The 57671-nt window shown below is 30.0% G+C and carries 48 protein-coding genes, 3 tRNA genes, 1 pseudogene and 3 other annotated features (1 of these 55 running past the window's edge); of the genes and pseudogenes, 47 read left to right on the forward strand and 5 right to left on the reverse strand.

From position 1 onward, the window contains the following. The first annotated feature begins 24 nt into the window (after positions 1-24). The 3 genes from DP68_RS07755 (at position 25) to DP68_RS07765 (ending at position 263) form a co-directional block, all read left to right on the forward strand. A tRNA-Phe gene (locus DP68_RS07755) sits at positions 25-100 on the forward strand. Positions 101-104: 4 nt separating this feature from the next. Next, positions 105-179, forward strand: a tRNA-Gly gene (locus tag DP68_RS07760). A gap of 9 nt (positions 180-188) precedes the next feature. Continuing rightward, a tRNA-Cys gene (locus DP68_RS07765) sits at positions 189-263 on the forward strand. 79 nt (positions 264-342) lie between these two features. On the opposite strand, the gene DP68_RS07770 is transcribed toward DP68_RS07765, so the two are convergent. Continuing rightward, a complete protein-coding gene (locus DP68_RS07770; protein WP_035308167.1) occupies positions 343-1077 on the reverse strand; it encodes a DUF6873 family GME fold protein in 735 nt (244 codons plus the stop codon). A gap of 131 nt (positions 1078-1208) precedes the next feature. Here DP68_RS07770 and ytxC point away from each other — a divergent pair, with 131 nt between their 5' ends. From ytxC to DP68_RS07840, 14 genes are all read left to right on the forward strand, one after another. After that, the gene (gene ytxC, locus DP68_RS07775; protein ID WP_035308169.1) at positions 1209-2120 is read left to right on the forward strand and encodes a putative sporulation protein YtxC; all 912 of its coding nucleotides are present in this window, start codon (positions 1209-1211) and stop codon (positions 2118-2120) included. A gap of 46 nt (positions 2121-2166) precedes the next feature. Continuing rightward, positions 2167-2386, forward strand: a binding site (T-box leader). 55 nt (positions 2387-2441) lie between these two features. Beyond that, positions 2442-4364 carry a threonine--tRNA ligase gene (gene thrS / locus DP68_RS07780; protein ID WP_035308172.1) on the forward strand — a complete coding sequence of 641 codons (1923 nt, stop codon included), beginning with the start codon at positions 2442-2444 and terminating at the stop codon, positions 4362-4364. Between the two features lie 41 nt (positions 4365-4405). Beyond that, positions 4406-4524: a sequence feature (ribosomal protein L20 leader region), on the forward strand. A 67-nt stretch (positions 4525-4591) separates the two neighbouring features. Continuing rightward, entirely contained in the window at positions 4592-5086 is a 495-nt protein-coding gene (gene infC / locus DP68_RS07785) for a translation initiation factor IF-3 (protein ID WP_242966506.1), read from the forward strand. 21 nt (positions 5087-5107) lie between these two features. Continuing rightward, positions 5108-5305, forward strand: coding sequence for a 50S ribosomal protein L35 (gene rpmI, locus DP68_RS07790; RefSeq protein ID WP_035308177.1), 198 nt, complete (start codon positions 5108-5110; stop codon positions 5303-5305). A gap of 27 nt (positions 5306-5332) precedes the next feature. After that, entirely contained in the window at positions 5333-5692 is a 360-nt protein-coding gene (gene rplT, locus DP68_RS07795; RefSeq protein WP_035308179.1) for a 50S ribosomal protein L20, read from the forward strand. 146 nt (positions 5693-5838) lie between these two features. Continuing rightward, positions 5839-7185: a TrkH family potassium uptake protein gene (locus DP68_RS07800; protein ID WP_035308181.1), complete on the forward strand. Its 1347-nt coding sequence runs from the start codon at positions 5839-5841 to the stop codon at positions 7183-7185. Positions 7186-7196: 11 nt separating this feature from the next. Beyond that, positions 7197-7865, forward strand: a complete 669-nt coding sequence (locus DP68_RS07805) for a TrkA family potassium uptake protein (RefSeq protein WP_035308183.1) — start codon at positions 7197-7199, stop codon at positions 7863-7865. An 18-nt stretch (positions 7866-7883) separates the two neighbouring features. After that, positions 7884-8684 (forward strand): RNA methyltransferase, encoded by an 801-nt coding sequence (locus DP68_RS07810; RefSeq protein WP_035308185.1) that lies wholly within the window; start codon positions 7884-7886, stop codon positions 8682-8684. A gap of 38 nt (positions 8685-8722) precedes the next feature. Continuing rightward, positions 8723-8933, forward strand: a binding site (T-box leader). 59 nt (positions 8934-8992) lie between these two features. Further along, entirely contained in the window at positions 8993-10012 is a 1020-nt protein-coding gene (gene pheS / locus DP68_RS07815) for a phenylalanine--tRNA ligase subunit alpha (RefSeq protein WP_035308187.1), read from the forward strand. Positions 10013-10059: 47 nt separating this feature from the next. After that, positions 10060-12438, forward strand: a complete 2379-nt coding sequence (pheT, locus tag DP68_RS07820; RefSeq protein ID WP_035308189.1) for a phenylalanine--tRNA ligase subunit beta — start codon at positions 10060-10062, stop codon at positions 12436-12438. A gap of 83 nt (positions 12439-12521) precedes the next feature. Continuing rightward, complete coding sequence (zapA, locus tag DP68_RS07825) at positions 12522-13151, forward strand: cell division protein ZapA (protein ID WP_035308191.1); 630 nt, start codon at positions 12522-12524, stop codon at positions 13149-13151. Positions 13152-13258: 107 nt separating this feature from the next. Beyond that, on the forward strand, positions 13259-14404 hold the full coding sequence (locus tag DP68_RS07830) for an aminotransferase class V-fold PLP-dependent enzyme (RefSeq protein ID WP_035308192.1): 1146 nt from the start codon (positions 13259-13261) through the stop codon (positions 14402-14404). Positions 14405-15104: 700 nt separating this feature from the next. Then, positions 15105-15377, forward strand: coding sequence for a putative Se/S carrier-like protein (locus tag DP68_RS07835; protein ID WP_035308194.1), 273 nt, complete (start codon positions 15105-15107; stop codon positions 15375-15377). 127 nt (positions 15378-15504) lie between these two features. Beyond that, complete coding sequence (locus DP68_RS07840) at positions 15505-16518, forward strand: glycosyltransferase (protein ID WP_035308196.1); 1014 nt, start codon at positions 15505-15507, stop codon at positions 16516-16518. Between the two features lie 132 nt (positions 16519-16650). Here DP68_RS07840 and DP68_RS07845 read toward each other — a convergent pair whose 3' ends face one another. Then, entirely contained in the window at positions 16651-17070 is a 420-nt protein-coding gene (locus DP68_RS07845) for a hypothetical protein (protein WP_035308198.1), read from the reverse strand. Between the two features lie 523 nt (positions 17071-17593). On the opposite strand from DP68_RS07845, the gene DP68_RS07855 reads away from it, so the two are divergent. The 6 genes from DP68_RS07855 to DP68_RS07880 all read left to right on the forward strand — a co-directional run bounded on the left by DP68_RS07855 (position 17594) and on the right by DP68_RS07880 (position 25417). After that, on the forward strand, positions 17594-18121 hold the full coding sequence (locus DP68_RS07855) for a hypothetical protein (protein WP_035308202.1): 528 nt from the start codon (positions 17594-17596) through the stop codon (positions 18119-18121). Between the two features lie 248 nt (positions 18122-18369). Further along, positions 18370-18669, forward strand: coding sequence for a hypothetical protein (locus DP68_RS07860; RefSeq protein ID WP_035308204.1), 300 nt, complete (start codon positions 18370-18372; stop codon positions 18667-18669). A 66-nt stretch (positions 18670-18735) separates the two neighbouring features. Next, on the forward strand, positions 18736-19326 hold the full coding sequence (locus DP68_RS07865; RefSeq protein WP_035308206.1) for a DNRLRE domain-containing protein: 591 nt from the start codon (positions 18736-18738) through the stop codon (positions 19324-19326). A 173-nt stretch (positions 19327-19499) separates the two neighbouring features. Continuing rightward, entirely contained in the window at positions 19500-21854 is a 2355-nt protein-coding gene (locus DP68_RS07870; RefSeq protein ID WP_035308208.1) for a U32 family peptidase, read from the forward strand. Positions 21855-21875: 21 nt separating this feature from the next. After that, a complete protein-coding gene (locus DP68_RS07875; RefSeq protein WP_035308210.1) occupies positions 21876-24236 on the forward strand; it encodes an endonuclease MutS2 in 2361 nt (786 codons plus the stop codon). A gap of 374 nt (positions 24237-24610) precedes the next feature. Then, positions 24611-25417 (forward strand): metallophosphoesterase, encoded by an 807-nt coding sequence (locus DP68_RS07880; RefSeq protein WP_291547925.1) that lies wholly within the window; start codon positions 24611-24613, stop codon positions 25415-25417. Between the two features lie 39 nt (positions 25418-25456). Here the strand turns inward: DP68_RS07880 and DP68_RS07885 are convergent, their stop codons facing one another. Continuing rightward, complete coding sequence (locus DP68_RS07885; RefSeq protein WP_035308214.1) at positions 25457-26920, reverse strand: aminotransferase class I/II-fold pyridoxal phosphate-dependent enzyme; 1464 nt, start codon at positions 26918-26920, stop codon at positions 25457-25459. A gap of 268 nt (positions 26921-27188) precedes the next feature. Between DP68_RS07885 and DP68_RS07890 the strand changes: the two genes are divergently transcribed. The 20 genes and pseudogenes from DP68_RS07890 to DP68_RS07980 all read left to right on the forward strand — a co-directional run bounded on the left by DP68_RS07890 (position 27189) and on the right by DP68_RS07980 (position 52142). Beyond that, the gene (locus DP68_RS07890) at positions 27189-28922 is read left to right on the forward strand and encodes a phospho-sugar mutase (RefSeq protein WP_035308216.1); all 1734 of its coding nucleotides are present in this window, start codon (positions 27189-27191) and stop codon (positions 28920-28922) included. A gap of 20 nt (positions 28923-28942) precedes the next feature. Beyond that, positions 28943-30019, forward strand: coding sequence for a tetratricopeptide repeat protein (locus DP68_RS07895; protein ID WP_035308217.1), 1077 nt, complete (start codon positions 28943-28945; stop codon positions 30017-30019). A gap of 42 nt (positions 30020-30061) precedes the next feature. Continuing rightward, the gene (gene galU / locus DP68_RS07900; protein ID WP_035308218.1) at positions 30062-30949 is read left to right on the forward strand and encodes a UTP--glucose-1-phosphate uridylyltransferase GalU; all 888 of its coding nucleotides are present in this window, start codon (positions 30062-30064) and stop codon (positions 30947-30949) included. Between the two features lie 315 nt (positions 30950-31264). Continuing rightward, a complete protein-coding gene (locus tag DP68_RS07905; RefSeq protein ID WP_035308220.1) occupies positions 31265-33109 on the forward strand; it encodes a nucleoside-diphosphate sugar epimerase/dehydratase in 1845 nt (614 codons plus the stop codon). A gap of 25 nt (positions 33110-33134) precedes the next feature. Then, entirely contained in the window at positions 33135-34241 is a 1107-nt protein-coding gene (locus DP68_RS07910) for a DegT/DnrJ/EryC1/StrS family aminotransferase (protein WP_035308222.1), read from the forward strand. Positions 34242-34261: 20 nt separating this feature from the next. Continuing rightward, positions 34262-35455 (forward strand): glycosyltransferase, encoded by a 1194-nt coding sequence (locus DP68_RS07915; protein ID WP_035308225.1) that lies wholly within the window; start codon positions 34262-34264, stop codon positions 35453-35455. Between the two features lie 108 nt (positions 35456-35563). Beyond that, positions 35564-36880, forward strand: a complete 1317-nt coding sequence (locus tag DP68_RS07920; protein WP_035308227.1) for a nucleotide sugar dehydrogenase — start codon at positions 35564-35566, stop codon at positions 36878-36880. Positions 36881-37010: 130 nt separating this feature from the next. Beyond that, positions 37011-38117 carry a Gfo/Idh/MocA family oxidoreductase gene (locus tag DP68_RS07925; RefSeq protein ID WP_035308230.1) on the forward strand — a complete coding sequence of 369 codons (1107 nt, stop codon included), beginning with the start codon at positions 37011-37013 and terminating at the stop codon, positions 38115-38117. A gap of 28 nt (positions 38118-38145) precedes the next feature. Continuing rightward, the gene (locus tag DP68_RS07930; RefSeq protein WP_035308232.1) at positions 38146-38886 is read left to right on the forward strand and encodes an acyltransferase; all 741 of its coding nucleotides are present in this window, start codon (positions 38146-38148) and stop codon (positions 38884-38886) included. Between the two features lie 20 nt (positions 38887-38906). Next, positions 38907-40007, forward strand: a complete 1101-nt coding sequence (locus tag DP68_RS07935; protein WP_035308234.1) for a glycosyltransferase family 4 protein — start codon at positions 38907-38909, stop codon at positions 40005-40007. Positions 40008-40020: 13 nt separating this feature from the next. Continuing rightward, entirely contained in the window at positions 40021-41565 is a 1545-nt protein-coding gene (murJ, locus tag DP68_RS07940; RefSeq protein ID WP_035308236.1) for a murein biosynthesis integral membrane protein MurJ, read from the forward strand. A gap of 19 nt (positions 41566-41584) precedes the next feature. Next, on the forward strand, positions 41585-42967 hold the full coding sequence (locus DP68_RS07945) for an extracellular solute-binding protein (protein WP_035308237.1): 1383 nt from the start codon (positions 41585-41587) through the stop codon (positions 42965-42967). A gap of 31 nt (positions 42968-42998) precedes the next feature. After that, positions 42999-44432 (forward strand): O-antigen ligase family protein, encoded by a 1434-nt coding sequence (locus DP68_RS07950; RefSeq protein WP_035308239.1) that lies wholly within the window; start codon positions 42999-43001, stop codon positions 44430-44432. Positions 44433-44456: 24 nt separating this feature from the next. Continuing rightward, positions 44457-45488: a glycosyltransferase family 2 protein gene (locus tag DP68_RS07955; RefSeq protein ID WP_035308240.1), complete on the forward strand. Its 1032-nt coding sequence runs from the start codon at positions 44457-44459 to the stop codon at positions 45486-45488. A gap of 113 nt (positions 45489-45601) precedes the next feature. Then, positions 45602-46840: an O-antigen ligase family protein gene (locus tag DP68_RS07960; RefSeq protein ID WP_035308243.1), complete on the forward strand. Its 1239-nt coding sequence runs from the start codon at positions 45602-45604 to the stop codon at positions 46838-46840. A 15-nt stretch (positions 46841-46855) separates the two neighbouring features. Further along, positions 46856-48091, forward strand: coding sequence for an O-antigen ligase family protein (locus DP68_RS07965; protein ID WP_052085710.1), 1236 nt, complete (start codon positions 46856-46858; stop codon positions 48089-48091). 1 nt (position 48092) lies between these two features. Further along, a complete protein-coding gene (locus tag DP68_RS07970; RefSeq protein ID WP_291547935.1) occupies positions 48093-49214 on the forward strand; it encodes a glycosyltransferase family 4 protein in 1122 nt (373 codons plus the stop codon). Continuing rightward, positions 49215-50723, forward strand: a pseudogene (gene murJ / locus DP68_RS07975) (murein biosynthesis integral membrane protein MurJ); the annotation flags it as partial. It abuts the gene before it with no gap. A 54-nt stretch (positions 50724-50777) separates the two neighbouring features. Continuing rightward, on the forward strand, positions 50778-51431 hold the full coding sequence (locus DP68_RS19200) for a sugar transferase (RefSeq protein WP_081957148.1): 654 nt from the start codon (positions 50778-50780) through the stop codon (positions 51429-51431). A gap of 3 nt (positions 51432-51434) precedes the next feature. Further along, positions 51435-52142, forward strand: a complete 708-nt coding sequence (locus DP68_RS07980) for a WecB/TagA/CpsF family glycosyltransferase (protein ID WP_035308246.1) — start codon at positions 51435-51437, stop codon at positions 52140-52142. 105 nt (positions 52143-52247) lie between these two features. Here DP68_RS07980 and pdaA read toward each other — a convergent pair whose 3' ends face one another. Next, positions 52248-53294 carry a delta-lactam-biosynthetic de-N-acetylase gene (pdaA, locus tag DP68_RS07985; RefSeq protein WP_035308248.1) on the reverse strand — a complete coding sequence of 349 codons (1047 nt, stop codon included), beginning with the start codon at positions 53292-53294 and terminating at the stop codon, positions 52248-52250. 77 nt (positions 53295-53371) lie between these two features. Between pdaA and DP68_RS07990 the strand changes: the two genes are divergently transcribed. After that, complete coding sequence (locus DP68_RS07990) at positions 53372-55126, forward strand: N-6 DNA methylase (protein ID WP_035308250.1); 1755 nt, start codon at positions 53372-53374, stop codon at positions 55124-55126. A gap of 96 nt (positions 55127-55222) precedes the next feature. On the opposite strand, the gene speE is transcribed toward DP68_RS07990, so the two are convergent. Further along, positions 55223-56050, reverse strand: coding sequence for a polyamine aminopropyltransferase (speE, locus tag DP68_RS07995; RefSeq protein WP_035308252.1), 828 nt, complete (start codon positions 56048-56050; stop codon positions 55223-55225). Positions 56051-56320: 270 nt separating this feature from the next. Between speE and spoIIAA the strand changes: the two genes are divergently transcribed. The 3 genes in view from spoIIAA to sigF are tightly spaced (at most 15 nt apart) and all read left to right on the forward strand, a layout consistent with a single transcriptional unit that may run on beyond the window. Continuing rightward, the gene (gene spoIIAA / locus DP68_RS08000; protein ID WP_035308254.1) at positions 56321-56656 is read left to right on the forward strand and encodes an anti-sigma F factor antagonist; all 336 of its coding nucleotides are present in this window, start codon (positions 56321-56323) and stop codon (positions 56654-56656) included. A 15-nt stretch (positions 56657-56671) separates the two neighbouring features. Continuing rightward, positions 56672-57100 carry an anti-sigma F factor gene (gene spoIIAB / locus DP68_RS08005; protein WP_035308255.1) on the forward strand — a complete coding sequence of 143 codons (429 nt, stop codon included), beginning with the start codon at positions 56672-56674 and terminating at the stop codon, positions 57098-57100. A gap of 9 nt (positions 57101-57109) precedes the next feature. After that, positions 57110-57671, forward strand: partial view of an RNA polymerase sporulation sigma factor SigF gene (gene sigF / locus DP68_RS08010; protein ID WP_035308256.1) — the 5' portion only. Its footprint extends 191 nt past the window's final position; only the first 562 of its 753 coding nucleotides appear in the window; the start codon lies at positions 57110-57112; its stop codon lies off the right edge, out of view.

Genomic DNA, 57671 nt, shown 5'->3' on the forward strand with positions numbered 1-57671 from the left:
CGAGTCCCTTCTGGGTCGCCAAATGGCTGGATAGCTCAGTCGGTAGAGCAGAGGACTGAAAATCCTCGTGTCCCTGGTTCGATTCCTGGTCCAGCCACCACAATGCGGGAGTGGCTCAGTGGTAGAGCGTCACCTTGCCAAGGTGAACGTCGCGAGTTCGAATCTCGTCTTCCGCTCCAATTTTATATGGCGCTATAGCCAAGTGGTAAGGCAGAGGTCTGCAAAACCTCTATTCCCCAGTTCAAATCTGGGTGGCGCCTCCATAACAAAAAAGCTTCTAGAGATTCTAGAAGCTTTTTTTCGTGCCACCCACGTGGCAAGTGGCAAGTTATAAACAGATTGTTAATCTGTAACTTGCCACTTGCCATGTGAGTGGCACTCAACTACAAAGATGCTACCTCTATCAATAAGTTTTCCATTTCTTAAATAAACAGGTTTCACATTATATTTTTCTAGAAATGATAGCACTTCTTTGCCATAAGCGTAATAAGACAAGTTCCCATAGAAGGCTAAGGTATTATCATCTATTTTGCCGCAACATCCTCCTATAAAGCCATAGTCAAGCCCAGGAAGTTCAATATCACCTGGAGGTAATAAAAGCACATCAATATCGGTGCTATTAAGAGAGTTAGCTATGCTTTTATCACTAGTTATTAGTGCTCTTTCAGAAACTATAGCAGTGGAGCATTTAGTATAGCCTTGTTTTACATTTATTGAAATTTTATCTTTTACTTTATTAAGCAATGTTTCATCAGTGTATTTTAAGTAATGCATAAATAGTTTTGATAAGTTAACCGCATTTAGTGTAATATCGTAAGGGTATTTATCAGAAATTGATGAGTTAGATTTTAACACATTGAAATTTAAAGATTTCAGCAATTCGACAAAATCAGTAGGCATATCTTTGTGTACTAATATGCTTTCCTTATCTATTATATGAATAAGTATATCGGGATGGCCGCATACAGCCGTATATAGTTTTTCGTAAGGAGGACAAGTTAATACTTTGCATCCTAGTTTTTCTAAATTGCTTTTTTCTACAAGATTTATTCTATAATCTACTAATGCATATTTCATATTTCTCACCTATATTACATATTAAGTTAGTTATGCTATTTTTGTCAAATTTCCTGGGAAATATGTTCAAGCATGCTATGTATACACTTTTAAATTTCACATATACTATCCTAGAAAGGAGTGAGAATAGTATGGAGCACTTTACATTGGTATATGAAAATGAAGTAGAAGATATTATAGATAGTGTTAATAGCTTAAAAGAATATTTTAAAAATAAAGAAATAGAAGTTGGAATATGGGAAAGCATACATGAAAGCACTCACTTTCTTAAAATATATTTTGCTAAGGAAAAGTTTAATGAAAAATACTTTCAAATCTTTAATTTATATATAGCTAATATATTATATAGGGAAGTTGTAAAAGAATTTTTTAAAAAAAATCTTTTAGATTTTTTAGCAGAGAATTATTTTTTTCTTACTGATGAGGAAATAATAGAAATAAAAAATAAAAGTGTAGAGATATTTAATAACGAAACTTTTTTAATAGATGATAAAAATATATTTTATTTAAATAGAAAAAATGAAATGATAGATAAGATAATAGATTGTGTAAAAGAAAATAACGAAATAAATATAAATGGATTTGTAATGTTTAGGATGAAGGAATTGCAGATATACTTAGAAGGCATACTTGAAAAAATAGTAGAAGACCATATGGTTGAAAAGGAATATGATGAATTTATAAAGTTACTTCAGTACTTCGTAAACATACAAGAAAGTAGAATAGATGAATTAAATATAATTATAGATATAGAGGGAAGATATATACTTAGGGATAAAGACGGCAATGATATAACAGAAAGTTTTATGGCTGATATACATAAAAGTAAAATAAGTACTGAAGTTTTAAATGGTGTAAATTTTGAAGATATGCTTATAAGTAATTTAATAACTTATTGTCCGGAAAAAATAGTCATACATTGTTCGGAAAATTCTTTTAATCAAGAAATAATAAGCACCATAAGTAAGGTGTTTCTTCAAAAGGTGGAATTTTGTAGTGAGTGTAAGATGTGCAATAAAATAAAAAGAAAAAGTCCGTTGTAAAAGTCGCAGTTTTTATTGACAGAATTTAATGTTAATAATATAATTAAAAAAAGCAATGAAAAGGAAGAGTAAGCAATTAAATTATTACTAGAGAGGAAAATTCACTGGCTGAAAGATTTTCTTAATAATGTTGTTGAAAACCACCTTAGAGCTGTATACTGAAATTTAGTAAGTATTACCGTTGCCTGCGTTAAGGGTTCAAAGAAGATAATATATTATATGTATTATTAATTTGGGTGGAACCACGGTTATAAATCGTCCCAGTGTATGGGGGGATTTTTTATTTTTTGCAATATATTTAAATTAAATAAGGAGGATATTATGATTAAGGTAACTTTAAAAGATGGAAAAGTTTTAGAGGTTGAAAAGGGAACTAAGGTAGCGGATATAGCTATGAAGATAAGCCCTGCACTTTACAAAAAAGCATTAGGAGCAAAAATAAATGGTGAGGCTAGTGAGTTAATGACAGAAATACATAACGACTGCTCTCTTGAAATATTAACATTTGAAGATGAAGGTGGTAAATTAACATTAAGACACACTGCTTCACATATACTTGCTCAAGCAGTGAAGAGACTTTACCCAGAAGTAAAATTAGCAATAGGACCTGCTATAGATACAGGTTTTTACTATGATTTTGACGCCGATTTTACTTTTACTCCAGAAATGTTCGATAAGATAGAAAAAGAAATCCAAAATATAATAAAAGAAGATTATGCATTAGAAAAATTCGAACTTTCAAGAGAAGATGCTATAAAATTAATGAAGGAAAATAATGAATTATATAAGGTTGAATTAATTCAAGATCTTCCAGAGGATGCGGTTATATCTTTCTATAAGCAGGGAGATTTTACAGACCTATGTGCAGGCCCTCATGTGCCATCTACAGGAAAGGTTAAGGCAATGAAACTTCTTTCAGTAGCAGGAGCTTATTGGAGAGGCGACGAAAAAAATAAAATGCTTCAAAGAATATACGGAACAGCATTCACTAAAAAGAGTGAATTAGAAGAATACCTACATATGTTAGAAGAAGCTAAAAAGAGAGATCATAGAAAACTAGGTAAGGAATTAGACTTATTCAGCCTACATGAAGAAGGTCCAGGATTCCCATTTTTCCATCCTAAGGGAATGGTAGTTAGAAATCTTCTTGAAAATTACTGGAGAGAAACACATACTAAAGCAGGATATCAAGAAATAAGAACTCCTATTATATTAAATGAAAAATTATGGCATCAGTCAGGTCACTGGGATCACTATAAGGATAATATGTATTTTACACAAATAGATGGAGAAGATTTTGCTGTAAAGCCGATGAATTGTCCAGGATCAATACTTGTTTATAAGAGCGCAATGCATTCTTATAAGGAATTTCCACTTAGACTTGGTGAACTAGGAATGGTTCACAGACATGAACTATCTGGAGCTTTACATGGTCTTATGAGAGTAAGATACTTTACTCAAGATGATGCTCATATCTTTTTAACTAGAGAGCAAATAAAAGACGAAATATTAAATGTAATTAAATTAATAGATGGATTTTATAAGAGCTTTGGTTTTGAGTATTTTGTTGAATTATCTACAAGACCAGAGGACTCAATGGGTAGTGAAGAAGATTGGGAAGCAGCTACAAATGGACTTGCAGAAGCTTTAAATGCCGCAGGATTAAGTTATAAGGTAAATGAAGGGGATGGAGCATTCTATGGCCCTAAAATAGATTTCCACTTAAAAGACTGTTTAGGAAGAACATGGCAGTGTGGTACTATACAGCTTGATTTCCAAATGCCAGAAAGATTTGATTTAACTTATGTAGGAGCAGATGGAGAAAAACATAGACCAGTTATGGTTCACAGAGTTGTATTTGGAAGTATAGAAAGATTTATAGGAATACTTATAGAAAACTATGCTGGAGCATTCCCAACTTGGCTTGCACCAGTACAGATTAGAGTATTGAATATAACAGATTCACAAAAAGATTATGCTAAAAACATAGTTGAAACTCTTAAAGAAAGAGGATTAAGAGTAGAATTAGATGACAGAAATGAAAAAATAGGATACAAGATAAGAGAAGCACAGCTTCAAAAAATTCCTTATATGATTGTAATAGGAGATAAGGAAATGCAAGCAGGAAAAATAGCCTTAAGAACAAGAAAAGGCGGAGATTTAGGAGCAATGGAATTGAATGATTTCATAGCTAAGATAGAAGAAGAAATCAAAAGTAAATCAACTGAAGGATGCACTTTATAAAAAACTTGTTGACAAGTAGATAATATTATAGTAAAATTTGTTGTGTTAAGAAGAAACCAGCCGTTTCTCACCTTACAGCATCGCTAGTAGGGTTATATGGATAGCAATTTTTATTTTGTTGCATATAAAAGGACGGCATTTGCCGTCCTTTTTTTAATACATAAAATAATCATTTATTTGATGTTTATTTCTCTTGGGAGGTGAATGTTATTAGTAAAGATTACCTTATGAATGAAGATATAAGGGAAAAAGAGCTAAGAGTAATTGGCGATAATGGCGACCAATTGGGAATATTGAGTTCCTCTGAGGCTCTAAAAATTGCAGAAGAGAAGGAACTAGATTTAGTAATGATAGCTCCTACTGCTAAACCTCCTGTTTGTAGGATAATGAATTATGGAAAATTCATTTATGAGCAGGCTAAAAAAGACAAAGAGGCTAAGAAAAATCAAAAAGTTGTTAACATTAAAGAAGTTAGATTAAGCCCAAGTATAGAGGAACATGATATTGAAATTAAGGCTAACAATGCAAGGAAATTTTTACTTGCAGAAGATAAAGTTAAAGTAACTGTTAGATTTAGAGGCCGAGAAGCTGAATATTCACATTTAGGTAAAAAAATATTAGATTTATTTTTGACAAAACTTGAAGGTGTGTGTATAGTTGAAAAGCCAGCTAAATTAGAAGGAAAAAATATGACAATGATTTTAGCTCCTAAAAGGGCTTGATATTGAGAGGAGGAAAAGATTATGCCAAAAATGAAATCAAAAAAAGCTGCTGCAAAGAGATTTAAGCTTACAGGAACAGGAAAGCTAAAGAGAGCTAAAGCTTTCAAGAGCCATATCCTAACTAAAAAGAGTGCAAAGACAAAAAGAAATTTAAGACAGACAGCATATGTGTCTGAAACACAGGAAAAAGTAATGAAGAAATTATTACCATACCTATAATAGGTAGGCTAGAAGGAGGTTTATTAAATGGCAAGAGTTAAAAGAGCTATGAACGCTCGTAAATATCATAAAAAAGTGTTAAAACTTGCAAAAGGTTACTATGGAGCAAAAAGCAAGTTATTCAAAACAGCTAATGAATCAGTTATAAGAGCATTAAGAAATGCTTACGTAGGAAGAAAGTTAAGAAAAAGAGACTTTAGAAAACTATGGATAGCTAGAATTAATGCAGCAACAAGAATGAATGGTCTTTCTTATTCAAGATTCATGAATGGAATGAAGCTTTCAGGAATAGATATAAACAGAAAGATGCTTTCTGAAATAGCTATAAATGATCCAAAGGCATTTGCAGAATTAGTAGAAGTAGTAAAAAAACAGCTTAACGCTTAATAAAAAATGCAGCTTTTAAAGCTGCATTTTTTAAATTTTACGGAATTATTTATATAAATATTATCTACATAAGTTTGACAATTTGTATGCCAATGCTATAATAATTGTTAATGCCATGGAATTATAGTAATCATGAGGTGCTTAAAATGAAAATTAGTATAGGGAAGTACTTTAAACTTACCCCGGTGCAAATCTTAGCAGTAGGTTTTGCAACGGTTATATTGATAGGGGCAATTTTATTAAATTTACCTATAGCCTCCCAGAATGGGAGCAGGACTCCATTCATAGATTGTCTTTTTGTTTCTACTTCGGCTACGTGTGTAACGGGACTTGTAACAGTAGATACAGGAACTCATTGGAGCTATTTTGGTAAAACCGTAATAATGTTTTTGATTGAAATAGGTGGATTAGGATTTATGTCCTTTGCTACATTAATAGCTCTTTTGCTAGGAAAACGGATTACCTTAAAAGAAAGATTAGTTATGCAAGAGGCTCTTAATTCGTTTTCACTTCAGGGATTAGTGAAAATGGCTAAGTATGTATTGATTTTTACATTTTCAATACAGCTAGCTGGAGCATTATTATTATCAACTCAATTTATACCTGAGTTTGGACTTGTAAAAGGAATATATTATAGTGTTTTTCATTCTATTTCAGCCTTTTGTAATGCAGGATTTGATCTTATGGGAGAGTTCAGAAGTCTTACTCCTTACGCAGATAACACTGTTATAATTATAACAATAGGTAGTCTTATAATAATAGGTGGACTAGGATTCTATGTATGGCAAGAAATTTATAACTTTAAAGGATTAAGAAAGCTATCACTTCATTCAAAAGTAGCTCTTTCAGTTACTGCTTTTTTACTAGTTACTGGAACTATACTTATGTTTATATTTGAAAGCAATAATCCGGGAACTATGAAGAATATGTCCTTTAAGGGAAAAGTTTTATCTTCATTTTTTGCAGCTGTAACGCCAAGAACTGCTGGATTTAATTCTATTTCTACCAGTGATATGACTAATGCAGGAGTCTTTTTAACTATTATTTTAATGTTTATAGGTGGAGCACCAGGCTCTACTGCTGGAGGTATTAAAATAACTACTGCAGGAGTTTTGGCTATGACTGTGATTAGTATTGTAAAAGGCAGAGAAGATACTGAAATATACAAGAAGAGATTAGCAAAGGATACTGTTTATAAGTCTTTATCAATTACTATCATTGCATTAGTATTGATAATAACAGTTATTATGTTACTTTCTTTAACTGAACCAAGTGCATCGCTTGAGTATATATTATATGAAGCAACATCAGCCTTTGGTACAGTAGGTATGTCATTAGGACTTACGACTGAATTATCTTTTGCAGGAAAGATAATTGTTGCATTTACAATGTATTGTGGAAGGTTAGGCCCACTTACTGTATTTCTTGCTCTAGCTAATAGAGTAAATTCAAATAAAATAAAATATCCTGAAGATAAGATACTAGTAGGATAAGGAGTGTTATTATGGCAAAGAAACAGTTTGTTGTTATAGGTTTAGGTAGATTTGGAACTTCAGTGGCTAAGACACTATATTCGCTAGGTAATGATGTTTTAGCAATAGATGTAGATGAGGAAACAGTACAAAATATATCGGATAGTGTTACTCATTCTGTGCAGGCAGATGCTACAGATGAAAATACTTTAAGATCTCTTGGAATAAGAAATTTTGATGTGGCTGTAGTAACCATAGGCTCGGATTTACAATCTAGTGTTATGGTGACCTTATTGCTAAAAGAATTAGGTGTAGATCTTATAATAGCAAAGGCAAATAGTGAGATTCATGCAAAGGTACTTTACAAAATAGGTGCAGATAGAGTTGTTCTTCCTGAAAGGGATATGGGAGTCAGAGTAGCTCATAACTTAGTATCTTCAAATATATTAGACTATATAGAATTATCACCAGATTACAGCATAGCTGAAATAGCAAATCCAAAGGCATGGCAAGGAAAAACTCTTCAAGAGTTAAATTTAAGAGCTAATTTTGGAATAAATATAGTTGCTGTAAAAAAGGATAATGATATTAATGTATCTCCTATGGCAGATGATAAGTTAGAAGCTGGAGACGTAATAGTTGCAATCGGCTGTGCAGATGAGCTGAATAAATTAGAAAACCAAATTGGAAATAGCAAATAAGAAAAAGGTGGAGTATTTTTGGAAAAGATAACTAGTAAAGATAATTCATCTATTAAGGAAGTAAAGAAGCTTAAAGAAAAAAAGCATAGAACTTTCAATAAAAAATTTTTGGTAGAAGGTTTTAGATTTGTAGAAGAAGCACTAAAATCAAATTTTTATATTGAAGAATTATTTATAGCAGAAGAAGCTTTAGAAAAGTTTTATAAATATGATTTTCAATATAATATAAAGGAGTATACAAAGATATATTCTGTAGAAGATAAACTTTTTAAAACTATAAGTAATACTGAAAATCCTCAAGGCATACTGGCTATAGCAAGATATAAGAATACTGAAATAAAAGCCACAGATGGATTTTATATATTAGCAGACAAGGTTCAGGATCCAGGGAATATGGGAACTATAATAAGAAGTGCTCATGCAGCTGGAGCACTAGGAGTAATTTTAACCAAAGGAACTGTTGAAGTATATAACGATAAGACTTTAAGGTCTACTATGGGTTCAATATTTCACATTCCAATAATAGAGGATACTGATCTCTCTATAACTAAAACTTTACAGAATAATGGCTTCAAAATCTTGGTAAGTTCTTTAGAAGAAAGTCATGATTTTTATGACATAAATTTAAATAAAAACATTATAATATGTGTTGGTAATGAAGGTAGCGGTATAAGTGATGAAATACTAAAGTTAAGTGATGAAAAGTTTAAAATACCTATGCCTGGTAAAGCTGAATCATTAAATGTAGCAGTAGCAGCATCAATTATGATGTTTGAAAGAGTGAGACAAAACTTAAAAAAGGTTGACAATTCAATTTAAAATAAGTAAAATTTAGAATTAAGATGTTATAATAAAATACTGAAACTATGAAGAAGAGAGTAAATATAAGTCCACTTCAGGGAGAAGGGGTCATAGACTGAAAGCCCTTTTATTGATATTTATATTGAAGTTCACTTCTGAGTTCTAACTGTGAACTTATAGTAGCAGTTAGCGGCTAAGCCGTTATAATTTTAAGCTGGACATTAAGTCAATTAGGGTGGTACCGCGGATATAAAGTTCGTCCCTTCATGGGGAGGGGCTTTTTTTATATGTCTTAAAACTTATATAGAGAAAGGAGTATTAATAAAATGCAAGAAAAATTAAATTTAATAAGAGATAATGCTATAGAAGAACTGAAAAAAGTTCATGAAGCTCAAGAATTGGAAAGCATAAGAGTAAAATATCTTGGTAAAAAAGGGGAGCTTACTCAAATACTTAGAGGAATGGGTGCCTTAAGTGCTGAGGAAAGACCTATTGTAGGTAAAGTTGCAAATGAAGTAAGAAGTAGTATAGAAGAGCTTATAGAAGATACATATAAAGTTATAAAAGAAAAGGAAAAGACAAATCGTCTACAAAATGAAACTATTGATATATCAATGCCAGGAAAGAAACAGTTTTTAGGTAAAAGACATCCTCTAGATTTAACGCTAGAAAGCATGAAAGAAATATTTATTTCTATGGGATTTACTATAGAGGAGGGCCCAGAAGTAGAACTTGACTACTATAACTTCGAAGCTTTAAATATTCCTAAAAATCACCCAGCAAGAGGAGAACAAGACACATTTTATATAAATGATAGCTTGGTTCTAAGAACTCAAACATCACCTATACAAATAAGAACAATGGAAAAACAAGAACCTCCTATAAAGATGATTGCACCAGGAAAGGTTTATCGTTCTGATGCCGTTGACGCTACTCATTCACCTATATTTTATCAAATGGAAGGTCTTGTAATAGATAAAGGAATAACCTTTGCAGATTTAAAAGGAACACTAGACCTTTTTGCAAAAAAAATGTTTGGAGATAAGGTTGTAACTAAATTTAGACCTCACCATTTCCCATTTACTGAACCTTCTGCTGAAATGGATGCTACTTGCTTTGTATGTAATGGAGATGGCTGTAAGGTTTGCAAGGGAAGTGGATGGATAGAAATATTAGGTTGTGGAATGGTTCATCCACAGGTTTTAAGAAACTGTGGAATTGACCCTGAAGTATATTCAGGATTTGCATTTGGATTTGGTGTAGATAGAATGGTAATGATGAAGTATGCGATAGACGATATAAGACTTTTATATGAAAGTGATATGAGATTTTTAAATCAATTTTAATAGAGATATTTTAGCAAATTTTAAAATCACTTAAGGAGGAATAAAAAATGAAAGTACCAGTTAAATGGCTTAAAGATTATGTTAATATAGATATTTCACCAGCTGAGCTTGGAGATGCATTAACCCTTTCAGGTTCCAAAGTAGAAGAAGTTATAACTTCGGGAGATGAAATACAAAATGTAGTAACAGGAAAAATACTTGAGATAAAACCTCATCCTGATGCAGAAAAGCTTGTGGTGTGTCAGTTAAATGTAGGATTAGAAGAACCTGTGCAAATAGTTACTGGAGCAAATAACATGAAGGAACAGGATATAGTTCCTGTTGCATTACATGGTTCACTGCTTCCTAATGGATTAAAGATAAAAAAAGGAAAGCTTAGAGGAATAGTTTCCAATGGAATGATGTGCTCAGAAGAAGAATTAGGTATAGCTTCAGAAGAACACGTACATGGGCTTATGATATTACCAGAGAATACTCCTATCGGAAAAGACATCAAAGAAGTTTTAGGATTAAATAATGCAGTAATTGATTTTGAAATAACTTCAAATAGACCAGATTGTTTAAGTGTTGTTGGAATTGCAAGGGAAACAGCTGCTACTATGAATACAACATACACTATGCCTGAAACAACATATAGTGTAAAATGTAATGAAAATATAAAAGATTCATTAAAGGTAGAAGTAAAAGATAAATTATGTAGAAGATATATGGCTCGAGGAGTTAAAAATATTAAGATAGCAGAGTCTCCTTCTTGGATGCAGGAAAGACTTATAGATGCAGGGGTAAGACCTATAAATAATATAGTAGATATAACAAATTTTGTAATGCTTGAACTTGGTCAGCCAATGCATGCTTTTGACTGTAGGCAAATAACTTCAGGTAGAATAGTAGTTGAAAGAGCTGAAGATGGAGAAAAGTTTGTGACTCTTGACGAAACTGAAAGAACATTAAATGAAGATGTACTTTGTATAAAAGATGGAGAAACAACCATAGGACTTGCAGGAATAATGGGCGGACTTAATTCAGAAGTTAAGGAAGATACTGCTGCAATAATATTTGAAAGTGCTAATTTTGACGGTACAAATATAAGAGTATCTTCTCAAAAGTTAGGTCTTAGAACTGAAGCATCATCAAAATTTGAAAAGGACTTAGATCCTAATTTAGCGGAAACTGCTATAAACAGAGCTTGTCATTTGGTAGAACAATTAAATGCAGGGGAAGTTATGGAAGGAACCATAGATATATATGAAGAAAAGCTAGAACCACATACATTGGAGATAAGTTCAAAATGGATAAATGATTTTTTAGGAACAAATTTATCAAAAGAAGAAATGAAGGGTTATCTAGATAGATTGGATTTATTTACTGAAGTAAATGAAGATACACTTCATATAAATGTTCCAACTTTTAGATCTGATGTAAATATAAAAGAAGATGTAGCAGAGGAAATAGCAAGAATTTATGGATATAATAATATTCCTACAACGCTTATAAGAAGTGTAAGTGAAAGAGGAGGAAAAAGTAAAAAGCAGCATTTAGAAGATGAAGTAATAGCAGCCTTAATGGGAAGTGGATTAAATCAATCTATAAGTTACTCATTTGTAAGTCCTAAGGTATTTGATAAGATAAAAATATCTGAAGACAGTGAACTTAGAAATGCCATAAAAATAAGAAACCCATTAGGTGAAGATTATAGCATAATGAGAACTACTACAATTCCTTCTATGATGGAAGCATTAGCTAGAAATTATTCAAGAAACAATGAAGAAGCAAGGCTTTTTGAAATAGGTAAGGTATATATGTCTAAAGAAAATGCAAATGAAGTTCCAGAAGAAAGAAATGTTCTAACTATAGGATTATATGGAGATGTTGATTATTTAAACTTAAAAGGTGTAGTAGAAAATATAGCAGAGCATTTAGGAGTAGAAAAACTTAGTTTTGCACGTGAAAGTGAAAACCCAACATTCCATCCTGGAAAGACAGCTTGTGTTAATATAAGAAAAGAGCTTTTAGGAACTTTAGGGGAAGTTCACCCTGATGTAGCTGAAAACTATGGCATAGAAGCAAGATGCTACATAGCAGAACTAAATATGGATGTATTATTTGCAAATGCAAATTTAAATAAGGTATATAAAGTACTTCCTAAATTCCCAGCAGTAACAAGAGATATGGCTCTTTTGGTAGACGATGCTATATTAGTGCAAGAAATAGAGGATATCATCTTAAAGCAAGGTGGAAAGATGGTAGAAAAGGTTAAATTATTTGATGTTTATAAAGGTAAACAAATACCTGATGGTAAAAAGAGTATAGCTTACTCTATTCTTTATAGATTAGAAAATAAAACTTTAACTGATGAAGAGGTAAATAAGGTTCATGATAAAATTGTAAGAACTCTTGAAAATAGGCTAGGAGCACAACTTAGATAAATCCCACAAATTGATATTTTAACCATAGTTAATTTGTGTTAAAATAGATATAATAATATATGATTTATCTGAGAGGTGTTTACATGAACATAGTAACTGTTAGGATAAATGGAGTAGAGTACAACTTAAAGGGTGATGAAAGAGAAGAATATTTACATAAAGTTGCTGGTTATGTGGATAGAAAGGTTAGGGAGCTTATAGAAAGTAATCCTAAATTGAGTACATCTTCTGCATCTATACTTACTGCTATAAATACAGTAGATGAGTATTTAAAAAAGCAGGAAGAAGTTCATGAAGCTTTCGAAATAGTTAAGAAAAAAGAAGAAGAAGAAAAAAACCATAAACAAGAAATTGATATACTCAAACAAAAGATTTCACAGCTAGAGGCTTATGTAGAAGAACTCACAGTTGTCTTAGAAGAACCTAAGTATAAAGAACAGTTAGAAGTTAAGGAAAAGGAATTAGAAGTAACAGTAAAAGAAATTGAAAATATTACAAAAGAAAGAGAAATACTTCAAGAAACCTGTAAAAAATTCATGGAGGAAAATAATATACTTAAAGCTGAATGTAAAGAATATAAGTTTCAAATGCAGTCTCATAAGTATAAAACAATTGACCTTCAGAACAGACTAATTGAAGCTCAAGTTGAACTTGCTAAGGCAAAGAGACAAAGTTACCCGTTTGTAAGTAAAGAAGTAACAATAAAAAAATAAGTACCTTTAAGGTACTTATTTTTTTATATCTAAATTTATCACATATTAGCTATTCAAAAATAATATATTTTATTAGAGTATATTATTTTTGAAAGTTGAGGATGAGTATGAGCATTTATATAGATAATGCAGCGACCTCTTTTCCAAAACCAGAAGAGGTTTATAATGAAACATTAAACTGCATGAGAAACTATGCAGCAAATCCAGGACGAAGTACACATACTATGGCATTAGAGTCTTCAACCAAGGTATCTGAAACAAGAGAAATACTAAGCGATTTTTTTAATATAACGAGTCCTTTTAATATGATATTTACAAGTAATGCGACTGAAGGATTAAATATAGGAATAAAAGGAGTGTTAAAACCTGGAGATCATGTCATAAGTACTGTAATAGAGCATAATTCAGTTTTAAGACCACTAAATAGCTTAAGTAAAAAGGGTGTTAAAGTAACATTGCTCGCAGTAGACAATTATGGAAAGTTAAATATAAATAATTTGAAAAAAGAAATACAAAAAAATACAAAGCTTATAGTTGTAAATCATGCTTCAAATGTATTAGGAACTCTGCAATATATAAATACTATTGGAAAGATTGCAAGAGATGCAGGCATATTATTTATGGTAGATGCCTCTCAAAGTGCTGGAACTATTAATATTGATGTAGAAAAATATAATATAGACTTGCTGGCTTTTCCAGGTCATAAGGGGCTGATGGGCCCTCAAGGCACCGGTGGATTATTTATAAGAGATGGTATATCTATGACTAATTTTAAGGAAGGCGGAACAGGAAGTAACTCTATATCTATGACTCAGCCAGATTTTTTACCGGACAAATTTGAAAGTGGAACTCTTAATGTTCCTGGAATTGCAGGATTATGTGAAGGGGTTAAGTTTATCCAGAAAATCGGAAGAAGAAATATTCAAAAACATGAAGAGGGGCTTATACAATATCTTTTAGAGGAATTTAAAAAGATGCCCTATGTAAAAATATACGGATCAGAATTCACAGAAAAAAGATCTGCAGTTATTTCTATAAATATAGATAACATGGACAGTTCAGAAGTTGGGTATTTATTAAATAAAAAGGGTATTGCAGTACGAACAGGATACCATTGCGCTGCACTTATACATCCTATAATAGGTACATCGAAAACTGGTACTGTGAGGCTTAGCCCAGGGTATTTTAATACCTATGAGGAAATGGAAGAAGTAGTGAAGGCGATACAAGAAATATATAAAGGCAATGTTTAGAAATAGTACGACGTTTTTAATGCTCTGAGTCGTATGGAGTTTTTATCCAGGAAGGCGTTCGTTTCGCTGAGAACAGCTAATATTTATAAATTTAAAATCCCTAAGCCGTCTAAACTCGCTGTTGCTCAAACAGTAGGCGGCTCTTGACGGTATTTTAAATTTATAAATAAAGCCGTTCTAAGGCTCATTCAATGCCTTCTACGATGAAAATTCTATGCTCCAGATCATTAATAGAATCATTAGTATTTTACGACCTATCGGTCTTTGGGCTTACCAGCCCTTTGATAAGTGTCAATTTATTGAAAGGAACTTTCACTAAAGCGAAATTCCTTCCTTCAGTCAGCGAGCCTGAGTGATATTTTTGATGTTTAACAGAAGTATGGAATTTGCATTGTAGAAAGCATTGAGCAAGCAATTAAAAGCTCTTTATTTCTGATTTTAAGGCGCCGTATAGAGCCTTCTACTGTTTGAGCTATAGTCGAGTTTAGAAGGCTTAGGCGCCTTAAAAGGAGGAAATATTAGAGCTTTTCTGCGTAGCGAACGCTTTCCTAAATGCAAATCCCATACAACCTGCTCAACATTAAAAATGTCGTAATTTCCTTTTATAGTACATTTGTAAAAAATTATCATATACTGCTATTAAGAAATAATAACTAATAGTAGGTTATTATTTACTTTAATGGTGGGAGTTGAATTTTATATGAATTCTTTTAATGATAGAAATTTTATTGTAATTATTGCATCCAGCAATAGAGGTGCATTTTTATATAAGAAATTAATAGAGCTTGGAGTTAATGTGGAAATTATGGCAACTCCTTGCAGGCTTTCTAAGGGATGTACTAGATCAATAAAATGCAGCAGAGAGCAATTTGATATAATAAAGGAGCAAGCACAAAAGTACAATATTACAATAAATGGTATATATGAAAGGATTATTGAAAATAAAAAGTATAAGTATGTTAAAGTAGAATAATATTTTATAGAAATTCAGCTTAGTCTGAATTTCTTTTTCATATTCATCTTTTCATATGCATAATAATAATCTAAAGAACAACAAATTTATAAATCATATAAGTATAAATTACGAGGGGGATATTTTGATGAAAGTTTTGTTCTGCATGAGAAATGATTATTACAGAAATTTTGGAGAAGACTCTATGCAGGCTTTAAAAATAAAAAAGTATTTAAACAAAATTGGTGTAGAGGTAGATGTAAATTATGGTCAAGTAGACGATTATTCAAGTTATGATATAGTTCATTTATTTAATTTGAAAATCACAGGAGAAATATATAAGTATTATAAAACTGCAAGATACTATAAAAAGAAAATAGTTATTTCACCATTATATTGGGATCAAAATAAATATTATAATTACATTAATGATTTAGAAGGAATTAAGTTGTGGGATAAAAGTAAGGTATATAGGCAGAAAATATTAAAAGGATGTAGTATGGTTTTTCCAAATAGTTTAATGGAAGAAGAATTTATAAGAAAAGAATTCGGTAAATTTATACAATGCAGTGTGATTAATATAGGAGTGGATATACCAAATGATGAAATTCCTCTTTATAATTTTAAGGATAGATATAACTTAGATAATTACGTCGTATCAGTGGGAAGAATAAATAAAAAAAATAATCAAATAGCCCTTGCAGAAGCATGTGATAAGCTAGAGATGAAGCTTGTTCTTACGGGAAGTGTAAGAGATAAGGAATATTTGAATAAAATTACGACATTTAAAAATGTACTGTATTTAGGAGATATGGATGAATACGATAGGTATAATGCTTATAAGTTTGCAAAATTATACGTAAATTCATCTTTTGCAGAAATCGTTCCTATATATTGTCTTGAAGCAGCAGTCAGTGGATGTAATATCCTTTCCACAGAAGAAGGGAGTTCTATAGAATATTTTAAGGATATCGTAAACTATTGCAATCCTTATTGCTCTGATAGTATATTGAAGGAATTGGAGATTGGACTAAAAAAGAAAAAAGATAGAAATCTAAAATCCTATGTAATACAAAACTATAGCTGGGAAAAGTCTGCTAAAAATTTATATCAAAACTATTTAAAAATAAAAAAAACCAAGGGATTTACAGAAAATCCTTAGTAGATTTTTAACATATAGTTGCAGAAGTTTATTTATACTAAACTTCTGCAACATTTAGTTTTAGCAATTAAATATTAAAAATTGTTGCAAAAAGCTTTGCGTATTTAGATTTATAATTTTATTAAGTTATGCTTATCCAATAACTTCTTCTGGACAATTTTCGCAAGGACATGGACAATCTATTACATAATGAGCAGAAACTGCAGCTGCAAATTCTCTTGCACTGCCATCAGGCCTGCACTCATCAGCAATTAGGAAGGTAAAGTTTCTGGTTACAGTTGTACAAATTACGCCTTCATCTGCAGTTACTACTTCTTCTATAACTTGAGTAGCTATTGCTCTACAGGTATCAAAGCCAGGAATATCATCTGTATCAAATTTTTCGCAAAGAATAGCTCCTACAGATAATGTGCTACCTACACATACATTTGCTACAGTAGCGGTTACATTTATTAATATACCAGAATTTAGCACAACAGGTTGGGTAATATTTATTTCTGCACACAATTGACAATTTTGAACAGGGACTTGTTCACTACAAACTAATGCCATTATAAATTCACTCCTAATGTTTTAAATTTTATAGTATTTAAACTATAAGTACAGCATTTTTTAAATTAACTAGAATAATGTTAATTTTTGATATGTCTTTAATAATATCTATTATTACAATTTGTTGGATAGCAGCAGCACCTATATAAAAGTAAAATAAATATTAAAATAACTAGTGCTTTGTAATTAAATTTACAGGGCTTAATTGGCTTTGGATAAGGAGGCATTTTTATGTGAAGTTCAACATTTTTACAACTTTCACAGGGGTTAACTATTATAGGTTCTGAGCATACAAAGCAAGAGTTCCCATGTAATTTTGCATTCAATATATACACCCCTAAGAATTAATTCAAACTATCTAATATAATAATATGATACAGCAATAATTTTGCCACTAAATTTCTTAACAGTATATTAAAAAATAGTTTCTTATAATGTACCAATATATATAAGGTTTAATATAATACAGTAGGGAGCAATTTAGTAAATCAGCTAATAAATAAAATAAGTAGGAGTGATATATATGGCTACCCTTAACTATAGCCTAGCTCTAGCGCCAGGTTCACCTCAATGTGAATTTAATGCTGCTGAAAATAGATTTGAACAAACCTGGGTTTATGTATTAACAAAAACTGGAGACACCACTGGTGCTGCACTCAGTCATTTAGAAGTAGAACTTTGTGAAAATCATAATGTATTAGAAGTTTCTAAAAATGGTACAACTGTTCCTGTAGCACAAGCTTCAACTTTAGATATAGTAATTGGAGAACCAAATGGAAATTGCCTTACCAATCCTCCAGTACTACGTAGAATAAAATGGGATGCTTTAAGTGAAGCAACAGATTTACCTTTTACTAACGGACAAGGACAAATATTTGGAACATTTGATTTTGTTTTAGAAGGATGCTATGTATCAGGTTTAGTAGATGCTGCTATAAAAGGTGGCAGTGAGCAAAGTGGCGGTGGATGCGATTTAAGATCAATACTTGGGCCAACATGTGTACTACAACCACCAAACAGAGGAATTAAACTTTCACAGTTTGAAGAGTAATTAAAAAGTATAATTAATAAATTACAAATTAAGCTAAATTCTAGGCTGGTGACAAATATATTTTGTCATCAGCCTTTATGGTTACTTAAAAAAGATTGTACGTAAATTATATATAATTTCATTGTTATATAATAAAAGTTTATCAATATTGTTATAAAGTTATCACAAGTTAGAACTAGATTCATATATTATAGTGAGAGTAACAATGAAAGTTACTCTTAAATTTAGAAAAGTGGAGATGTAAAGTTATGGCTTTTAATTATAATGAGGCCCCAGTAATAACCCAAATTAATGATGGTAGTGAAGTAGTTGCTACAGTTACAACAACATTTGATGTAACTTTTAAAGTAAATGTTTTAGTTGATGCACTTGTTACAAGAGATGGAGGAGCAAAAGAACATTATTTTGCTTCTAGACAATATAACTCTGGCGCATGGACAGGTTCTGATATTTTTAATATTGCTATAGATCCAACTATAGGAGCTGCAGATACTGTAGAAGTAAAAGCATATGCATCCTATCTTTATGTAGAAACACCAACACCATAATGTTAATATAAAACGGTTTTGGAGTACTATTGTACTCCAAAACCCCAAATAAGGGAGGCGTTTAATTTGCCATCAATAGAGATACCTTCATCTAAAAGCCTAACAGTATTAAATAATTATGCCAAAAAAAATATAAGAAGTAATATTATAACTGTAGGTAAGAGTAAAAAATATGATTATATAAGTTATTTATATTTTGAGTTACCGATTAGTTCAGCATATATGGAGGTTTGTTCTGCTGAAATTGTATTATTTAAAACAGGTAATTCAGTATATCAGTCTGATAATTATTACTGGGTATGCCCTCTTTTGGAAGACTTTAGTACCTATACGAATTATTATAATAGGCCTAATTATGAATCTTCATTAGGAATAGTATTTTCAATACGTAAAGATGAAATATACTCACAAATTAATATAACTCCAATAGTTATGCAGTGGATAAATAATAATTTATCTAACAAAGGATTAACTATATTTGCAGATAGTGATAGTGAGCAAGTAATTACCTATGGCTCAGCTCTAAACAATGATAAATATCTTGTCCCATTTTTAAGAATACACTTTAGAAATAATTTAAATAATTATTGTATAAAAACAATTCCTATTTCTTGTAAGTATTATATATTGCCTCCTATTAATAAAGAAAATTCCTAATTAGCTATTAATATGATGATTAATAGCTAATTTATTTTATTGAAAAACTATATTAATTATTATCTATAAGTTATTATTTACATGGGGAATAATAACTTATATAAAAATATCCTTAACTACTATAGTTAATTATTGTATAATAAACCTTAGGATTTCAAATGGGAGAGATGAAAATGAATAAAATAGAATTATTAGCTCCAGCAGGAGACATGGATAGTTTAGTAGCTGCAGTACAGGCGGGGGCTGATGCTATATATTTAGGAGGAAGTAAGTTTTCAGCTAGAGCTTATGCCTCAAATTTTGATGAAGAAAATATGAAAAATGTAGTAAAGTACTGCCACTTATATGGAGTTAGAGTATTTGTTACAGTAAATACGCTTCTTAAAGAAGATGAAGTTTTAGAAGCACTTGAATATGTAAAGTTTTTATATAATATTGGAGTAGATGCGCTTATAATTCAGGATTTAGGTCTTGTAAGCTTAATAAATAAGCATGTACCTGAAATGGAACTGCATGCATCCACTCAAATGACAGTACATAATCTAGAGGGAGCAGAATTTCTTAAAAAACATAATTTTAAGAGGATAGTGCTTTCCAGGGAGCTTTCTTTAAAAGAAATAACACATATTTCAAATGAGTTAGGTGCTGATATTGAAATATTTGTTCATGGAGCATTATGCATATGTTATTCTGGTCAATGTCTTATGAGTAGCCTTATAGGAGGAAGAAGCGGAAACAGAGGAAGGTGTGCCCAACCTTGCAGGCTTCCATATAAGTTAGAAGAAGAAGGGAATGAAAAAACCAAGCAAGGATATTTATTAAGTCCTAAGGATATATGTACTTTAAATGACATAAAAGATATAGTAAATAGTGGTGTAACCTCACTTAAAATAGAAGGAAGAATGAAAAGGCCGGAATATGTAGCAGGGGTAGTAAGTATTTATAGAAGAGCAATAGATAGTATATATAATAATGAAGAATTTAAATTTGAAGAAGAATATAATAAACTTCTTCAGTTATTTAATAGAGAAGGATTTTCCAAGGCTTATCTTTATGGGAATGTAGGAAAGGATATGATGTCTTATTCCTTTCCTAAAAACACTGGAGTTTTTTTAGGAAAAGTAAGCAGTAATAAATCCATAAAACTTGAACAAAATATAGCCATAAAAGATGGGGTAAGAATTAACGATAAAGGATTTATTATAAATAAGCTTATAGTAAAGGGCAAAGAAGTAGAAAAGGCTTATAAAGGAGATATAGTAACACTTTTACCTCAAAACTATAATTCAGGAGATGAAATATATAAAACCTTAGATAACGAGCTAATGGCAAGTTATGAAGAATATTATAAAAATCATTACAGAAGAAAAATATCTGTAGATATTAGTATAGACTTCAAGGTTAAAAAGCCTATAACACTATATGCTAATATAAATAATAAGGAAGTTATAATAAAGGGTGAAGAAGTTCAACAGGCAATAAAAAGACCGATAGCTGAAGAAAAAATTATAGAAAACTTAAGTAAGACAGGAGATACCCCTTTTGAATTTAATAATATAAAGTTTAATATGTTTGAAGAGGGATTTTTGCCTGTATCCTCTATTAATGAGGTGAGAAGAAAGCTTACAGAAGCAATAAATAATGAAATCATAAATTCCTATAATGAAAATAAAAAGCTCAATGAAAGAAGTTTTAAAGAGTCAAGTTATGATTATGTAAAAACTGAAGTACCAGAAAAGATGTTTTATATAACAACTGTGGAGCAGTTAAAGGCTTTAAAAGAACTTGGTGAAAAAGATATAATATTTAATCCTTTCATAAGAAACAGCAAACTTAGTATAGATAGGCTTTTACAAGAAGAGGTAAATATTTATTTAAAGGCCCCAAACATAATTAAGGAAGAATTTAATTATGTAGAAAGGTATATTAATGATAACCTGAAAAATATAAAGGGAATTGTAACTGCCAATCTTGGAATAATAAATAAATTTAATAGTATTCTTCCTATAATTGGAGATTATAAATTAAATATATTTAATAGTTACTCACTGGAATTCTTTAATAAGGCTATAAGTGAAAGTTTGATTAGTGTAGAACTTAATAAAAAGGAAATATCTTCTTTAAGTAAAAGGATAAGCTCAGGACTTCAAATGCTTGTATATGGAAGGATAGAAGTTATGGTAAGTGAATATTGTCCTATAGGAAGTACTTATGGTGGAAAGTGTGATTCTAAGCAGTGCAACAATTACTGTGAAAGAGGTAATTTTAAATTAATAGATAGAATGGACAATAAATTCCCAGTTTATACGGATAAATTTTGCAGAAGCTATATATTAAATTCTGTTCCATTAAATTTAGTACCTAATATTAAAGAATTAGAAAAGTTAAATATAAATAGTATGAGAATAGATTTTACAGATGAAAGTTACGACGAAACTGTAAAAATAATTAAGGCGCTTCAAGATAGGCAGTGGAATGAAGGATTTGAAAATTACACAAGGGGACATTTTAAAAGAGGCGTAGAGTAAATAATAAGGTGGTTTTAAGAAATGAACGAAAGAGCACTTAGAGTATTAGAATTTAATAAAATAAGAGAAATGATTAAGAATTATGCAGTAACTGGAGCAGGTAAAGATTTAATCGAAAAATTAGAGCCTTATAAAAGTTTATATGAAGTTCAAGAGCATCTTGAGGAAACTCATGAAGCATTGATGCTTTTAACGAAAAAGGGCACTCCTCCCTTTGAAGGAGTACATGATGTACGAGAAGGTATAAATAGAGCTGAAAAGGGTTCTGTACTTTTACCAGGACAGCTTTTAAGAATTGCAGCACTTCTTAGAAGTGCAAGAAGATTTAAAGATTATGTATCTCACAAGGAAGAAGAAGAAAGCTACAGAGTTATTGAAAGCATCTGCGAAGGAATTGTACCTCTTAAGAGTCTCGAGGATGAAATATTTAATGCAATCATAGGGGAAGAAGAGATATCAGATAAGGCAAGTTCAACTCTTTATAATATAAGAAGAACTTTAAAAGATAAAAATGCTTCTATAAGAGATAAAGTAAATTCACTTATGAGAGCACATTCAGACCATCTTCAAGAGAGCTTATATACCATTAGAGGAGATAGATATGTGCTTCCTGTAAAAGCAGAGCACAAGGGAGCGGTACCAGGTCTTGTTCATGATCAAAGCTCATCTGGAGCAACGCTCTTTATAGAACCTATGAGCTTAGTTAACTTAAATAATGAAATAAAAGAACTGATGCTAAAGGAAAAGGCCGAAATAGAAAGAATACTTCAAGAGCTTTCAGGAAAAGTATATGATAATATTTTTGCTGTTAAAAATAATGCAGAGATAGTTTGGGAACTGGATTTTATATTTGCAAAAGCTAAGTTTGGAAGTAATATGAATGCAACTCGTCCTCATGTAAATGATGATGGAGTAATAGATATAATAGAATCAAGACATCCTTTAATAGATCCTAAAGTAGTGGTATATAATGATATATATTTAGGAAAAGATTTCACATCACTTATAGTTACAGGACCTAACACAGGAGGGAAAACTGTTACTTTAAAAACTGTAGGACTTCTTCATATAATGGCATTAAGCGGTCTTATGATACCTGCAAAGGAAAATTCTACAGTAAGCTTCTTTAAGGAAATATTTGCAGATATAGGTGATGAGCAAAGTATTGAACAAAGCTTATCTACGTTTTCATCTCATATGACAAATATAGTAAAGATTATGGATGAGGCAGATGAAAATTCCTTAGCATTATTTGATGAATTGGGGGCTGGTACAGACCCTACAGAGGGAGCAGCTCTTGCTGTAGCTATACTTGAAAATTTAAGAAAGAGAAAAACCAAAGTAGTAGCAACTACTCATTATAGCGAGATTAAGGGATATGCGCTTAAAACTTCAGGAGTAGAGAATGCTTCTGTGGAGTTTAATGTGGAAACTTTAAGACCAACCTATAGACTTTTAATAGGTGTTCCAGGAAAATCAAATGCATTCGAAATATCTAAAAGACTGGGACTTCCTAATTATATAATAGATGATGCTAAAGAAAGCATTTCTAGTGATAGTTTAAGATTTGAAGATTTGATTCAAAGTCTCCAAGAAAAAAGTATAAAAGCTGCAGAAGATGCACGTAAGGCTGAAATATTAAAAATTCAAGCTGAAAATTTAAAAGAAAAGTACGAAGAAAAATTAAATACTGTAGATAGAACTAGAGAAAAGGCCTTAAGAGAAGCTCAAAGAGAAGGAAAAAATATATTAAGAGAAGCTAAAGAAGAAGCAGATACTATACTTAAAAATATAAGAGAATTAGAGAGAATGGGTTACTCTTCTGATGCAAGACAAAAGCTTGAAAGTGAAAGAGCAAAGCTTAAAAATAAAATGGACCAGTTAGATAGCATGGAAGAAGCTACTAAAAAGGATGAAGGGCAAGAATTAAAAACCGTAAATGTTGGAGAAGAAGTTTTCCTACCTTCATTAAATCAAAAAGTTATTATACTTACAAAGCCTGATAATAGGGGAGAAGTTCAAGTTCAAGCTGGTATAATGAAAATAAGCGTAAAGGTAAAGGACTTAAGGGCAGCTAATGGAGTAAGTAGAGAAGAAAAGAAAATTAAAAAGAGAGAAGCTAAATTGAACTTAAGAAGTGTAGAATCATCCATAGATTTGAGAGGATTAGATGCAGAAGAAGCGGTTTATAATACTGATAAATATTTGGATGAAGCATATATGGCAGGTCTTGGATCAGTAACAGTCATACATGGAAAAGGTACCGGGATTCTCAGAAAAGCTATACATGATATGTTAAAGCGCCATCCTCATGTAAAAACTTATAGAATAGGAGCATATGGAGAAGGCGGAGAAGGAGCAACAATTGCAGAACTAAAATAGTGCCACCCACATGGCAAGTGGCAAGTTAAGAGGTAAGCATATCTGATATGCTTACCTTAATTTTATCTTCTTCAATTCCCTCTAAATGTAATACATTAAACACTTCTATAACCATACAATTACTGGCATCATCTATTAACATAAGAAATAATCTTTAGATTTAGGTTTTATTATACAGCTGAAGTGGGAAAGATATAAGCAATTAAAAAATCATTTATAAAGCAGAGGGGATAGAAATTAAAAAGATTAAATTAATAATTATTACATTTACAGTAATTTTTTTAATTACAATATTATCCATATACATATATAAATCTAAAAATATCGTTGAATCGGCAGCAAAAGGGTCCTCAGATGTAGACCTTGCTTTTGCTGTGTTAGGAGATATCCATGAAAACACTGGTAGTCTTAAAAAGGCTATCAAGGACTTATATAAGATAAACTCTAATATGGATGTATTAATATTAAATGGTGATATTGTAGATCAAGGTTCAGATAGGCAGTATAAATCAATAAAAAATGTATTAAATAAAAATAAGAAATTACTGCCTAAAGCAATTATCAAAAATATTGGTAACCATGAGTTTTTTGAGTATGATATTAGCATTAATTCACCAGAGCAAGTTCAAGGCTTTATAAATAGGTATCTTGAATTTGCTGGGGAGAGTAATGTATATCATGATACATGGGTAAGAGGTTATCATTTTATATCATTAGGTTCTGAGGATGGCAACTCTGAAACATTAAATTCTATGACAGCATTTATATCAGATAAACAGTTAAAATGGTTTGAGGAAAAGCTTGGTGCAAATTATCAAAAAGGAAGGCCAATATTTGTATTTCTTCACCAGCCATTAGATTATGGTAATGTAGGATGGATTGGTGTTAAGCAAAGTGAACAAATTAAAGAAATATTATCACAATATCCAGAAGTAATATTATTTTCATCTCATAGTCATAGTGATTTAAATGAAAACAGTGTAATTTTAAATATGCCATTTACAATAGTTAATACGGGGGCAGTTCATTATACTATTATTAATGATGCAAACAGTAAAAATGGCAGGAGAAGTGAACGCTATATTAAAGGTGTGTATGTTGAAGTGAAGGGTAATAATGTTACTATTAAGGGGAGAGACATTAAAGAGAAGAAGTGGATATTTACTAAGGTGCTGTCCTAAATGATTTAGAAGATCACTTTAGGACAGCACCTCTATTATTTACAGATTTACAACTTTTATATAATTAACTTCAGGATCTTCAGTACCCTGAACGTATAATCCGGTATCTTTAAGCCTTTGAACGTATTCTATTATTTCTTTAGTTATAACTTCTCCAGGGCATAATATAGGAATTCCTGGTGGATAAGCCATTAGAAATTCTCCGCTAACTTCTCCTATACTTTGCTTTAATGGAAGAGAAACTTTGTCACTATTAAATGCTTCCCTTGGATTTAACTCCTGTCTTGGAATAGATGGAATATCTATGAAGTCAGATTTTACTTCTCCTTTTCCATAGTAGTCTTCACTTATTTCTTTTAAAGCATTTAAAAGTGCATTTATACTTTCTTTAGTATCTCCAAAGGAACCTACAGCAAGTACATTATATAAATCTGATAGTTCTACTTGAATGTGGTACTTATTTGAAAGTATCATATCTAAATCATATCCTGTTATGCCTAAATCTCTACAAGTAATAGTTATTTTTGTAGGATCTAATGCAAATGCACCAGGCTTATTTAAAATTTCACATCCGAAGCAGTAGAATCCTGGAATTTTATTTATTTCTTCACGGGCATAATTTGCAAGTTCAATGGTATTATCTAATAGCTCACGTCCATGTAGAGCAATTTGTCGTCTAGCACAATCAAGTGAAGCCATTAATATATAAGAAGGCGATGTAGTTTGAAGTAAGTTTAATTGTTGTTTAACTCTGTGAGTGTCTACTCTTTTGGAACGTACTTGTAGTAGTGAACATTGAGTTAATGCACCAATTATTTTATGTGTACTTTGAGCACATATATCAGCTCCAGCTTCAATTGCAGACATAGGTAACTTTTCATTAAATCCTAAGTGAGGCCCATGAGCTTCATCTACTATTAATGGAATGTCATAGCTATGAACTATATCAGCTATTTTTTTAATATCTGTAGCCACTCCATAATAAGTTGGATTTATAATAAGTACTGCTTTGGCATCTGGATGCGCTTTAAGGGTTTTTTCTACTGTTTCAGGAGTAACACCATGTGCTATTCCAACAGTTTTATCTAACTCTGGTTGCATATAAACTGGAGTCGCTCCACTTAAAATTATACCTGCAGTTACAGATTTATGAACATTTCTAGGAATTAATATTTTGTCCCCAGATTTTACTACAGACATAATCATGGCTTGGATAGCACCAGAAGTTCCATGGATAGAAAAAAACGTTGCATCAGCGCCATAGGCATCTGCAGCTAATTCCTGTGCCTTTTTTATAGGGCCTGTAGAATGATGTAGGCTATCCACTAATTTAAAAACAGTTACATCTATTTTAAATGGATTTATCCCTATAAAATTTTTAAATTCCTCATCCATACCTATGCCCTTTTTGTGACCAGGAACGTGAAAAGGAATTGTCTCTCTATTAACATACTCCATTAATGCGTCGAATAAAGGAGTTTCATTTTGATCTAATTTATACACCTTGATAAGCACCTTCTTTCACAAAATTACACCCGTGAAACTATGTCAATTCAATGGTTTCCGTGGATTTTTTATAAAACAATATCATTATAAGGTAAATGATAGGTAAATGCAATATAAATTGAAAAATATTTTACTGTGTCAATTTGGAATTTATATGGTAAAATATATATACAATTACTTCAGGTATAAAGTAGATTTTTAAAATAAGAGAGTAGTATAATTATTTTTATAAATACTTTAAATTTACATAAGGGAGAGGGTAACTATGTCATATGTAGACAAGTATAATCTATGGATTGATTCTGATTACATAGATGAAAACACAAAGAAAGAATTAAGAGATATTAGAGATGAAAAGGATTTAGAGGATAGATTTTATAGGGAATTAGAGTTTGGTACTGGTGGACTTAGGGGTATAATAGGTGCAGGGACAAATAGAATGAATATATATACTGTAGGTAAAGCTACACAAGGTCTTGCTAATTACTTGAATTCAAATTATACAGAAGATAAGTCTGTAGCAATTGCACACGATTCAAGAATAATGTCTAGAGAATTTGCAGAAGCAGCAGCAGGGGTTTTAGCAGCTAATGGGATAAAGGTATATATATTTGATTCTTTAAGGCCAACTCCAATGCTTTCTTATACTACAAGACATTTAAATTGTAGTGCTGGCATATGTGTAACAGCTTCTCATAATCCTAAAGCATATAACGGATATAAGGTATATGGGGAAGATGGAGGACAGATAACTGATGAAAAGGCAAAGTATATACTTAACTCTATAGAAAATGTAGATGATTTTTCACTAATAAAAAAGATGGATTTTAACGAAGGAGTTAAAAATCACATTATAAACATAATAGGAGAAGAAGTAGATAAAACCTATTATGAAAAGGTAAAGGCGTTAACTATAAGAAAAAATTTAGTTAAGGAAAAGGCTAAAGATTTAAAAATTATATATACGCCTCTTCATGGTTCTGGAAATATTCCAGTTAGAAGGGTATTAAGTGAATTAGGATATACAAATGTACATGTGGTAAAAGAGCAGGAAGCTCCAGATGGAACTTTCCCAACTGCACCTTATCCAAATCCGGAAAAAAAGGAAGTATTTGATATTGCATTAACTATGGCAGAAGAAATAAATGCAGATATTATTTTTGGAACAGACCCAGATTGTGATAGAATAGGAGCTGTAGTAAAAGATAATAAGGGAGAGTATAAAGTTCTTACTGGGAACCAAGTAGGACTACTTTTATCTCATTACATGCTTTCATCATTAAAGGAACTTAATGAATTGCCTTCCAATGGAACTGTAATAAAGACCATTGTTACAACAGATATGATTGAGGAAATTGCAAAGGATTTTGATATCACTGTAATGAGTGTGCTAACTGGATTTAAGTATATAGGGGAAAAGATAAAGGAATTTGAAGAAAGCAAAAAGTTTAGCTATATATTTGGATTTGAAGAAAGTTACGGTTATCTTGCAGGAGATTTTGTAAGGGATAAAGATGCAGTAATTGCAGCAGCACTTATATGTGAGATGACTTTATATTACAAAGAGCAAGGTTTAAGCTTATATGAAGGATTAATTAAACTTTATGATAAATATGGATATTTCAAAGAGAGCTTAATATCTATGGATTTTGTTGGAAAGGAAGGCCAGGAAGACATAGAAAAAATACTTCAATATTTAAGACATTCTATGAATCCAGCTATAGCAGGAGTAAAAATAGTTAAAAAGGCCGATTATAAGCTTGGAATAGAAAAGGATATTGTGAATATTCAAGAAACTACCATTGACCTGCCTAAATCGAATGTTTTAAAATTTATATTAGAGGATGGCTCTTGGTTTGTGGTAAGACCTTCTGGAACTGAACCAAAGATGAAAGTGTATTTATCAGTTAAAGAAAAAAGCATGGAAAAAGCTGAAACAAAAATAAAAGATTTTGAAAAGAATGTAATGGATATAGTAAATAGTGCTCAAACCTTATAACATATTAGGAGGTAACGTTTATGGGTATACAATCTCGTTTTTCCGACAAGCTAACAAATATACTATTTTTAGAAGTAAACAATGAAAGATTAAGCAATATATTTAATATGAATATAGAAGACAATGTCTATATGCCTATAAAAGCTCAAGATATTATAGATAAGGTTAAGTCAGGCCAGAATGTAGATTCAATTCCTGTTATATATTTCTTAGAAGCTATGTGTTTTGTAATGGGGGCAGATAATAATTTCAAGTTTAATAATATATATAAAACCATATTATTAAATTTTGATGAGGGCATAAATTTTGTTAAGGGCAAGATATACAAGGCTGTAGAAAATAATAATTTTGAAGATGCATATATATTATTAAAAGGCTTAGTTCAAGTTGAAGAAAATGAGGAAAATTACAGTAAATTAATAATTCTAGCAGATAAATTAAGAAACTTAGATAAGGAATATATAGAAGAGGAAAAAGAAGTACTCGATAAAACTAAGGAGATCTTAGAAGAACTTTCAATTACTTATTTATATGAAGCACTTTTAAAAAGAGATGAAAAGGACTACGAAGGTGCATTATTTGCATTAAATAACTATATTTCTAGAGGTGGAGAAGAAAATGCTGATATTATAGATTTAAAGCTTTCACTTAAGAATATAGTTGAGTATGAGAAAGGGAAAAAGCTTTCTTATGAAGATCCAGCTCAAGCATTAAAGCTATTAGTGCCTCTTATTTCAGAATTTAATGATGATGCTGTTTTATACTATCATATAGCTGTATGTTATAGAAATTTATCAATTCATGAAAAAGCAATTTATTATTTAAATGAAGCTTTGAGCATAGATAGTGCTATGCCTGAAGTGGTAAATGAGCTTGGAATAAATTACGCATCTATGGGGGATTTTGACAAAGCTATAATTTATCTAAGAAGAGCTTTTGAAGCTACTAAGTCTGTAGAAATTTGCACCAATCTTATAATGTGTTATTTAGATGCGGGTAAAATAGAAGATGCAAAGCTTCACTTGAATATAGCTAAAAAGTTAAATCCTAACGATGAAATTGTAATAGAAATAGATAATTTATTTAAGGATATGTAATTAAATTATCCTTCACAAGAGGGAAAGGAAGTACATGGAGTAATGAAAGTAAAAAAAGCTATTATACCTGCAGCAGGGCTTGGAACAAGATTTCTTCCTGCTACAAAAGCTCAACCTAAGGAGATGCTTCCTATAGTAGATAAACCTACTATACAATATATAATTGAGGAAGCTGTTGCATCAGGTATAGAAGAGATACTTATAATTACAGGTAGAAATAAAAGAGCCATAGAAGACCATTTCGATAAGTCTATAGAATTGGAAAACCAATTACAAAGTACAGGAAAAGAAGAATTACTTTCCATGGTAAATGACATATCAAATATGGCAGATATATATTATATAAGACAAAAAGAGCCAAAAGGACTTGGACATGCTATAGGCTGTGCTAAAACCTTTGTCGGCAATGAACCTTTTGCAGTTATGCTTGGTGATGATGTGGTAGATAGCAGCGTTCCATGCTTAAAACAGCTTATTGATTGTTATAATGAATATAAGACTACAATACTTGGCGTACAAGAAGTCCCACAAAATGATGTTCATAAGTATGGTATCATAAAGGGAAATTATATAGAAGATAGAGTTTATAAGGTGAAAGATTTAGTAGAAAAGCCTAGAACAGAAGAGGCACCCTCAAATATAGCAATACTTGGAAGGTATATAATAACACCTCAAATATTTGAAATACTTGAAAACACCGAACCTGGAAAGGGTGGAGAAATTCAACTAACGGATGCCTTAAGATCATTATCTTCAGGAGAAGCCATGTACGCATATTGTTTTAATGGAAAAAGATATGATGTTGGAGACAAATTAGGATTTTTACAGGCCACAGTTGAATATGCACTTAAAAGGGATGACTTAAAAGAAAAATTTATGAATTATTTATTGAACTTGAAAAACAGTGAAAAATTTAAGAAATTATTATGAAAAGTATTAATCTAATATAAACTAAGGGTAAAAGAAATTATTTTATTATATTTGATAATTACTAAAAATCAATATGGATACAAGCTATGTAAAACCCCTTAATATGCTTATTTGCATATTAAGGGGTTTTGTATCATATTATGCAAAAATTTATATATATTTCTTTATTTATATGGTAAACTCTTAATATATGGGCATATTAAGAGTTGAATAATTTTTTGAATGATGTAAAATAATTAAGGAAACATCTCATAGGATGAGATGTGCTAACTTACATGAGACATCTCAATAATTTTGACATAGGATGTGATTAAAGTGCAAAAGGACAAAAAATTAATTTTTTATGATATTGCGTTGCTTATTTTATCGTTATATATAGCTCTTCTCCTAAGGTTGGATTTTAAAATTCCTAGTGAATATGTGGAGTTTTTTTACTTATCATTTCTGCCTGTAATAATTATTACATTGTTCTTTAATAAGATTTTTCATTTGTATGATAGTATATGGAAGTATGCTTCTATAGAAGAACTTATTTCTATAATATACTCAGTTTCATTATCAAATGTAATATTTATTCTATATAGTTATTTCATAAATTATAAAATACTAGAGACCAGATATTTTAGATTTCCATTTACAGTTCATATAATATTTTGGCTTTTATCAGTGGTTTCACTGGGGGGAACCAGGTTTATATTTAGATTAGTAGATGAAATGAATACTAATAAGAACTGTGAGGAAAAGAAAAAGAGGCTTCTTATTATAGGAGCTGGTGATGCATCAGCACTCCTTATAAAAGAAATAAAGAAGAGTGACTATCTAAATTATGACATAGTAGGACTTATTGATGATGATTCATCTAAACAAGGAAAGCACATAAGTGGAGTTAAAGTAATTGGTGAGAGAAATGATATAGTTAGGATATGCGCTGAAAATAAGGTGGAAGAGATTATTTTTGCTATGCCTTCAACGGAAATAGAAACAAAGAGAAAAATAATAAATATATGCAAAAATACTTCAGCTAAATTAAAAACCTTACCAGGTATTTATGAAATAATAGACGGAAAAGTAAATGTAAATAAGATAAGAGATGTAAATATCGAAGATTTACTTGGAAGAGAAGAAGTAAGATTAAATAATAAGGATATAGATAAGTATATAAAAGACAAGGTCATATTGGTAACAGGTGGAGGAGGCTCCATTGGTTCAGAATTATGCAGACAAATAGCTAAATTTAATCCAAATAAACTTCTTATAATGGACATATATGAAAATAATGCATATGATTTACAAATGGAGTTAAATTATAATTATCCTGGTTTGGATAAGGAAGTTCTAATAGCTTCTATAAGAGATGAGAATAAAATTAAAAGTATATTTGAGGAATATAAACCAGATGTTGTTTTTCACGCGGCGGCTCATAAGCATGTTCCTCTAATGGAGAGCAATCCTGGTGAAGCAATAAAAAACAACGTTATAGGAACTTATAATATTGCAAAATTTAGCCATATTTATGGAGTTAAAAAATTTGTACAAATAAGTACAGATAAAGCAGTGAATCCTACAAATATAATGGGAGCAACTAAAAGATTTTGTGAGATAATAATTCAGGCTTTTGATACTGTAAGTAATACAGAATATGTAGCTGTAAGATTTGGGAATGTACTTGGTAGCAATGGATCGGTTATTCCGCTGTTTAAGAAACAAATAGCACATGGAGGGCCTGTTACGGTAACACACCCAGAGATAAATAGATACTTTATGACTATACCTGAAGCTGCCCAATTAGTTATACAAGCAGGAAGTATGGCTAAGGGTGGAGAAATATTTGTACTAGACATGGGGGAACCTGTTAAAATAGTAGATTTAGCTAAGGATTTAATAAAACTTTCCGGGTATCAACCAGGACTCGATATAAAAATAGAGTATACTGGATTAAGACCAGGAGAAAAGCTGTATGAAGAACTACTTATAGATGAAGTAGCTTTAACATCTACTGAACATGATAAAATATTTGTAGAAAAACCTACAGGTAATAGTATCGAGTTCATAGAAAAATCAATTGAAGAATTTAAACAAGTAATTCATAAGAGTAAGGAAGAAATATTTAAGCTTATGGAAGAAAAGGTTCCTACTTATAAAAGAAAGAAAAATAACTAAAAATAGTGCAAAAGGGGAGAACAATATGAAGGTTGATCTATTGGATCTAAAGGTTCAGTATAATAATATTCAAGATAAAATTGATAAAGCCATAAAAGAGGTGCTAGAAAGCACTCACTTTATCATGGGGCCTAATGTAAAGGGATTTGAAAAAGAAGCAGCAGAATTTACAGGTGTAAAACATGCATTAGGAGTTGCTAATGGAACAGATGCTATAATGCTTATACTAAAGGCATTAGGAGTGGGACCTGGAGATGAAGTTATAACTACTCCATATACTTTCTTTGCATCAGCAGAAACCACATCAGTTTTAGGAGCTACACCTGTTTTTGCGGATATAGATAAAAATACTTTATGCATAGACCCTGAAAGTATAGAAAAGAAAATAACTGATAAGACAAAAGCAATTATACCAGTTCACATATTTGGACAGATGTGTGATATGGATAAAATAATGGAAATAAGCAAAAAGTATGATATACCTGTAATAGAAGATGCTTGCCAGGCAATTGGAGCAGAATATAAAGGTAAAAAGGCAGGTTCTATTGGTATAGCAGGAACATATTCATTCTTTCCTACAAAAAATTTAGGATGTTACGGTGATGGAGGAATGGTTGTAACTAATAGTGATGAATTAGCAGAAAAGGTAAGAATGCTAAGAGTGCATGGTGCTAAAGAAAAATATCGTCATGAAGCTATAGGATATAACAGTAGATTAGATGAAATACAAGCAGCGGTTTTAAGAATCAAATTAAATTATTTAAACGAATGGAGCTCAAATAGATATGAAAGAGCACAAGTGTATCATGAATTATTAAAGGATACTGATATAGTAGTTCCATTTGAAGATAAAAATTGTAAACATGTATATCATCAATATGTAATAAGATGTGAAAGAAGAGATGAACTTGCAAAATATTTAAATGAAAAGGGTATAGGAACAGCAATATATTATCCAATACCAGTCCATCTTTTAGAAGTTTATAAAAGCTTAGGATATAAGGAAGGAGATTTACCTATATCTGATAAAGCTTGTGAAAAAGCATTAGCATTACCTATGTTCCCCGAACTTACAACAGAGCAGCAAGAATATGTAGTTCAGTGTATAAAGGATTTTTATAATAACAATTAATGTGTAAGGATGAATTAATAATGAAGGTTTTAGTTATTTCTCATATGTATCCTTCAACTTTTAATCCCATGGCAGGGATCTTTGTTCATGAACAAGTCAAAGCTTTAATAAATAATGGCTGTGAAGTAAAAGTGGTAAGCCCAGTACCTTGGGCACCTTTTCCTTTACAACATTTAAATAAAAAGTGGAAACTATATTCCGAAATTCCTAATAAAACTGATTTAGAAGGGGTAGAGGTATATTATCCAAGATATATAGAGTTTCCTAGAGGATTTTTATTTCATAAGTCTGGTAAACTTATGTTTAATGGGATAAAAACTACTATAGCTGATATATATAAAGAGTTTAAATTTGATGTTATTCATAGCCATGTAGCTCTCCCAGATGGGTATTCAGGAATGCTTATAAATAAAGAATATAAAGCTTTGCATGTAGTAACTGTACATGGGCAAGACTTTCAACAAACTTTACATAAGAATGAACAAACTAAAAATGCGCTTTTTAAGGTTTTAAATTCAGTGGATAGTATCGTAGTTGTTAGTAATAAGTTGAAAAATATAGTTAAGGAATTTGAGTTTTCATCTAAACTAACTGTAGTTCATAACGGTATAAGCAAAGAGTACATTGATTATCGTAGCGAAGAAAGCATTAATAAGGATTGCTTAGAAATTTTAAGCATTTCTAATCTTATACCTATTAAGGGATTAGAGTTTAATATTAAAGCAGTCAGTGAGCTAGTTAAAAAGTATCCTAATTTGATTTATACAATAGTAGGAGACGGTGCGTTAAGAGATGAACTGGAAAATCTAGTTAAGGAATTAAATATAGAAAAACATGTTACATTTATAGGAAGAGTTAAGCATGAAGACGTGTTTGCTTACATAAAGAAATGTGACATATTTTCACTACCAAGTTATAATGAAGGTTTTGGAGTTGCATACATAGAGGCTATGTCTCAAGGTAAACCTATTATAGGAGTTAAAGGTCAGGGAATAGAAGATATTATAATAAATGGTGAAAATGGATTCTTGGTTAGTCCTAAAAGTCATGAAGAAATTTATAATATACTTGAAACTCTTATAAAAGATAAGGATAAGAGAGAGCAAATTGGGGAAAATGCTAAAAAGTGTGTAGAAGAAAATTTAACTTGGGATATAAATGCAGATAAGATGATAAAAATATATAATAATCATTTAAAAATACCAAAAATATAACACATATGTTATTTAAAATATATATTATAAAAAAATTTGACCATATTAATCACAAAGTGTATAATTTTATGTGGTTATTTAAATTTACAAACCTAGGAGGTTCAAAACATGTCACAATTAAGAGATATGCTTATAGAAAAATTAGAAAATAAAACAGCAAAACTCGGAGTAGTGGGACTCGGATATGTAGGATTACCACTAGCAGTAGAAAAAGCTAAGGCAGGATACGAAGTAATAGGTTTTGATGTTCAAGATAAAAAAGTAGAAATGGTTAATGAAGGACACAACTATATCGGAGATGTTGTGGATGCTGATTTAAAGAAGATAATAGAAGAAGGAAAGCTAAAGGCAACAACTGATTTTAGTTTTGTTTCAGAAGTAGACGCAGTATCCATTGCAGTGCCAACTCCACTTGATTTATATAAACAGCCAGATTTATCATATGTGGTAAGCTCTGCTAAAAGTATAGCTAAATACTTACATAAGGGCATGCTTGTAGTACTTGAAAGTACTACATACCCAGGAACGACTGAAGAAGTGTTAAGACCAATACTTGAAGAAACAGGATTAAAATGTGGGGAAGACTTTTTCTTAGCCTTTTCACCAGAAAGAGTAGATCCAGGTAATAAGCAGTTTAAAACTAAAAATACTCCAAAGGTTGTAGGCGGATGCACTCCAGATTGTACAGAAGTGGCTGCTGTATTATACAGAAATGTATTAGAAGGAGAAATACACACAGTATCCTCACCAGCAGTAGCAGAAATGGAAAAAATACTTGAAAATACATTTAGAAATATAAATATAGCGCTTGTAAATGAAATAGCTATGTTATGTAATAAAATGAAGATAGATGTATGGGAAGTAATAGATGCAGCAAAAACAAAGCCATATGGTTTTATGCCATTTTATCCAGGTCCAGGATTAGGCGGACACTGTATACCACTAGATCCATTCTACTTAGAATGGAAAGCTAAGGAATATGACTTCCATACAAGACTTATAGAAACTTCTGGAGATATAAATGACAGAATGCCAGAATTTGTAGTGGATAATGTTATGAAGTTATTAAATAAAGAAAAGAAGTCTATGAATGGAGCAAAGGTACTTTTAATGGGAGTGGCTTATAAAAATGATATAGATGATATGAGAGAATCTCCAGCATTAAAGGTAATAGAACACTTAGAAAAGCATGGAGCAGATGTAATAATTTGCGACCCATATGTTCCAGAATTTGAGCATAAGAACAACCAATACTATTCAGTGGATTGGAAAGAAGTTATAGATGAATCTGATATAGTAGTTATAACTACAAATCACAGCAATATAGATTATGAAACTTTAGTAGAGAAAGCTAAGATTGTATATGATACTAGAAATGCTACTAAAGAAGTTAAAAATAATAGAGAAAAAATTTATAAATTATAGGATAAAACTTAATTTAGATGGAGCAAAAACTCCATCTAAAATTTAGTGGAATAAATTCATAAGAGTAAAGTTAAAGGATAGGCTTAATATAGCTTATCCTAATTTATAATTAAGGTAAGAGGTGTTTTGGGTGAAAAAATTAAGGTTTGCAATCATTGGTTGCGGAAGAATTTCATATAAACATGTGGAAGCGTTGATAAACAATAAGGAAGAAGCAGTACTCGTAGCTACTTGTGACGTAGACAAGGAAAAGGCAGAATCTAAAGCTTCCGAATACATAAAGGGAATGAATACTCCAGTAAATGTAGGAATTTACGTTGATTATAAGGAAATGTTAGAAAAAGAAGATATAGATGTTGTAGCTATTGCTACAGAAAGTGGATATCATCCTGAAATAACTATACATTGCATGAATAAGGGTAAGCATGCAATTGTTGAAAAGCCAATGGCTCTTTCTATAGAAGATGCAGATGCTATGATAAAATGTGCTAGAGAAAATAATGTAAAGCTTTGTATAAGTCATCAAAATAGATTTAATGAACCTATACAAAAATTAAGAGAAGCTGTAGATTCAGGAAGATTCGGAAGACTTATTAATGGTACGGCAAGAATACTATGGAATAGAAATATGGGTTATTATACCCAAGCTCCTTGGAGAGGTACCTGGGAACTTGATGGTGGTACACTAATGAATCAGTGTATACATAATATAGATTTATTACAATGGATGATGGGCGGAGAGATAGATACTGTATATGCACAGTGCGATACTTTCCTAAGAGATATAGAAGCAGAGGATTTTGGAGCAATTATCATAAGATTTAAAAATGGTTCTATTGGAATAATAGAGGGAACTGCTTGTGTATATCCAAAAAATCTTGAAGAAACATTAAGTATATTTGGTGAAACAGGAACAGTAAGTATAGGTGGTCTTGCTGTAAATAAAATTGAAAACTGGAGATTTGCTGATGGAAAAGATAGCGAAGAGGAAATATTAAAAGAGCAGGGAGAAGATCCAGATTCAGTTTATGGTTTCGGACACACTGCACTTTATAAGGATGTTTTAGATGCTATTAATAATGATAGACAGCCGCTTATAAATGGAGAAGCAGGTAAAATAGGTATGTCTATAATACTTGCAGCTTATAAGTCAAGACTTACAGGAATGCCTGTAAAATTCCCATTAGAAAACTTTTCTACAATGGATATGGTAAATGTAGATAAACTTCATAAGTAATAGTTTAATAAGTAGGGGAGAAAGAGATATGAATTATATATCCGAAACTGCTAATTTAGGTGAAAATGTTACTGTGGGAAAATTTGTAGTAATAGAAGATGAGGTTACTATAGGAGATAACTGTATTATTGCAAATAATGTAGTTATTCACAAAGGTACTAAAATAGGTAATAACGTAAGAATTGATGACAATGCTGTAATAGGAAAAGAGCCTATGAGATCTGTAAATAGTATATTTAAAGATGAGAAGAAGCTGCCGCCAGCAAAAATATCAGATGAGTGTTTAATTGGAGCAGGCGTTATAATATACTGCGGATGTGAAATAGGTGAAAAAACACTTATTGCAGATACAGCTGTAGTAAGAGAAGATGTAACTATTGGATCAAAAACTATAATAGGTAGAGGAACTACAATAGAAAATTTCTGTACAGTTGGCTCTAATTGTAAAATACAAACCAACGTTTATTTAACAGCATATTCAACAGTTGAAGACTATGTATTTATAGCACCTTGTGTAACCACATCAAATGATAACTATGCAGCTCGCTCAAAAGAACGATTTGGAAAGTTTAAGGGCGTTACTGTTAAAAAGGGCGGCAGAATAGGAGCTGGTTCTATTATTTTACCAGGAAAAGTTATTCATGAAGATGGATTTGTAGCAGCAGGAAGTGTAGTAACTAAAGATGTGGATAAAGAAGCTATAGTGGCTGGGAATCCAGCTAAATATTTAAGACAAGTGCCAGAAGATCAACTTCTTAAAAATCAATAATACCTAATGAGGTGTAATTAATGAAAATATGTATGCTAACATCAGGACACGATGTTTTTGATAACAGGATATATTATAAGGAAATACTATCCTTAAAAAAGGTATATGATGAAATATATATCGTAGCTCCAGGAGAAAAGGACTTTGTTACGGAAGATGGAGTTATAGTTAAATGCTTTGCAAAGAGAAAAAACTGGCATGATAGATTTAGACCTATGAATGATATGTTTAAAATAGCAAAGGAAATAAAGGCTCATGTTTACCATGCTCATGAGCCTGATTCCTTTCAAGTAGCTATTAAGTTAAAAAAAGAATTAGGATCAAAGGCGATATATGATTCTCATGAATATCATCCAGAAGGCTTTGCGGAGCATTTTAAATTAGGAAAAGGAATTGTAGAAAAAGCTATATATACTTATGAAAAAATGTTAGGTAAAAATGCAGATTGTATTATATCTGTAAATGAAATTTTAATAAATAAGTTTAAAAGCTACAATAAAAATGTAGTTCTCTTGCCTAATTATCCTGTATTAAAGCAAGAAGTATTAAAGGACTACAATGAAAAGCCTACATTTATTTATGTAGGTGGTTTAAGGGAAGATAGAGGGATATTTAAAACTCTACAAGCTATAAAAAGCGTAAAGGAAGATTGTAAATACATATTTGTAGGCCCATTTGAAACAGAGGACTTTAAAAATAAATGTGAAAGTTATTTAAGACAAGAATTGCAGAATAAAGACGTAACCTTTGTTGGTAAAGTACCTCATGTGGAAGTATTTGATTATTTAAAACAAGCTCATGCAGGTTTTGTTTTACTTCAGCCAGATAATTGGAGATATGTTAACTCAGAGCCAATAAAATTATTTGAATACATGATAAGTAAAACTGCAGTAATAGGAAGTAACTTTGAAATGATAGAAAAAATAGTGAAGAATCCAGATAGCGGTGTTTTGGCAGATCCTTCATCAGAGGACGATATAGCAAGAGCTATTACAAAGATAGCTACGGATTTAGAAGCTGCAACACGTATGGGGAATATAGGATACGATAAGGTATGTAAATCTTATAACTGGAACGTATGTGAACAAAGACTTCTAGAAGCTTATAAAAGGTTAGAGTAAATTTGGAGGTAGTATGTCTGAAGTAAAAAAGGATATAAAAACTGCAGCTAAGTACAGTATAATTATTACAATTATATTGGTAGTTAGTAAGATGACAGGTTTTTTAAGAGAGTTTATAGTTGCCATACAATTAGGAGCAACTAGAGAATCGGATATATTTAAGATTGCAAGTACTATGCCACAGGTATTTTTTAGTGCTGTGGCAGCGGCGCTTGTAACTACGTTTATTCCTATATTTTCAAATGTTAAATCTAATAAGGATGAAGCAAATAAGCTTTTTAATAATGTATTAAATATAATAACCATTTTATGTGTGATTTTAACCGTTATAGGAATAATAGTTTCCCCTCAATTGGTAAAGCTATTTGCTGGGGGAATTAAGGGTCAGGATTTTTTGTTAACTGTTGATATGACAAGGATAATGATGCCATCTATAATATTTTTGGCAGTGAGTGGATTATATACAGGATATTTGCAATCCTATGGAAAGTTTATTCAGCCATCTTTAACTGGAATTGTAGCCAATGTAGTTATAATAATTGGACTCATAGTATTTTATAAATATTATGGTATAACTGCTGCAATAATTTCAGTATTTGTAGGGGCAATAGCACAGGCTTTAACACAGAGACCTTTTATGGGAAATAATTATAAATATAAATTTTACATAGATATTAAAGACCCTAATGTAAGAAAGATGCTTGCATTAGCTATACCTATTTTAATAAGCAGTGCAGTATCTCAAATAAATATTATGGTATCTAAAAATTTTGCATCTAATTTAGTACCAGGAAGTATTTCGGTAATAGATTATGCAAGTAAATTTAGTACTATAATAAATCAGGTATTCATTGTATCTATAACTACAGTATTATATCCAAAACTTACAGAAAAATATGCTATAGAAGATCATAAAGGATTTAAAGAACTTTTTGTTAAGTCTGTAAATATGGTAGTGATTGTTACTATTCCACTGATCTTTGGACTAGTAGCTTTAAGTGAACCTGTAATTAAAGTGGTTTTAGAGCATGGGAAATTTGATAGTAATGCTACTAAAGTTACATCTTTATGCCTTAAATATTTAGCGTTTTCTGCTTTTGGTTATTCATTAATGGACATTTTGGGTAAGGTGTTTTTTGCCATGAAAAATACTTTTGTACCTATGTTAAATGGATTTATATTAGTTGTAGTAAATATATTATTTGTAGTTATATTAGCACCTATTATGGGGGTAAATGGTATAGCTCTAGCTACCACTTTATCTGTAACCATTTTAGCTTTAATATTATTTATTGAACTTAAGGCAAGAATTAAAGAAGTAAGCTATCTTAAAATTTTTATAAATTTTATAAAGATGGCTACGTCAGGGTTAGTCATGTATGAAGTAGTAGTTTTATCTTATAATATGCTTTATAAGATAATGCCTCAAAGTAATTTGTTTATAGTGTCAAATATAATAATTTGCACTATAATAGGTGCATTCATATATGTAATTATGTTAATAATATTGAGGGTTGAAGAAATAAAAGGATTATTAAAGAATAAAAAATTAAAATAAGAATTAGGGGAGATAAATAATGATTAAAAAAAATATAAGGTATGCTATATGTACCATAATCATTATAATATTGATTTCAATATCAGCATTTTATAGGATGAATTTTTATGAAAGTTATTATGGAGAAAGGCAATTGTCTCCTGAATTAAAAGATAAAACTATAATAAGATTATGGATGAAAAAAAGCATTATATCTCCTACAAGATCTTATCAAATAGAAAAGTTTAATAATACTAATAAGGACAATATACATATAGTATTCTCCGAATATAAGGAGGATTATTATAATGCTTTAAGAACTACTCTTGCATCAGGTTATGGACCAGATATATTTGAATATGGGTTTAATGCTCTGATGAAAAACGATCAAATTGCATATTTAGATGAAATAAATATGGATCTTAACAAAGTGAATAAGGATAACATCGTATATTATAAAGATAGTCCTTTAGGTATTAAACTTATGGAAAATAACGTGAAGTTTATCTGGAATAAAGAGATATTTAAAAAAGCTGGACTAGACCCTAATAAGCCTCCTAAAAGTTGGAGCGAATTAATAGAGTACTCTAATAAAATTAAAAGTAAGTTTCCAGATATAACGGCCTTTGCATTCCCATTTAAGGAATATGAAGATATGAATATTGCTATAGGCCAGCCTAGTGTAAATTCAGGTACTATCTATACAACCTTTTGGAATTATAAACAAGGAAAATACGACTTTAGTTATGCAAAAGATATACTAAATACATATAGGAATTTATATTCAAAAGATATATTAGAAAAAGATTTTGATAAAAAATCTAAGAATCAATTAAGATCTGAGTTTTATCAAGAAAACATAGCAATGATGGTAAGTACTTATGAAGATAAGGCATATTTTTCTAATATATTACCTTTAGGTTTTGAAGTAGGAGTTTCAAACATAATGCAAGTTGATGAAAAAAGTAAAAGTAAATATTACTTTACAAATAACTCCAATTTCTTAGTCTTAAGTAAGACTTCTATAGAAAAAACAAAAGACGATACTGAGGAAATCATACAGGAAAAAACAAAGAAAACAGAAGCCATAAAAAAGGTATACGAGTATTTAGTAAGTAATGAAGTAAATAATGAAATTTTGCAAACAAGAAATGCATTGCCTATTAACGTTAATAATACTATGATAAGCAATGATGTTTATTCGGGATATAATGATGTTAATGATTTTTCTAATCAAAGGTTAGATCCTACTATATTTTTAAGTAGAAATTCAAGATATGAACTCAATTTAGTTTTAGATGCTATAAAGTCTAAAAGTAGTGTGGAAAAGGTTATTGAAGACTTAAATAATCAATATAAAAAATATTATGATTTTGCCATAGATAAAGAAAAATTTGATTTTGAATATTATAAAATGAAATAATAGGAAAACTGAGATTGGAGAAGTGAAGTAAATGGAAACATATATAAATTACTTCAAAAATGCAATTAAAGATTATTATAAAATATTAATAGGATGTTTTTTAGTTTCTCTCATAGTATCAATTATGCTAATGAAAAGTATAGGTATGGGTACTAGTACAATGCTGTTTGCAGCTTTATTTCTATTATTAGTAGATATGATATTAATAAAAACGGATAAAAAACTGTCCATATTGATGTTTATATTATTTTTACCAATTTATACAACGGTAAGAAGAATAGTGTACTTTGATGTGCTTTTTTTAAGAGTTACTTTTGAAACAATTTATGTGTTAGTACTTTTCATATTTAGTTTTAAAGATATAAAAGTTAAGATTGCAAGTTATTATAAAAATGATAAAAGAAACTTTAATTTTATTGTCTTAATACTGACCTTTTTAATCTTTTGTATCAATAGCAGCTTTTTTTCTCCAGATTTAATGAAGGGGATAAGCGAGGTACATATAGGTATTGCGACACCTATAATGTTCTTATTAAGTTTTATGGCCTATTTTAATAAGGACGATAAAGAGAAGGTGTTTTATGCTTTAATATTAGCTTTAAGTTTTAGCTGTATATATGGTTACTTGCAATTGTTTAGTAGAGGAATTTCTTTATCAGCTATAAAGTCCAATAGAATTTACTTAACTTATGGTTTTCATAACGTTAATATTTTCGCAGGTATACTTATTACTGTATTTCCTCTTTTATTAGAGTTAGTGTTATATAAAAAAAATAGTTTAAGAAAACAAGTATTTTTAAGTCTTATGCTTTTAAACTATGTATTTGCAATATTATTAACATTTAGTAGAGGGGCATGGTTATGCCTATTAATTACTGTATTTATAGCTTTACTAAGTAAAAAGTATAGAAAGATATTATATATAGGATTAATACCATTAGTGATTGGATTTAAGCCGATATTTTCATACATAATTAATAGGGGAACAACTACATCATTTTTACAAAACGAATCCGCAGTGGCAAGACTACAATCGATATTTACTGATTTAGTTATGATTGTGAAATATCCGTTTGGTATAGGTGGAGGTAACTTTTCTATTGCATATAAAAAGTTTGCCTTTCAGGGATATTTAGCAATGCCTGAGGATATAAGATTTAACGCAACGGTTGCTCATTATCCTTTAGAACATGCACATAATATTTTATTGCAAATTGCAGTAGAGTTTGGAGTAGTTTCTTTGATAATATTTATAGCAATTATATTAAATAGATTAATAGTATGCTTTAAAAGTTATTCATACAATAGACCTTTGATTAATTCAGTATTTATATATGTTATATTTTCTACTTTAACAGGAAATGAATTTAATCATAAGGGAGTAATAACAGGAACTCTCGTGATATTTATAATTTTTGGCCTGATTTCTATACTTAATGAAGAAAGTAAAAGCTTAAAAAACTAATTTCAAATTATAGGAGAGATTTAGATGAATAATAGTAACCTTACAGTGTCTATAGTAATTCCTTGTAGAAACGAAGAAAATTATATAAAAAAGTGTTTAGAATCTTTTATAAATCAATCCTATTCTAAGGAATTATATGAAATACTTGTTTGTGATGGCATGTCAACAGATAAAACAAGAGAAATTATAAAAAGTTATATGAAGGAATATTCAAATATAAAGATTATAGATAATGAAGGCTTATCCGCACCTAAAGGAATGAATAAAGGAATAAACTACAGCAAAGCTGATGTAATAATAATATTTGGAGCTCATGCATATGCAGATAAGGACTTTATAAAGGAAAATGTAAATGCTCTTATTAAGAATAAAGAGGTAGGATGCGTTGGCGGACCTATAGAAACTATTAATGAAGACAATAAAGGCAGAGCTATTTCTGCTGCAATGAGTTCTCCGTTTGGTGTCGGAAATGCATTATTTAGATATGCTAAGGAAGAAATGTTTGTTGATACAGTTGCCTTTGGATGCTATTTTAAAAAAGTATTAAATAAAATAGGATATTTTGACGAAGAGCTTGTGAGAAATCAAGACGATGAATTGAATTTTAGGGTAATAAAAAATGGATATAAAATATTACTATCACCTAAAATAAAATCTTACTATTACAGCAGATCTTCTTTAAAAAAGCTCTGGAAGCAATATTATCAGTATGGATTTTGGAAAGTAAGAGTAATGCAAAAGCACGGAAGACCGGCATCTATAAGACACTTAATTCCAGCATTATTTGTTACTACAAATATACTAGGAGTAGGGTTAGGATTATTTTATAAATGGATACTTTATTTATGGTTTTTAGAAATATTTTTATATTTAATAGGAGATATTATATTTTCATCAAAGCTAATTAAAAATAATAAGGGTATATTTCCATATATATTTTCAATATTTCCTATTCTTCATCTAAGTTATGGGTTAGGATTTGTAAATGGAATATTCAGCTTTTACATATTTAAATCTAAGAAATCTATTGAAAAAAATACAAAAATGTCAAGATAAATATAATAAGCACACAGATATTGAAATTTTACAATACCTTGTGTGCTTAATTTGTGTATAATATATAGGGAGACATTTCAATAAATCGAGATGTGTTTGAAAGGAGAATAAAAATGGAAACAAGCACTAGATTCTTAAGCTTTTTATTATACATATATATGATTGTATTACCCATTGCTCCAAGCAAGTTCAAAGTAGGTAATATTCCTTTTAATGGTGATATATTATTAGCTTTGCTTATAGTTTGTTATTTAATTATGCTTGCAATATTTAAAAATGTTCGAAATAGATTTCTATATGGATTAAAAGACTTTTTTACAAATTATTTGACTATATTTATATCTTTACTAATATTCATAATGCTAATTTCTGTATCCTATTCTACCGATAAAAAATTAGCATTAAGTGAAAGTATAAGATTTGCTACATATGGAGCATTGTTTTTTATAATAAAATATGAATTAAATGACAAGTATATTTCAAATAATATACTAAAGCTATATATTTACGTAGTTAGTTTAATAAGTTCTATAGGTATACTTGAATATATACTAGGTATAGGATTTATACAAAAGAGTGAACATGGAATAAGAACTAGAATTTTTTCCACTTTAGAAAACTCTAACAATTTGGGTGCTTTTATGGTAATAGGATTTTTCCCAATAGTAATGTTAATGTTAAACGAAAAAGAAAAAAGAAGAAAACTATATTTGGGAATAGCAAGTTTATTAACGTTTACAAACATAATATTAAGCTTTTCAAGAAATGCTTGGTTAGCATTAGTAGTAGGAATTATAATATTATCTTTAACCTATAGTTGGAAGATAATATTAGGCATGGGAGGACTAGGCGTTATATCATTATTAATTCCACAAATAAATAATAGGTTATTAGAGTTTACTGATAAAAGTCAAAATTTATCTAGAATAAAATTATGGGATATTGCATTTATGATGATTAAAGACCATCCCTTTACCGGCGTTGGAAATGGGAATTATAGGGTTATGTACGATATATATAAGTTAAAGTACAAAAAGAAAATAGAGTACTATCCAACAGATAATTTTCATACACACAATGTTTTTTTAAAGATACAATCTGAATTAGGGTTATTTGGAACAGCAGCTTTCTTAGGTATAATTATAAGTATAGTTGTTAACGTAGTAAGATTTATAAAAAGAATTGATATTAAGTTTTATAAGATATTTTATACTGGATTTTTTGCTTCAGTAATATCGTTTGTTTTTATGAATATTATAGATAACTTTTTTTCTGCGCCTAAAGTAATAGCTTTTTTTTGGATTTTAGTAGCTAATTTTGAAGGAATATTATATAAGAATCAAGAGAGTTAGAGGAAGATAATTACTATGAAAATGTACTATAATTTTTTGAATATATTATTGTGTATATATATTTTTTTGTTCATAGCATTACCAATTACGTCAAAATATAAGGTTGTAGGATTAAATATACATGTTGTGTTAAGTATACTTATGGCCTATTATGTACTTGGAGTGGTTTTGAATAGAGAAATTAGAAATAAATCCATAAGTTCAGTTAAAAGATTTTTTAAAAATAAATGTAATATTGTTCTTAGTTTATGCGCACTATGGATGATATTTAGTATAACCTATTCTGCAGATAAGGCTTCTGCTATATCAGAAGTTGAAATGTACATGAAGTATTTATTTATATACTTTTTAATTGAGGATCAAACCCATAATAAAAGATATGTAGATAATATACTTAATAGTTTTATATTCACCTTAATAATAGTATCTATAGTAACCTTTATTGATACTATAAAAGGAATTGGAATAGAACAAACATCAGAAGGAGTAAATAGAATAAGAGTAGAATCGCTGCTTGAAAATTCCAATAACCTTGGGGCGTTTTTTATATTATTTATATTTCCTTTTATAATGTTATCTATTTATGAAAAGGAAAAGAGAAAAAAGTACTTGTACATAATAGTTTCATTTTTATGCTTATTTAATATAATCGTGAGTTACTCGCGAAATGCATGGATGGCCTTTGGAGTTGGATGTTTACTAGTAGTGATTATATATAATAAAAAGTTTATAGTGCCATTTTTAGGAGTATTCCTAATAGGATTATTAATTCCTGAAATTTCAATGAGACTAACGGAATTTAATGATTTTAGTCAAAATATTACTAGAATTAAATTATGGGAAACTACATTGTTAATGATAAAGGAACATGCTTTATTGGGCGTAGGGGTAGGAAATTTTTCTTATCAATATGATAACTATATAAAAAGATTTGCAGAACTTAAGTATTCAGATTATCAAATATTTCATCCTCATAATGTATTTTTGCAGGTGCAAGCTGAATTGGGTGTTATTGGAATTATATTGATTATAAGCTTAATAATATTTATAATTATGAAACTAAGAAAATACATACATGAAACTTCAAGTAGTTTACATAAAAATTTTTATAGAGGATTTTATATTTCTTTTATAGTTTTTGTTTTCATAATGAACATGGTAGATGATTTTTTCTCAGCTCCTAAAATTATCTTAATATTTATAGTTATTATATCCATACCAATTAATTCAAAGAAGCTTGAAGTTATGTAATATGGAGGTGATACCAATTAATATATTACAAGTGATAACAGGAAATGATAACGGCGGTGGTGGAAATCATGTTATAAATATATGTTTAAATAATATAAGTGAAATGAAGTGTTCTCTTTGTTTAATAGGAGATGGAATGTTATATGAAAGGGCTAAAGAGCTACATATACCAGCAACCTATTATAGTTTTAAAGAACTTTTAGGAGATAAGTTAGGAGAGTATATTGAAAAAAATAATATAGATATAGTTAATTTTCATGGAGCCAAGGCAAATTTTTTATATTTTATGATATCTCATAAAATAAAGGTACCATGTGTTGTTACAATTCATAGTGACTATAGGTACGATTTTATAAACAACAAGTTTAAAAGAATATTTTTTACCCCATTAAGCATTTTAGGGTTGAAAAAATATAAAAATTACATTTGTGTATCGCAATATCTACAAAACCTAATAAGTAAAAAAAAATTTAAAGGAAATAAATATGTAATACCTAATGGGATTTCTTTAGAAAAAACTTATTTAAAGCAAAATAGAGAGTCAATAAGAAATATATATAATATATCTAAGAATGAGTTTTTATATTCAATGGTGGGAAGAATGCATCCAATAAAAAACCATGATGGCTTAATAGATGCCTTTTTCAAACTTCAAATTGAAATAAGAGATGTAAAATTAATGCTTTTAGGATTTGGGGATTTAGAGGAAACATTAAAAGAAAAGGTTGAAAAGTTAAATATACAGGATAAAGTAATATTTGCAGGATTTAAAGAAAATATACTAGATTACATAAATGCGTCAGATGTAGGCGTGCTAACTTCGTTTAGCGAAGGGGGAGCACCACCACTCGCAGTACTTGAGACTGCTTTGATGAAAAAGACAATCATATGCTCTAAGGTTGGAGATATGGAAAGTATAATAAGTGAAAATGAGGGATTCTTAGTAAATCCTTATGATATAAATGACATACATGATAAAATGAGATGTGCTTACATGAATAAAGAGAAGATAGAATTAATGGGGGAAAATCTTTATAATAAAGTTATACATGAATTTTCATTGGATAACTTTTGGGAAAGATACTTTGATGCGTATAGTAAAATTTTAAGTGGAGTGAATTAGATGAAAGAATCTAAGTTTATAAAGAGTTCTTTAATAGTAATGATGTTTACCATAATGGGGAAGGTTTTGGCTGTAATTAGAGATTCTCTAGTAGCAGCAAAGTTTGGAGCATCAGATATTTCAGACATATATAATTTTTCGATAGGAATAGTATATTTACTTACCACAATAAGTTATGGACTTACAACTACATTTATACCAATGAATACAGAATATATTGAGAAAAAAGAAGAAACTTCTAGAATTAAATTTGTAAATAATACCGTAAATGTATATGGCATTTTTACAATATTATTAATATTAATATTAATAATATTCACAAAGTATATTGTCTTAGTATTTGCTCCTGGATTCAAAGAAAATCAGTATGTATTTAATACTACTGTAAATATTGTAAGAATTATGCTTTTATCATTGCTTTTTATAAGTATTCAAAGTGTTATTACTGGGGTACTTCAATCTCATAATGAATTTTATGAACCTGCTGCTATGTCACTTGTTTCAAATATTGTATTCATAATTTATTTGATTTTTTTAACAGCTAAGTATGGAATATATGGCTTTGCTTGGGCAACAGTGATAAGCTTCTTAGCGCAACTCATAATAAATCTTCCTAAATATAAAGCTTTAGGATATACATATAAATGGACTTTTAATATAAAAGATAAGAAATTAATAAGTATGTTTATGCTTATGACTCCTGTTATAATAAGTACTTCACTTATTCAGTTAAATAATTTTATAAATAGAGCTTTTGCAACTAAATTGTTTGTAGGAGCAGCTACGGTACTTGATTATTCAAATAAAATAAATACATTGGCCTATGAGGTTTTTGCAATAGGTATAGCTATGGTTATATATCCATTTCTATCTAGATACGCAGTAAATGGAGTGACAAAAGAATATAAAGAAACTTTATCTAAGGGAATAAATATGATATTACTCATAATGGTTCCTGCATCTATTGCTATAGCAATACTTAGAGTACCTCTTATAACTTTAATTTTCAAAAGAGGAGCCTTTGACCAAGAAGCTGTAAACTTAACAGCAAATGCATTACTATTTTATTCACCAGCTATGATAGCATATGGATTAAGAGATATTTTAAACAAGGCTTTTTATGCGGTTAAGGATACTAAAACTCCCATGATAAATAGCTTTTTTGGAATAATAATAAATGTTGTTATAAACATATTCATAGTAAAATATATGAAGGTTTCGGGTCTAGCACTTGCCACAAGTATCTCTTCTATAATTATTACTTTGCTAATGCTTATAAATTTAAATAAAAAGATGAACGGAATTGAACTAAAAAACATTTATGTTACATTTATAAAAACTTTAGTTTCAGCAGCTATTATGGGCATTATAATAAATATAATAAGCACTTATTGTATGAATACTTTTGGAAACAATGCATATGGAAGTTTGATTTCATTACTTTTAAATTTTGTAATAGGATTAACTACATATTTTGTATTTATATATTTTTTAAAAGTAGAAGAAATTTATTATTTTTTTAACCTGTTAAAAAATAAAAAAATAAATAAGGGGGAATTTGATATGCAAAATAATTTAATAGAAATAAATGAACAAAATCATATCAGAAATAAAAAAGTTCAGTTTGCAATAAAGAGATTTATGGATATAGTGCTATCCTTATGCGGCATAATAGTTTTGTCTCCTATATATTTAATTCTTGTATTACTTATAAAGTTAGATTCTAAAGGACCGGCCGTATTTAAACAGGTAAGAGTAGGAAAAGATAATAAAGATTTTACTATATATAAGTTTAGAACAATGATTGTGGATGCGGAGAAGAAAAGAAGCTTAGAAATAAATCCGGAGGACATAGGTAATTTTGTTTTCCAAAGTAAGGAAGATAATAGAATTACAAAAATGGGTTCTTTTTTAAGAAAAACCAGCTTAGATGAGCTCCCTCAGCTTTTTAATGTTTTTAAAGGGGACATGAGTTTAGTTGGACCAAGACCTGAAATTCCTGATGTAGTAAAATATTATCCTCCTGAATATTCACAAAGGTTGCTAGTTTTACCTGGAATTACAGGACTTGCACAAGTAAGTGGAAGAGGAGAAATAGAACTTGCTAAAACTATATATTATGATTTAACATATATTAAGAATTTTTCAGTATGGTTAGATATAAAAATATTATTTAAGACAGTATTTTCCGTATTTAAAAAAGAAGGAGCATTTTAAGATATGTTTAGCAAGGTGTTAGGTTATAAGGTATTTAATAAAGATGAAGAAGAACTTTTTAAATATATAAGTGAATTTAATAAAGTGCATATAATATCTGGAAACCCAGAGGTATTGAATAATGGTCTTAAAAATGAGGAGTTATTTAACAATTTTACTTCTGAAAATTCTATAATTATTCCTGATGGAATAGGAACAGTTATTGCATCGAAGGCATTAAATCAAGGTGTACAAAAGAAGATAGCTGGAATTGAAGTTATGGAAAAGCTTTTGGAAAAGTGTGAAGCGGAGGGAAGAAGCATATATCTTTTAGGAACAAAGGAAGAAGTACTTCAGAAGTGTATAAGAAACTTAAAAATAAAACACCCAAGGCTTATTGTTTTAGGAAGCCATAATGGTTTTTTTGATTTGAATAATTGTAGTGAATTAATAACAGAAATAAATAAATTAAAGCCTTATGCTCTTTTTGTAGCTATGGGAGCTCCTAGACAAGAACTATTCATAACTAAATATATGGATGAATTAAATGCAAATATATTTATGGGCGTGGGAGGATGTTTTGATGTATTTGCAGGAGAAGTAAAAAGAGCACCTAAATGGATGATAAATTTAGGACTAGAATGGCTGTATAGAGTGAGTAAAGAACCTTATAGAGTAAAGAGACTTGGATCGATTCCTGCATTCATTGCAAAAGCAATATTTAAAAGTTAGATGAAATCTAATTATGATGTTCGGTTATATAAAATAATATTAAATTAAAAAAGCACAAGGCAATTTATTTATGACAACCTTGTGCTTTTTATTTTAAACTAAATTTTATTTAAGTTCTTCAAGTGAAGCAAATCTATATCCTTTAGCTTTTAATTCTTTTATAACGTCATCTAGTATTTCAGTATTGGTTTTAGAAACCGCATGTAGAAGCATTATCGCTCCACTATGAGTTCTATCCATTATCATCTTTTTAGCATAGTCATGTGAAGGCTGGTTGTTAATATCCCAATCCTTATAAGCAAAGCTCCAGAAAATAGTTTTATAACCTAATTCTTTAGTATAAGAAAGGGAAAGCTCGCTGTATTTACCCATAGGTGGTCTAAAGAACTTAGGCATATCTTTACCCGTAAGATCTTTAAATACTTTTGCTGTATTTTCAAGTTCATAATTAAACTTATCTTTGCCTTTTAAGGCAGTTGAAGCCATCGAAGGATGGTTAGTTGAGTGGTTACATACTAAGTGACCTTCATCCATCATTCTTTTAACCAAATCTGAACTGGTCTTTATATAAGGTGTTACTACAAAAAATGCTGCTGGTACATTATTAGCTTTTAGTATGTCCAATATTTTTCCAGTATATCCATTTTCATAACCCTCATCAAATGTCAGATATAAAACTTTTTCATTTGTATTTCCAAGGTAATATCCATCTTGTTTAGTTATTAAATTTAATATGCTAGGGTCAACAGTTGATGGAGTTCCATCTTTTTTAGGGATAAAAAACCAATCACGTTCCTTTGTCTCTAAAGTAGTTGTGCTTAATTGAGGTTTAGATTCCTCAGTAGCATCTTTAGAAGGCTGGTCAACCTTATTTTCTATAGGCTTTTCTTCTTTTTCTACAGCTTCATCGGAAGGTTTTTCATCTGAATTATCCTTAGTTGAAGTGTTTTTTTCAGTATTTATTTCTTCCTCTGAAATATTTTTTTCTTCATTTACTGTATTATCATTTTTATTATCTGGGGAATTACTAGCTTGTTCATTTACTGAACCTGATCCAGGGTTTGTATATACTTTTTCATTACTACTTTTACAACCTATTAAAGAAAAACAAAGCATGACGGATATTAAAATAGAAAGATGTTTCTTTTTCATATTTAATCACCTACCTAATATATGATATACTTTAGTTTGTGTGTATTACTACTTAATATACGATGGAGAGAGATAAAATGATTGATATATTTTTGGAAAAGATAGACGAGTTATATAATATTATTGTACTTCCAATGGATAAGAGTTACAAGACGGAAGCTCTAAAAAAGTACAAAAATTCATTTTTTTTAAAAAATGAAGAATATTTTGGAGAAATTTATTATAATAACTTTGGTAGAGATAAATATAAAGGAGCTATATATACTCCACAGGAAATATCAGAGTATATGATAAAAATGGTTATCTCAAAAGAGGATATAATAAATAACCCATATATTAAAATATTAGATCCTGCTTCGGGATGTGGAAATATACTTATACCTTGCTATAGTTATCTTTATAGCATTTATAAAGATAACCTAAGCGAAATTAATAAAAAAAACAACTTAGATCTAAATATAGATAATATTCCAAGTCATATAGTTAAAAATAACATTTTTGGTATGGATATAGATAATGCTGCATTAAAAATACTTGTAATAGACTTATTTCTAATAAGCGGGGAAGTAAAGCCTCAAAACTTTAAAAATGAAGATTTTTTGTTAAACGAGATTAAAGATAAATATGAAATTATAATTGGAAATCCACCATATATAGGTCATAAATCTATAGATAAGGATTATTCGCTGAAGTTGAAGAAAGCTTATAAAGAAGTTTATAGCGATAAGGGGGACATTTGTTATTGTTTCTTTAAAAAAACCAAGGAATTATTAAAGTCCGAAGGAAAGGTTGTATATATTTTAGCGAGATATTTTATAGAGTCCCAAAATGGAATAAGCTTAAGAAAATATATATCAAATAATTTCTCTGTAAGAGAAATAGTAGACTTTTATGGATTAAGGCCCTTTAAAAATACAGGAGTAGATCCAGTTATAATTTATGCTAATAACTCTAATGTGCAAAATGATATTAATGTTATAAAGCCATTAAAGATTAAGGGACAAAATAAAAAAGAGTTCTATGAATCGTTGTTTTTTAATAAAGGACGTAATTATAATAGCTTTACTATAGGGGAATATGCCATAAAGAATAGTACTTGGATACTTAGAAGTAACATGGAGAGAAATATACTAGATAAAATTAAAAGGAAGTCTAGTTTGAAGTTAAAAGACGTATGTAACAGCTATCAAGGAATTATAACAGGATGCGATAAGGCATTTATAGTTTCGGAAGAAACAATTAAAAATAAAAATCTAGAAATAGATATATTAAGGCCCTGGATAAAAAGCAGTTATATAGAAAAAAATCATATAAAGGATGCAAAAGAGTACATAATTTATGCTGATTTTATAAATGATGATGAAAGCAAATATATCAATGCATTAAATCACATAAAACCATATGAATACAAGCTTATGAATAGAAGAGAGTGTAGAAATGGTATAAGAAGGTGGTATCAGCTACAATGGGGGAGAAAACCTTCCATTTTTGAAGGTGAGAAGATAATTTTTCCTTATAAAAGTAATAGTAACAGATTTGCATTAGATAAAGGAAGTTTTTTTAGTGCAGATATATATAGCTTGATTTTAAAAGAAGGAAAAAGCTATGATTATAAAACACTATTATTTTTATTGAATAGTAGTATATATGAATTTTATTATCATTGTTTTGCAAAAAAGCTAGGAGAAGATTTATACGAATATTATCCTAATACATTAATGGAATTAATGATACCGTTAGAATGTGATATAACCTTTTTAGAAGAAAATAAGTTATATCAATACTTTGAAATTACAGATGAGGAAAAAAAGATCATTGAAGAAAGTCTATGAGAATCTAGTAATGGGTAGTTCACAACTATTATGTGAAATTGAATATAAATATTAAGTTTATATAAAAGAAAGCCCCTAAGGGACTTTCTTTTATAACTATTTAAGCAATTCTTCTACAAATTTAGGGAGTACAAAAGAAGCCTTATGTAATCTTGGAGTGTAGTATTTTGTTTCAAAAGAAAGATTCTCTGGAACAGTTGCATTTTCTGGATCATGTTTTTTAGAACCTACTGTAAAACTCCAGTATCCAGATGGATATGTAGGTATTGCTGCCATAAATAACTTAGTAACGGGGAAAGTTGATTTGGCATCATCATAAACTCTTTTCACTACATCTGGAAGATAGAAAGGTGTTTCAGTTTGTGCAATAAATATTCCATCTTCAGTTAAGCACTCGTATATTTCTTTATAAAAGCTTCCTCCAAATAGTCCTTCGGCTGCTCCAAATGGATCAGTAGAATCAACTATTATAACATCAAATTCATTTTTGTGCTCATGAACATATTTAATTCCATCCCCTATAAAAACTTCACATCTTGCATCATCTAGCGCACAGCTTATTTCTGGAAGATATTTTTTACATTCATTTACAACATCTTCATCTATTTCGCATAATACAGCTTTTTCTATGGAAGGATGCTTTAATATTTCACGTATTGCTCCTCCATCTCCACCACCTACAACTAATACCTTTTTAGGATTTGGATGAGTGAATAGTGGAATATGGGCAATCATTTCATGATAAACATACTCATCATTTATAGTAGTTTGAACTATGCCATCTAATACTAGCATTCTTCCCAAAGCATAAGTATCCACAATAGCAAGATCTTGATACTTTGTTTGCTTTGTAACTAACGTTTCCTTTATTTTATAAGTCATAACAGCATCTGATATTTGACCTTCTTTTAACCATAAATCCATATAAGTAGTACCTCCTGTAATATAAATATTAAACATCTCAAATATATTGAGATGTTATGATTTATAGACATATAAATCATGTAATACAACAAAAATATTATAACAATGATTTAAATATGTGGCAAGAAGATTAAATTTAAACAGTATATGAAAAAATATCTTAGTGGAAAAATAAAAAATCCCATAAAAAAGGAGGAAAATTATGTAATATGTAGAATAAGTTAATTATAAATGAGAATTGCACAAATTTACATAAGTGGGGGGAAATATATGTATTTAGAATTTGAAAATGTAGATGATAAATTATTAGTTTGTTTAGCAGGAGAATTAGACCATCATAGTGCAGAAGAAGTTAGGAATAAAATAGATAACCGTATTGATAAAGATGATGTGAGCAAGGTTATACTAGATTTTTCAGATGTTTCTTTCATGGATAGCTCAGGCATAGGTGTAGTAATTGGAAGATATAAAAAAATGAATTATAAAAGTGGGAAGATATGCATTACAAATGTAAATGACAATGTAAATAGAGTTTTTGAATTATCAGGTATGTTTAAAATAATAAAGTTATTTAAAACAAATGAAGAAGCATTAGAAAATATTTAATGGGGGGAAAGTATAATGTATGATAATGTTATGAAAATAGAATTTGCAAGTAAGTCACAAAATGAAAGCTTTGCTAGAGTTGCAGTGGCAGCTTTTGCATCTCAATTAGATCCCACTATTGATGAATTGACTGATGTAAAGACTGCAGTATCAGAAGCGGTAACTAACTCAATTATACATGGATATGAAAGTAAGGATGGGACTGTTAAAATAGAAGCTTATATTAAGAACAGAGAACTTACCATAATAATTCATGATGATGGCAGGGGAATAGATAATATAGAACTTGCCATGCAGCCATTATATACTTCAAGACCAGATTTAGAACGTTCAGGTATGGGATTTACTGTTATGGAGTCTTTTATGGATGGTTTAAAGGTAGAGTCTGAAAAGGGCAAGGGAACTAAAATAATAATGAAAAAAACTTTCAGAGCTATAAGTTAGGTGAATATTATGAGTGAAGAAGCAGTAAACAGGAGTACGTATGGTTATGAAGAAAACCTAGAGCTCGTTGAAAAAGCACGAAAAGGAGATAAAAATGCCTTAAATAAGCTAATAGAAATAAATCTACCTTTAGTATCAGCCATAACTAAGAAATTTTTAAATAGAGGATATGAGTACGAGGATATATATCAAATTGGATGTATGGGGCTAGTAAAGGCAGTAAATAATTTTGATGCTAGCTATGGAGTAAAATTTTCTACTTACGCTGTTCCTATGATAATGGGCGAAATAAAAAGATTTATAAGAGATGATGGAATGATTAAGGTAAGTAGAAGCGTAAAAACAACAGCTAGAAAATTACATTATGATAAGGAGGCACTTACTAAAGAATTAAATAGAGAACCTACTTTAGAGGAGTTATCCAATTATTCTGGTGTAGAAAAAGAAGAAATTATATTTGCTACAGAATCAGCAAATAGTATGCAGTATTTATATGACACCATACATCAGCAAGATGGTGCACCTATTATGCTTATAGATAAGATAAGTGATAATTATGAAGAAGACTCAG

Origin of the sequence: Clostridium sp. HMP27 (assembly GCF_000765165.1) — a bacterium.
Taxonomy (GTDB): Bacteria; Bacillota; Clostridia; order Clostridiales; family Clostridiaceae; genus Clostridium_AK.

Bases quoted from the DNA above. Each gene is read 5' to 3' on its own strand.
- DP68_RS07770 (WP_035308167.1), bottom strand. From the start codon at position 1,077: ATGAAATATGCATTAGTAGATTATAGAATAAATCTTGTAGAAAAAAGC.
- ytxC (WP_035308169.1), top strand. From the start codon at position 1,209: ATGGAGCACTTTACATTGGTATATGAAAATGAAGTAGAAGATATTATA.
- thrS (WP_035308172.1), top strand. From the start codon at position 2,442: ATGATTAAGGTAACTTTAAAAGATGGAAAAGTTTTAGAGGTTGAAAAG.
- infC (WP_242966506.1), top strand. From the start codon at position 4,592: ATGAATGAAGATATAAGGGAAAAAGAGCTAAGAGTAATTGGCGATAAT.
- rpmI (WP_035308177.1), top strand. From the start codon at position 5,108: ATGCCAAAAATGAAATCAAAAAAAGCTGCTGCAAAGAGATTTAAGCTT.
- rplT (WP_035308179.1), top strand. From the start codon at position 5,333: ATGGCAAGAGTTAAAAGAGCTATGAACGCTCGTAAATATCATAAAAAA.
- DP68_RS07800 (WP_035308181.1), top strand. From the start codon at position 5,839: ATGAAAATTAGTATAGGGAAGTACTTTAAACTTACCCCGGTGCAAATC.
- DP68_RS07805 (WP_035308183.1), top strand. From the start codon at position 7,197: ATGGCAAAGAAACAGTTTGTTGTTATAGGTTTAGGTAGATTTGGAACT.
- pheS (WP_035308187.1), top strand. From the start codon at position 8,993: ATGCAAGAAAAATTAAATTTAATAAGAGATAATGCTATAGAAGAACTG.
- pheT (WP_035308189.1), top strand. From the start codon at position 10,060: ATGAAAGTACCAGTTAAATGGCTTAAAGATTATGTTAATATAGATATT.
- zapA (WP_035308191.1), top strand. From the start codon at position 12,522: ATGAACATAGTAACTGTTAGGATAAATGGAGTAGAGTACAACTTAAAG.
- DP68_RS07830 (WP_035308192.1), top strand. From the start codon at position 13,259: ATGAGCATTTATATAGATAATGCAGCGACCTCTTTTCCAAAACCAGAA.
- DP68_RS07835 (WP_035308194.1), top strand. From the start codon at position 15,105: ATGAATTCTTTTAATGATAGAAATTTTATTGTAATTATTGCATCCAGC.
- DP68_RS07840 (WP_035308196.1), top strand. From the start codon at position 15,505: ATGAAAGTTTTGTTCTGCATGAGAAATGATTATTACAGAAATTTTGGA.
- DP68_RS07845 (WP_035308198.1), bottom strand. From the start codon at position 17,070: ATGGCATTAGTTTGTAGTGAACAAGTCCCTGTTCAAAATTGTCAATTG.
- DP68_RS07855 (WP_035308202.1), top strand. From the start codon at position 17,594: ATGGCTACCCTTAACTATAGCCTAGCTCTAGCGCCAGGTTCACCTCAA.
- DP68_RS07860 (WP_035308204.1), top strand. From the start codon at position 18,370: ATGGCTTTTAATTATAATGAGGCCCCAGTAATAACCCAAATTAATGAT.
- DP68_RS07870 (WP_035308208.1), top strand. From the start codon at position 19,500: ATGAATAAAATAGAATTATTAGCTCCAGCAGGAGACATGGATAGTTTA.
- DP68_RS07875 (WP_035308210.1), top strand. From the start codon at position 21,876: ATGAACGAAAGAGCACTTAGAGTATTAGAATTTAATAAAATAAGAGAA.
- DP68_RS07890 (WP_035308216.1), top strand. From the start codon at position 27,189: ATGTCATATGTAGACAAGTATAATCTATGGATTGATTCTGATTACATA.
- DP68_RS07895 (WP_035308217.1), top strand. From the start codon at position 28,943: ATGGGTATACAATCTCGTTTTTCCGACAAGCTAACAAATATACTATTT.
- galU (WP_035308218.1), top strand. From the start codon at position 30,062: ATGAAAGTAAAAAAAGCTATTATACCTGCAGCAGGGCTTGGAACAAGA.
- DP68_RS07910 (WP_035308222.1), top strand. From the start codon at position 33,135: ATGAAGGTTGATCTATTGGATCTAAAGGTTCAGTATAATAATATTCAA.
- DP68_RS07915 (WP_035308225.1), top strand. From the start codon at position 34,262: ATGAAGGTTTTAGTTATTTCTCATATGTATCCTTCAACTTTTAATCCC.
- DP68_RS07920 (WP_035308227.1), top strand. From the start codon at position 35,564: ATGTCACAATTAAGAGATATGCTTATAGAAAAATTAGAAAATAAAACA.
- DP68_RS07930 (WP_035308232.1), top strand. From the start codon at position 38,146: ATGAATTATATATCCGAAACTGCTAATTTAGGTGAAAATGTTACTGTG.
- DP68_RS07935 (WP_035308234.1), top strand. From the start codon at position 38,907: ATGAAAATATGTATGCTAACATCAGGACACGATGTTTTTGATAACAGG.
- murJ (WP_035308236.1), top strand. From the start codon at position 40,021: ATGTCTGAAGTAAAAAAGGATATAAAAACTGCAGCTAAGTACAGTATA.
- DP68_RS07945 (WP_035308237.1), top strand. From the start codon at position 41,585: ATGATTAAAAAAAATATAAGGTATGCTATATGTACCATAATCATTATA.
- DP68_RS07950 (WP_035308239.1), top strand. From the start codon at position 42,999: ATGGAAACATATATAAATTACTTCAAAAATGCAATTAAAGATTATTAT.
- DP68_RS07955 (WP_035308240.1), top strand. From the start codon at position 44,457: ATGAATAATAGTAACCTTACAGTGTCTATAGTAATTCCTTGTAGAAAC.
- DP68_RS07960 (WP_035308243.1), top strand. From the start codon at position 45,602: ATGGAAACAAGCACTAGATTCTTAAGCTTTTTATTATACATATATATG.
- DP68_RS07965 (WP_052085710.1), top strand. From the start codon at position 46,856: ATGAAAATGTACTATAATTTTTTGAATATATTATTGTGTATATATATT.
- DP68_RS07970 (WP_291547935.1), top strand. From the start codon at position 48,093: ATGGAGGTGATACCAATTAATATATTACAAGTGATAACAGGAAATGAT.
- DP68_RS19200 (WP_081957148.1), top strand. From the start codon at position 50,778: ATGCAAAATAATTTAATAGAAATAAATGAACAAAATCATATCAGAAAT.
- DP68_RS07980 (WP_035308246.1), top strand. From the start codon at position 51,435: ATGTTTAGCAAGGTGTTAGGTTATAAGGTATTTAATAAAGATGAAGAA.
- pdaA (WP_035308248.1), bottom strand. From the start codon at position 53,294: ATGAAAAAGAAACATCTTTCTATTTTAATATCCGTCATGCTTTGTTTT.
- DP68_RS07990 (WP_035308250.1), top strand. From the start codon at position 53,372: ATGATTGATATATTTTTGGAAAAGATAGACGAGTTATATAATATTATT.
- speE (WP_035308252.1), bottom strand. From the start codon at position 56,050: ATGGATTTATGGTTAAAAGAAGGTCAAATATCAGATGCTGTTATGACT.
- spoIIAA (WP_035308254.1), top strand. From the start codon at position 56,321: ATGTATTTAGAATTTGAAAATGTAGATGATAAATTATTAGTTTGTTTA.
- spoIIAB (WP_035308255.1), top strand. From the start codon at position 56,672: ATGTATGATAATGTTATGAAAATAGAATTTGCAAGTAAGTCACAAAAT.